At 58.2% G+C, this 57385-nt stretch carries 52 protein-coding genes (2 of these 52 running past the window's edge); 33 read left to right on the forward strand and 19 right to left on the reverse strand.

The genetic code is table 11. From position 1 onward, the window contains the following. Window positions 1–1050 carry the 5' portion of a FapA family protein gene (locus tag WC392_09725; GenBank protein ID MFA5242634.1) on the reverse strand. It extends 594 nt beyond the left edge of the window, so 1050 of the gene's 1644 nt are visible here — the first part of the coding sequence; its start codon is at window positions 1048–1050; its stop codon lies off the left edge, out of view. 125 nt (window positions 1051–1175) lie between these two features. Here WC392_09725 and WC392_09730 point away from each other — a divergent pair, with 125 nt between their 5' ends. Continuing rightward, window positions 1176–1613: a hypothetical protein gene (locus tag WC392_09730; GenBank protein MFA5242635.1), complete on the forward strand. Its 438-nt coding sequence runs from the start codon at window positions 1176–1178 to the stop codon at window positions 1611–1613. Window positions 1614–1636: 23 nt separating this feature from the next. Here the strand turns inward: WC392_09730 and WC392_09735 are convergent, their stop codons facing one another. Further along, window positions 1637–3238, reverse strand: a complete 1602-nt coding sequence (locus tag WC392_09735; GenBank protein MFA5242636.1) for an MFS transporter — start codon at window positions 3236–3238, stop codon at window positions 1637–1639. A gap of 4 nt (window positions 3239–3242) precedes the next feature. After that, a complete protein-coding gene (gene metG / locus WC392_09740) occupies window positions 3243–5366 on the reverse strand; it encodes a methionine--tRNA ligase (GenBank protein MFA5242637.1) in 2124 nt (707 codons plus the stop codon). A gap of 127 nt (window positions 5367–5493) precedes the next feature. Here metG and apbC point away from each other — a divergent pair, with 127 nt between their 5' ends. Further along, window positions 5494–6582, forward strand: a complete 1089-nt coding sequence (gene apbC / locus WC392_09745) for an iron-sulfur cluster carrier protein ApbC (GenBank protein ID MFA5242638.1) — start codon at window positions 5494–5496, stop codon at window positions 6580–6582. A gap of 91 nt (window positions 6583–6673) precedes the next feature. Beyond that, the gene (dcd, locus tag WC392_09750; GenBank protein MFA5242639.1) at window positions 6674–7240 is read left to right on the forward strand and encodes a dCTP deaminase; all 567 of its coding nucleotides are present in this window, start codon (window positions 6674–6676) and stop codon (window positions 7238–7240) included. A gap of 48 nt (window positions 7241–7288) precedes the next feature. On the opposite strand, the gene cysN is transcribed toward dcd, so the two are convergent. The 5 genes from cysN to WC392_09775 all read right to left on the reverse strand — a co-directional run bounded on the left by cysN (window position 7289) and on the right by WC392_09775 (window position 13419). Further along, window positions 7289–8581, reverse strand: coding sequence for a sulfate adenylyltransferase subunit CysN (gene cysN / locus WC392_09755; GenBank protein ID MFA5242640.1), 1293 nt, complete (start codon window positions 8579–8581; stop codon window positions 7289–7291). A gap of 101 nt (window positions 8582–8682) precedes the next feature. After that, window positions 8683–9657, reverse strand: a complete 975-nt coding sequence (cysD, locus tag WC392_09760; GenBank protein MFA5242641.1) for a sulfate adenylyltransferase subunit CysD — start codon at window positions 9655–9657, stop codon at window positions 8683–8685. Then, entirely contained in the window at window positions 9654–10343 is a 690-nt protein-coding gene (locus WC392_09765) for a phosphoadenylyl-sulfate reductase (protein MFA5242642.1), read from the reverse strand. Before WC392_09765 ends, cysD begins: the two co-directional genes overlap by 4 nt. A gap of 21 nt (window positions 10344–10364) precedes the next feature. Continuing rightward, the gene (locus WC392_09770) at window positions 10365–12485 is read right to left on the reverse strand and encodes a nitrite/sulfite reductase (GenBank protein MFA5242643.1); all 2121 of its coding nucleotides are present in this window, start codon (window positions 12483–12485) and stop codon (window positions 10365–10367) included. Window positions 12486–12636: 151 nt separating this feature from the next. After that, window positions 12637–13419, reverse strand: a complete 783-nt coding sequence (locus tag WC392_09775) for a sulfite exporter TauE/SafE family protein (GenBank protein ID MFA5242644.1) — start codon at window positions 13417–13419, stop codon at window positions 12637–12639. Window positions 13420–13534: 115 nt separating this feature from the next. On the opposite strand from WC392_09775, the gene cysB reads away from it, so the two are divergent. After that, the gene (gene cysB, locus WC392_09780; GenBank protein ID MFA5242645.1) at window positions 13535–14491 is read left to right on the forward strand and encodes an HTH-type transcriptional regulator CysB; all 957 of its coding nucleotides are present in this window, start codon (window positions 13535–13537) and stop codon (window positions 14489–14491) included. 201 nt (window positions 14492–14692) lie between these two features. Here the strand turns inward: cysB and WC392_09785 are convergent, their stop codons facing one another. Then, window positions 14693–15022 carry a hypothetical protein gene (locus WC392_09785; GenBank protein ID MFA5242646.1) on the reverse strand — a complete coding sequence of 110 codons (330 nt, stop codon included), beginning with the start codon at window positions 15020–15022 and terminating at the stop codon, window positions 14693–14695. Between the two features lie 270 nt (window positions 15023–15292). Between WC392_09785 and WC392_09790 the strand changes: the two genes are divergently transcribed. Genes WC392_09790 through WC392_09805 form a run of 4 tightly spaced genes read left to right on the forward strand, consistent with a single transcriptional unit; the run spans window position 15293 to window position 21037 of the window. Next, window positions 15293–16384, forward strand: coding sequence for an efflux RND transporter periplasmic adaptor subunit (locus WC392_09790; GenBank protein ID MFA5242647.1), 1092 nt, complete (start codon window positions 15293–15295; stop codon window positions 16382–16384). Continuing rightward, complete coding sequence (locus tag WC392_09795; GenBank protein MFA5242648.1) at window positions 16384–19458, forward strand: CusA/CzcA family heavy metal efflux RND transporter; 3075 nt, start codon at window positions 16384–16386, stop codon at window positions 19456–19458. Before WC392_09790 ends, WC392_09795 begins: the two co-directional genes overlap by 1 nt. Before the next feature lie 2 nt (window positions 19459–19460). Then, window positions 19461–19772 carry a DUF3240 family protein gene (locus tag WC392_09800; GenBank protein MFA5242649.1) on the forward strand — a complete coding sequence of 104 codons (312 nt, stop codon included), beginning with the start codon at window positions 19461–19463 and terminating at the stop codon, window positions 19770–19772. Further along, the gene (locus tag WC392_09805) at window positions 19769–21037 is read left to right on the forward strand and encodes a TolC family protein (GenBank protein ID MFA5242650.1); all 1269 of its coding nucleotides are present in this window, start codon (window positions 19769–19771) and stop codon (window positions 21035–21037) included. Before WC392_09800 ends, WC392_09805 begins: the two co-directional genes overlap by 4 nt. A 94-nt stretch (window positions 21038–21131) precedes the next feature. On the opposite strand, the gene WC392_09810 is transcribed toward WC392_09805, so the two are convergent. After that, window positions 21132–21665: a transposase gene (locus WC392_09810; GenBank protein MFA5242651.1), complete on the reverse strand. Its 534-nt coding sequence runs from the start codon at window positions 21663–21665 to the stop codon at window positions 21132–21134. A gap of 99 nt (window positions 21666–21764) precedes the next feature. Then, the gene (locus tag WC392_09815; protein MFA5242652.1) at window positions 21765–22817 is read right to left on the reverse strand and encodes a class I fructose-bisphosphate aldolase; all 1053 of its coding nucleotides are present in this window, start codon (window positions 22815–22817) and stop codon (window positions 21765–21767) included. Between the two features lie 303 nt (window positions 22818–23120). Here WC392_09815 and WC392_09820 point away from each other — a divergent pair, with 303 nt between their 5' ends. Then, complete coding sequence (locus tag WC392_09820) at window positions 23121–24419, forward strand: MFS transporter (protein ID MFA5242653.1); 1299 nt, start codon at window positions 23121–23123, stop codon at window positions 24417–24419. On the opposite strand, the gene WC392_09825 is transcribed toward WC392_09820, so the two are convergent. Further along, window positions 24420–25739 (reverse strand): sigma 54-interacting transcriptional regulator, encoded by a 1320-nt coding sequence (locus WC392_09825; protein MFA5242654.1) that lies wholly within the window; start codon window positions 25737–25739, stop codon window positions 24420–24422. It lies immediately after the preceding gene. Between the two features lie 476 nt (window positions 25740–26215). On the opposite strand from WC392_09825, the gene WC392_09830 reads away from it, so the two are divergent. The 3 genes from WC392_09830 to WC392_09840 are packed head-to-tail and all read left to right on the forward strand — an operon-like array spanning window position 26216 to window position 28663. Beyond that, window positions 26216–26977 (forward strand): alpha/beta fold hydrolase, encoded by a 762-nt coding sequence (locus WC392_09830; GenBank protein ID MFA5242655.1) that lies wholly within the window; start codon window positions 26216–26218, stop codon window positions 26975–26977. A 10-nt stretch (window positions 26978–26987) separates the two neighbouring features. Next, window positions 26988–27950 (forward strand): SLAC1 anion channel family protein, encoded by a 963-nt coding sequence (locus WC392_09835; GenBank protein ID MFA5242656.1) that lies wholly within the window; start codon window positions 26988–26990, stop codon window positions 27948–27950. Continuing rightward, window positions 27950–28663: a glutathione S-transferase family protein gene (locus tag WC392_09840; GenBank protein ID MFA5242657.1), complete on the forward strand. Its 714-nt coding sequence runs from the start codon at window positions 27950–27952 to the stop codon at window positions 28661–28663. Before WC392_09835 ends, WC392_09840 begins: the two co-directional genes overlap by 1 nt. A gap of 130 nt (window positions 28664–28793) precedes the next feature. Here the strand turns inward: WC392_09840 and WC392_09845 are convergent, their stop codons facing one another. Then, window positions 28794–29378 carry a PEP-CTERM sorting domain-containing protein gene (locus WC392_09845; protein MFA5242658.1) on the reverse strand — a complete coding sequence of 195 codons (585 nt, stop codon included), beginning with the start codon at window positions 29376–29378 and terminating at the stop codon, window positions 28794–28796. A gap of 282 nt (window positions 29379–29660) precedes the next feature. On the opposite strand from WC392_09845, the gene aat reads away from it, so the two are divergent. From aat to WC392_09875, 6 genes are all read left to right on the forward strand, one after another. Continuing rightward, window positions 29661–30359, forward strand: a complete 699-nt coding sequence (gene aat, locus WC392_09850) for a leucyl/phenylalanyl-tRNA--protein transferase (GenBank protein MFA5242659.1) — start codon at window positions 29661–29663, stop codon at window positions 30357–30359. A 92-nt stretch (window positions 30360–30451) separates the two neighbouring features. After that, entirely contained in the window at window positions 30452–31186 is a 735-nt protein-coding gene (locus tag WC392_09855; protein MFA5242660.1) for an arginyltransferase, read from the forward strand. Next, on the forward strand, window positions 31183–32460 hold the full coding sequence (locus tag WC392_09860; GenBank protein MFA5242661.1) for an HD-GYP domain-containing protein: 1278 nt from the start codon (window positions 31183–31185) through the stop codon (window positions 32458–32460). Before WC392_09855 ends, WC392_09860 begins: the two co-directional genes overlap by 4 nt. A 152-nt stretch (window positions 32461–32612) precedes the next feature. Continuing rightward, the gene (locus WC392_09865; GenBank protein MFA5242662.1) at window positions 32613–33407 is read left to right on the forward strand and encodes a thymidylate synthase; all 795 of its coding nucleotides are present in this window, start codon (window positions 32613–32615) and stop codon (window positions 33405–33407) included. A gap of 60 nt (window positions 33408–33467) precedes the next feature. Beyond that, a complete protein-coding gene (locus tag WC392_09870; GenBank protein ID MFA5242663.1) occupies window positions 33468–35096 on the forward strand; it encodes a methyl-accepting chemotaxis protein in 1629 nt (542 codons plus the stop codon). Beyond that, entirely contained in the window at window positions 35093–35605 is a 513-nt protein-coding gene (locus WC392_09875) for a dihydrofolate reductase (GenBank protein ID MFA5242664.1), read from the forward strand. The genes WC392_09870 and WC392_09875 overlap by 4 nt, the downstream gene beginning before the upstream one ends. Window positions 35606–35845: 240 nt before the next feature. On the opposite strand, the gene WC392_09880 is transcribed toward WC392_09875, so the two are convergent. Further along, window positions 35846–36235 (reverse strand): DUF302 domain-containing protein, encoded by a 390-nt coding sequence (locus tag WC392_09880; GenBank protein MFA5242665.1) that lies wholly within the window; start codon window positions 36233–36235, stop codon window positions 35846–35848. A gap of 261 nt (window positions 36236–36496) precedes the next feature. On the opposite strand from WC392_09880, the gene WC392_09885 reads away from it, so the two are divergent. Both WC392_09885 and WC392_09890 read left to right on the forward strand, forming a co-directional pair. Next, window positions 36497–37498 carry a hypothetical protein gene (locus tag WC392_09885; GenBank protein ID MFA5242666.1) on the forward strand — a complete coding sequence of 334 codons (1002 nt, stop codon included), beginning with the start codon at window positions 36497–36499 and terminating at the stop codon, window positions 37496–37498. 60 nt (window positions 37499–37558) lie between these two features. Next, a complete protein-coding gene (locus WC392_09890; protein ID MFA5242667.1) occupies window positions 37559–38335 on the forward strand; it encodes a ZIP family metal transporter in 777 nt (258 codons plus the stop codon). Here the strand turns inward: WC392_09890 and WC392_09895 are convergent. Together WC392_09895 and glnE are read right to left on the reverse strand one after the other, a co-directional pair. Beyond that, entirely contained in the window at window positions 38276–38488 is a 213-nt protein-coding gene (locus WC392_09895; GenBank protein MFA5242668.1) for a hypothetical protein, read from the reverse strand. The two genes, WC392_09890 and WC392_09895, sit on opposite strands and share 60 nt — an antisense overlap. Next, window positions 38489–41191 (reverse strand): bifunctional [glutamate--ammonia ligase]-adenylyl-L-tyrosine phosphorylase/[glutamate--ammonia-ligase] adenylyltransferase, encoded by a 2703-nt coding sequence (glnE, locus tag WC392_09900; protein ID MFA5242669.1) that lies wholly within the window; start codon window positions 41189–41191, stop codon window positions 38489–38491. A gap of 105 nt (window positions 41192–41296) precedes the next feature. Here glnE and acs point away from each other — a divergent pair, with 105 nt between their 5' ends. From acs to WC392_09930, 6 genes are all read left to right on the forward strand, one after another. Beyond that, window positions 41297–43264, forward strand: coding sequence for an acetate--CoA ligase (gene acs / locus WC392_09905; GenBank protein ID MFA5242670.1), 1968 nt, complete (start codon window positions 41297–41299; stop codon window positions 43262–43264). A gap of 68 nt (window positions 43265–43332) precedes the next feature. Next, window positions 43333–47154, forward strand: coding sequence for a YhdP family protein (locus WC392_09910; GenBank protein MFA5242671.1), 3822 nt, complete (start codon window positions 43333–43335; stop codon window positions 47152–47154). 134 nt (window positions 47155–47288) lie between these two features. Continuing rightward, entirely contained in the window at window positions 47289–48122 is an 834-nt protein-coding gene (locus WC392_09915; protein ID MFA5242672.1) for a carbon-nitrogen hydrolase family protein, read from the forward strand. Window positions 48123–48132: 10 nt separating this feature from the next. Then, window positions 48133–49608, forward strand: a complete 1476-nt coding sequence (tldD, locus tag WC392_09920; GenBank protein ID MFA5242673.1) for a metalloprotease TldD — start codon at window positions 48133–48135, stop codon at window positions 49606–49608. A gap of 41 nt (window positions 49609–49649) precedes the next feature. Beyond that, window positions 49650–49910 carry a hypothetical protein gene (locus WC392_09925; GenBank protein MFA5242674.1) on the forward strand — a complete coding sequence of 87 codons (261 nt, stop codon included), beginning with the start codon at window positions 49650–49652 and terminating at the stop codon, window positions 49908–49910. A 276-nt stretch (window positions 49911–50186) separates the two neighbouring features. Continuing rightward, complete coding sequence (locus WC392_09930; protein MFA5242675.1) at window positions 50187–50528, forward strand: DUF2934 domain-containing protein; 342 nt, start codon at window positions 50187–50189, stop codon at window positions 50526–50528. Window positions 50529–50543: 15 nt separating this feature from the next. Here the strand turns inward: WC392_09930 and WC392_09935 are convergent, their stop codons facing one another. Continuing rightward, a complete protein-coding gene (locus tag WC392_09935; GenBank protein MFA5242676.1) occupies window positions 50544–51095 on the reverse strand; it encodes a hypothetical protein in 552 nt (183 codons plus the stop codon). Between the two features lie 35 nt (window positions 51096–51130). Continuing rightward, on the reverse strand, window positions 51131–51340 hold the full coding sequence (locus WC392_09940; protein ID MFA5242677.1) for a heavy-metal-associated domain-containing protein: 210 nt from the start codon (window positions 51338–51340) through the stop codon (window positions 51131–51133). Between the two features lie 319 nt (window positions 51341–51659). Here WC392_09940 and WC392_09945 point away from each other — a divergent pair, with 319 nt between their 5' ends. The 4 genes from WC392_09945 (at window position 51660) to WC392_09960 (ending at window position 53515) form a co-directional block, all read left to right on the forward strand. After that, window positions 51660–52352, forward strand: a complete 693-nt coding sequence (locus tag WC392_09945) for an MOSC domain-containing protein (GenBank protein MFA5242678.1) — start codon at window positions 51660–51662, stop codon at window positions 52350–52352. 268 nt (window positions 52353–52620) lie between these two features. Further along, the gene (locus tag WC392_09950) at window positions 52621–52854 is read left to right on the forward strand and encodes an addiction module protein (protein MFA5242679.1); all 234 of its coding nucleotides are present in this window, start codon (window positions 52621–52623) and stop codon (window positions 52852–52854) included. A gap of 167 nt (window positions 52855–53021) precedes the next feature. Then, window positions 53022–53243 (forward strand): hypothetical protein, encoded by a 222-nt coding sequence (locus WC392_09955; GenBank protein MFA5242680.1) that lies wholly within the window; start codon window positions 53022–53024, stop codon window positions 53241–53243. After that, window positions 53240–53515, forward strand: a complete 276-nt coding sequence (locus WC392_09960) for a type II toxin-antitoxin system RelE/ParE family toxin (protein MFA5242681.1) — start codon at window positions 53240–53242, stop codon at window positions 53513–53515. Before WC392_09955 ends, WC392_09960 begins: the two co-directional genes overlap by 4 nt. Window positions 53516–53625: 110 nt before the next feature. Here WC392_09960 and WC392_09965 read toward each other — a convergent pair whose 3' ends face one another. After that, on the reverse strand, window positions 53626–54309 hold the full coding sequence (locus tag WC392_09965) for a class I SAM-dependent methyltransferase (GenBank protein MFA5242682.1): 684 nt from the start codon (window positions 54307–54309) through the stop codon (window positions 53626–53628). Window positions 54310–54498: 189 nt separating this feature from the next. Between WC392_09965 and WC392_09970 the strand changes: the two genes are divergently transcribed. The 3 genes from WC392_09970 to WC392_09980 form a co-directional block, all read left to right on the forward strand. Continuing rightward, window positions 54499–55968, forward strand: coding sequence for a lipopolysaccharide biosynthesis protein (locus tag WC392_09970; GenBank protein MFA5242683.1), 1470 nt, complete (start codon window positions 54499–54501; stop codon window positions 55966–55968). Window positions 55969–56211: 243 nt separating this feature from the next. Next, entirely contained in the window at window positions 56212–57150 is a 939-nt protein-coding gene (locus WC392_09975; protein MFA5242684.1) for a glycosyltransferase, read from the forward strand. Then, window positions 57069–57385, forward strand: the 5' end (the start) of a protein-coding gene (locus tag WC392_09980; GenBank protein ID MFA5242685.1) for a hypothetical protein. 1111 nt of this gene lie beyond the right edge of the window; the window shows 317 of its 1428 coding nt (coding positions 1–317); the start codon lies at window positions 57069–57071; the stop codon falls past the right edge of the window. The genes WC392_09975 and WC392_09980 overlap by 82 nt, the downstream gene beginning before the upstream one ends.

Genomic DNA, 57385 nt, shown 5'->3' on the forward strand with positions numbered 1-57385 from the left:
GCCATCGCAGCGTATGCGGGCAATCCCCTGTTTCTGTTTTTTGTCCGGATGGTCATGAATTTCGCCGTGGCCGATGATGCCGCCCTTGATGATGACGTCTCCTCCGGCGTCGAGCGTGGCGGCTTCGACCGTGCCGCCGACATGGATGTCACCGGAGGCACGAATGCTCATGCCGGCCTGAACATCGCCAGTAATGTTGATGGTGCCATCGAAATCTATATTGCCGGTAGACAAGTCAACCGTCTTTAGCGTGATCGTCGGCTCCACTATCATGCCGTGGCTGACTTCCACCGGTTGGCCGGAAGTTTCCGCGATCAGGAAGGCGGGGTCTTCCGGATCGATCATGGCGCCCTTGAGCTGGGGGGAAAACATGGCTTCCTTGCCGGGTTTGGCCGGGATAGCCTGTCCCAGCACGTTTTCCCCGGCTTCGCCCGGCGTGGGAGGGTGTTTCTGCATCAGGCGCTCACCCTGATGCACCGTGACGATGCCGCCCAGATCGCGGTAATCGGCAATGTCGTGCTCGTCGAGATGGGGGTGGCGATCCTTGACCATGGCGATCAGGCATTGCAACCGGCCATCCTCGCCATTTACGACCTCGCGGCCTTGGGCTATCTGGATTCTTTCCTCGCAGCCGTTTGCCAGCACCTGTTCGATTTCTTCGTCAAGGATGCCGGAAGTAATGGCTTTTTCAGATAAGGCGCGCTCAATCTGCTCCCGGCTCAGGGCTGCGCCGCCGCAGGGGGGAGTCACAGTCAGCCAGGCCATCATTTTGTCCGCAGCGATTTCGACGGCTGCCCTGGCGTCGCGAATTTCCCCGATTTCAAGGCTGAAGGGCTCGGTAGCCGTGGCATATTGCTTGATCAACTGAGCCATAACCGGCTCGAAGAGGAAGAGTTGCGCAAAACCATCGGCAGCAATTTTTTGCCGTAACCCGTCCAGGTCGACAGGTATCTGATTATCAGCCGGCGTAAAGCTTGCCATCAGCTTGCGGCCGTCATCCGATATTGAAAGTGATAAAGCCTGGCCTTGCGTGTCCTGTGCTTCAACCATCCGCTGTTCCCCCGTTTTTTGCAGGGTATCAGGTTTTGATATATCGGTCTGCTCATCGGCTGTATTACTGGCATGCGCAGATGAGGGTAATATTCGCCTTCTTCAGGCAAGCACGAGAGCAAACAATGGGAATTCTGGTAAATATCATTTGTGCCGACGAGGAGGATGCCGAGACCATCGGCGAGTCGCAACACCCGGTTGCCGAGTGGAGCGGCATCGAGGCAAGGGATATCGATACCGCAAAAATTGTAACCCTGCACTGCCTCCTGACCGGCGATGGGCTGGAGGATGCGGTCTATGCCTACGAGCCGGTGTACGTGGCTGGTGACGACGGGGCTATTGTTCTGCGGATTCCGGACGAGCTGATGGAGAAGCTTGCCGGCCTCGAAGAGGAGGCTATCGAGATGGTGGGAGAGGAACTGGCTGCCACCGAGGAATTCGAGCTGAGCGGCTGGCCCGCCGGGGAGGTTCAATCCCTGGTGGATGAGCTCTCCGCGCTGGCCAGGCTTGCCGATTCCCAGGGGCAGGCGATGTTCGTCTGGATGCACCCGCTGCTGACCTAGCAGCCTGCCGGGCTTGAAAGCGGCTAATCATCCAGCGGCGTGTTCGCTGTCTCCGGCAGGAAAATCAGCCCGATCACGAAAGCCAGCGTCAGCAATCCGGCGGGATACCATATACCGGCAAGCGCATTGCCGCCCTTGACACTGAGAAAGGTGACCATGAAGGGCGAGAGCCCGCCGATCCAGCCCGCGCTGAGGTTGTGGGGCAGGGCGACGGCGGTGTAGCGGGTGCGGGCCGGGAACAGTTCGGCCAGGGTGGCGGTCTGTGGGCCGGTGATGAGCGCCACCGCGACCACCAGCACCATCATCAGCAGCACCAGCATGAGCCGGTTTGCCTGGCTGGCGTCGGCCTGTGCCGTCCAGCCCTTGGCTTTGAGGGCCTCGGCAAGGCGCTCGGGGTGGAATCCCGTGACCACATTATCATTGCCGACTCTTATGCTTGTTTCCCGCGCACCCGCGCTGTTCTCCAGGGTATAACTGATGCCCAGCTTGACCAGCGTTTCCTGATTGCGCTCGCAGTCGTTGCGCGCTGGCGTGAAGGGATCGTAGCCGCACGCGCTGCCGGACAAAACCACCGCCACTTCATTGTTGAAACGCTCCAGCGCCGGGTTGCCGAAATGCAGCAGTCCATTGAACACCGGTACCAGGGTTAGAGAGCCCAGCAGCAGGCCCGCCAGCAGCACGGGTCTGCGCCCGATCCGGTCGGACAGCCAGCCGAACAGGATGGTTAGCGGAAACAGGGCAATGGTGGCTGCCATGACCAGCGTTCCTGCCAGTTGTGCATCCAGCCTGACCACGTTCTTGAGAAAGACATTGGTATAGACCTGCGAGGAAAAGAACAGCAGCGACCCGCCAGCGGAGATGCAGAAAAACAGCAGAGCCATGCGGCCCAGGGTATGACGGTCGCGGAGGCAATCGCGCAAGGGCGTGCGCGACAGGGCATTTTTCTCGCGCAGGCGGCGGAATACTGGAGATTCATGCAGGCTGAGGCGGCTTTTCAGGGAAATTGCCAGCAGCACGGAGGAAAGCAGGAAGGGGACGCGCCAGCCCCAAGCACGGAAATCCGCATCGCTAAGCAACAGGCCCAGCAGGACCACCTGCATGGTGGAGGCCATCATGCCGAGCGGTCCCATCAGTTGCAGTACGCTGGTGTAGATGCCACGGCGCTTGTTCGGGGCGTGCTCGGTGAGATAGACCGCCGCGCCGCCGATTTCCCCGCCCACCGCCAGCCCCTGCAAAAGACGCAGCAACAGCAGCAGGGCGGGTGCGAGCAGGCCAACCTGGTCAAAGGTCGGTAGCAGGCCAACGGCAAAAGTCGTCACGCCCATCAGCGTAATGGTGGCGATAAAAATCGGGCGCCGCCCGTATTTGTCGCCCAGCGAACCGAACAGTGCCGCACCGAGCGGACGCACCACCATGCCCACGCCAAAGGTGGCGAGGCTGGCGAGCAAGGCCGTTACCGGGTTGCCTTGCGGGAAAAACAGGACGCTGAAATAGGTTGCCAGCGAGGCAAAGGTGAGGAAGTCATACCATTCGAGAAAAGTACCGAAGCAGGCCGCCACCACCACCTTGCGCTGGATTTCGGGCGATTCTTCCGGTGGTTCTGGTGTCGTGGCGATATCCGGCATGTGCTTATTTTACGCGCATGCCGGGCTCCGCACCTTCATCCGGGCCGAGGATGAAGAGGCCGGGCGTGTCGCCGGAAGCGGCCAGCACCATGCCCTCGGACAAGCCGAATTTCATCTTGCGCGGGGCGAGGTTGGCGACCATCACGGTCATGCGGCCGATCAGCTTCTCCGGATCGTAGGCGGATTTTATGCCGGCAAACACGTTGCGGGTCTTGCCTTCGCCTATATCCAGGGTGAGCTGCAGCAGCTTGTCCGCGCCTTCGACATGTTCGGCATTGACGATCCGGGCGATGCGCAGGTCGATTTTGCTGAAGTCGTCGATAGAAACAAGCGGAGCGATAGCGAGTTCGTTTGCTCCCTCTCCCCCCTGCGGGAGAGGGTTGGGGAGAGGGGGTTGGTGTGCCTGCTTTTCGCCATGGCGTGCCTGGGAATGCATATCCGTGGCGGGTACGGCTTGCAGGCTTCCCTTGTTGGCCTCCAGCAAGGCTTCGATCTGTTTCGGGTCGATTCGGGTCATGAGGTGCTCGTAGGCATTGATGGCATTGGCGGGGTAGGTGGCGATGTCCTGCCAGCCCATTTTTCCTTCCAGATTCAGGAACTGTTCCACCCTGGCGGCGAGTTGCGGCAGCACCGGCTTGAGGTAGATGGTCAGGATGCGGAAAGCATTCAGGCTTTCGCTGCATACCTGGTGCAGGCGTTTTTCCTGTTCCGGCTTCTTGGCCAGTTCCCAGGGTTTGTTCTGGTCGACGAACTGGTTGACCGCATCGGTGAGGCGCATGATTTCGCGGATCGCCCGGCTGAAATCGCGCTCTGCATAGGCACGCGCAATCATTTCTTCCGAGCCGAGCAGGATGACTTCGAGTTCCTCTTCCTCCGGCTGGCGGCGTTCTTCAGGCGCGATCAGGCGGCCTTCAAAGCGCTTGTGGATGAAACCGGCAGCACGGCTGGCAATATTGACGTATTTTCCTACCAGGTCGCTGTTGACGCGTGCGCTGAAGTCTTCCAGGCTGAGGTCGATGTCCTCCATGCTGCCGTTGAGCTTGGCGGCGTAGTAATAGCGCAGGCATTCCGGGTTGAGGTGTTGCAGGTAGCTCTCGGCGGTGATGAAGGTGCCGCGCGATTTGGACATTTTCTGGCCGTTCACGGTGAGGAAGCCGTGCGCGAAAACGCTGGTGGGCGTGCGGTGGCCGGAAAACTTCAGCGTGGCCGGCCAAAACAGGGCGTGGAAGTAGAGAATGTCCTTGCCGATGAAGTGATACAGCTCGGTATTCGAGCCTTCTTTCCAGAACTCGTCAAAGTCGAGTCCCTCACGCTTCGCCAGATTCATGAAGCTGGCCATGTAGCCAATCGGCGCATCCAGCCAGACATAGAAGTATTTGCCCGGCGCATCCGGGATTTCGAAGCCGAAATAGGGGGCGTCGCGCGAGATGTCCCAGTTGTTGAGGCCGGATTCGAGCCATTCCTGCATCTTGTTGCAGGCTTCGGCCTGCAGGTGGCCGGCCGCTTGTGTCCATTCGGCCAGAAACGTCCTGCACTTGTCATCGCCGAGCTTGAAGAAATAGTGCTCGGATTCCTTGCGCACCGGGCGGGCGCCGGAAACGGCGGAAACCGGGTTGATCAGGTCGGTGGGCGAGTAGGTGGCGCCGCAGGCCTCGCAGGAGTCGCCATACTGGTCCATGGCATGGCACTTGGGGCATTCGCCCTTGATGAAGCGGTCCGGCAGGAACATTTCCTTTTCCGGGTCGTAGAATTGCTCGATGATCTTGGTGTCGATCAGTTTTGCCTCATCACGCAGCTTGCGGTAAATCGACTGTGCCAGCGTCCGGTTCTCTTCGGAGTTGGTCGAGTAGTAGTTGTCGAATTCGATGTGAAAGCCGCCGAAGTCGCGCGTGTGCTCATTCCATACCCGATCGATCAGCTGTTCCGGGGTGATGCCTTCCTTCTCGGCGCGCAGCATGATGGGCGTGCCGTGGGTGTCGTCCGCGCAGACGTAGAAACATTGCGTGTCGGCTTGCATTTTATGAAACCGCACCCAGATATCGGTCTGGATGTACTCGACCAGGTGTCCCAGGTGGATGCTGCCGTTGGCATAGGGCAGGGCGGACGTGACCAGGATTTTGCGTGTCATGGGAAGCTCGAAACTGAGAAAGCTGAAATTGTAACAAAGTCGGCCGCGCGGATAGTAGGCGCGCCGCTTTTTATTGTTTAAACTTCACCATTTTTTGAATAGTCAGACTCGAATTTTAGGAGCAAGCATGGCCGTTTCGGAACAGCAGGTGCAGGATGCACTGAAGGAATTGATCGATCCCCATACCCATAAGGATTACATGTCCAGCAAATCCGCCAGGAACATCAAGGTGGACGGCAATAACGTGGCCGTGGATGTGGTGCTGGGCTATCCCGCCAAGGGCGTGATGGATGACATCAGAAAACTGGTGACGGACAAGCTGAAATCCATTTCCGGCATGGGTGACGTGAGCGTCAACATGAGCCAGAAAATTGTTTCCCACGCCGTGCAGAAGGGTGTGAAGCTGATTCCCGGCGTGAAGAACGTGATCGCCGTGGCCTCCGGCAAGGGCGGCGTGGGCAAATCCACCACCGCGGTCAACCTGGCCCTGGCCCTGGCGGCTGAAGGTGCTACCGTGGGCATCATGGATGCCGACATCTATGGTCCTTCCCAGCCAACCATGCTGGGCATTACCGGCCGCCCCGATTCTTCCGACGGGCAGAGCATGGAACCCATGGTGGGGCACGGCATTCAGGCCATGTCCATCGGCTTCCTGGTCGACGTGGAGCAGCCCATGGTATGGCGCGGCCCGATGGTCACCCAGGCGCTGGAACAACTGCTCAACGACACCAAGTGGAAAGATCTCGACTACCTGGTGGTCGACCTGCCGCCGGGCACCGGCGACATCCAGCTGACCCTGGCGCAGCGCGTGCCGGTAACCGGCGCCGTGATCGTCACCACGCCGCAGGACATCGCCCTGATCGACGCGCGCAAGGGGCTGAAAATGTTCGAGAAGGTGGGCATTCCCATCCTCGGCATCGTGGAAAACATGAGCCTGCACATCTGTTCCAACTGCGGCCACGAAGAACGCATCTTCGGCACCGGCGGCGGCGAGAAAATGTGCCAGGATTACGAAGTGGAATTCCTTGGCTCCCTGCCGCTGGATATCCGCATCCGCGAGGAAACCGACTCCGGCAATCCCACCGTGGCAGCCGAGCCGGATTCGCGGATTTCCATGATCTACCGCGACATCGCCCGCCGCGTGGCGATCCGGGTGGCGGAGCAGGCGCAGGACTTCAGCGCGCGCTTCCCGTCAATCGTGATTCAAAATACCTGAAAATACGTGAGGGGTGAGGAGGGAGGAGTGAGGAGTAAAACCCTCGGGCTTCTCCTCTCTTGTTGCTCCTCACACCTTACGGAGTAGCCAAATGAGCATCAAATCGGACAAATGGATCCGCAGGATGGCGGAACAGACTGGCATGATCGAGCCTTTCGAGCCAGGCCAGGTTCGCGAGCAGGACGGGCGCAAGATCGTTTCCTACGGCACTTCCAGCTACGGCTACGATATCCGCTGCTCCAACGAATTCAAGCTCTTCACCAACATCAACAGCACCATCGTCGATCCCAAGAATTTCGACCCCAATTCCTTTGTCGAGGTGAATGCGGATTACTGCATCATCCCGCCCAATTCCTTTGCCCTGGCGCGCACCGTGGAATATTTCCGCATCCCGCGCAACGTGCTGACCATTTGCCTGGGCAAATCCACTTACGCGCGTTGCGGCATCATCGTCAACGTCACGCCCTTCGAGCCGGAATGGGAGGGCTACGTGACGCTGGAGTTTTCCAACACCACGCCGCTGCCGGCCAAGATCTACGCCAACGAGGGCGTGGCGCAGGTGCTGTTCTTCGAGTCCGACGAGGTGTGCGAGACCTCCTACAAGGACCGTGGCGGCAAGTACCAGGGCCAGGTCGGCGTGACCTTGCCCAAGATTTAACCCGGCTGTTGGGGCGAATTCATTCGCCTACGGCGGTTAAAACCGCCCCTACACGCTTGTGCGGCAGATCATGCCCGCCGCGACGGTTTCGTTGCTGAATTCGTCGATCACGATGAACCCGCCACCGGCGCGGTTGTCCTCGTAGGCATCGCATGCCAGCGGATTGAACAGCCTGAATGAGGCCCGGCCGATCTCGTTCATGGCCAATCCGGCTGTTGCGCCGGCCTTCTCCAGGGTGTGGATATCCACCTTGTAATCAATCTTCTGGATCTCCGCCTTGACGGTGCGGGTGGCATGCTTGATGTAATATTTGCGGCCCGGCGCTAACGGCTTTTCGCCCATCCAGCACAGCATGGCGTCGAACGCCCTGACCACGCGTGGCGCGGCATCCCGGTGCGCGATCGTGTCGCCGCGGGCAATGTCGATATCGTCCTCGATGGTCAGGGTGACTGACGAAGGCGCCACGGCTTCCGCGAGGCCGCCGTCGTAGGTGACGATTTCCCTGATTGTGGAAGTCTGCCCGGAAGGCAGAACCACGATCTTGTCACCGGCTTTTACACTGCCCGACTCGATGCGCCCCATGTAGCCGCGGAAATCGTGCAATTCCGGGGTTTGCGGCCTGCTCACCCACTGCACCGGGAAGCGGAACGCGTTATGTTCGCGGCGGCATTTCACTTCTACCTGTTCCAGCGTTTCAAGCAGGGTTTTGCCCTGATACCACGGCATATTGGCGCCGCGCTCGACTACCATGTCCCCGGCCAGTGCCGAGATCGGGATGAAGCGGGCTTCGCTATGGGCGATTTCCAGCTTCTCGAAGAACGCGGCAAATTCGCGCTTGATTTTTTCAAAGACCTGTTCCGAATAGCCCACCAGGTCCATCTTGTTGACCGCGACCACGATATGGGGAGTGCCCAGCAAGGCCGCGATGTAGGCGTGGCGCCGTGACTGGGGCAGAAGGCCCTTGCGCGCGTCCACCAGCACGATGGCGAGGTGCGTGGTGCTTGCCCCCGTCACCATGTTGCGGGTGTACTGTTCGTGGCCCGGCGTGTCGGCAATGATGAAATGGCGTTTGGGCGTGGCGAAGTAGCGGTAGGCGACGTCGATGGTGATGCCCTGCTCGCGTTCCGCCGCCAGGCCGTCCGTGAGCAGCGCCAGGTCAAGCCCCTTGCCGCCCTTGCGTTCATTGAAGTGCTTCGCCGCTTCGAGCTGATCCTCGAAAATGCCCTTGCTGTCCACCAGCAGGCGGCCGATCAGCGTGGATTTGCCATCGTCCACGCTGCCCGCGGTGGAAAAGCGCAGCAACTCGGTCTCGCGCTTGAAAATGTTTTCGATCATGTTCATGTGTATGTTCCTTGAATACCGCGATTTATCGTAGGTCGGGCTTTATCCCGACATGTCGGGCTAAAGCCCGACCTACAGAGCTCGTTTTCAATGTCAAAAAATCAAAAATAACCCTCTTTCTTCTTGTCTTCCATGGAGTTCGCGCCGTGGTCGATAATGCGTGTTTCGCGCTCGCTGCGGGTGCAGGCCGCGGCTTCCGCCACGATCTCTTCGAGCGTGGTGGCGCCGGATTCGATCGCCCCGGTGCAGGGCGAGCAGCCCAGGGTGCGGAAGCGGCTCATCACCGGCTCGGGAATTTCGCCTTCTCGCAGGTTGTCCGCATCGCCGGCGGGGATCAGCAGGGGGCCGCGCCGCACCATCATGCGTTCCCTGGCGAAGTACAGCGGCACGATGGGGATGTTCTCCGTCCTGATGTATTGCCAGATGTCCAGTTCGGTCCAGTTGGACAAGGGGAACACCCGGATCGACTGGCCATCGCGGATGCGGCAGTTATAGATATCCCACAGTTCGGGGCGCTGGTTTTTGGGATCCCACTGGCCGAACTCGTCGCGAAAGGAAAATATGCGTTCCTTGGCGCGCGACTTTTCCTCGTCGCGGCGCGCCCCGCCCAGAGCGGCGTTGAAGCCGTATTGCTCAAGCGCCTGCAGCAGTGCCGCCGTCTTGAGCTGGCCGCAGCAGCGCGCCACGCCAACCTTGCTTGGGTGGGTGCCATCGGCGATGGCCTGCTCGTTGCGGTGGACGATCAGCCGCGCGCCGATTTCCTGCGTGGCGCGGTCGCGGAAGTCGATCATCTCGCGGAACTTGAAGCCGGTGTCCACGTGCAGCAGGGGGAAGGGCAGCGGTCCAGGGTAAAAGGCCTTGCGCGCCAGGTGCAGCATTACGCTGGAATCCTTGCCGACGGAGTAGAGCATGACCGGATTGCAGAATTCGGCCACCACCTCGCGCATGATGTGGATCGCCTCGGATTCCAGCACCTTGAGGTGCTTTGGCTGGAAATGTGCCTTGCCCGCCGGGGCATGGAGCGCCGATTCGTTTTGTGGCGCGGCCCTCGCCGCGATTTCATGCGCCGCCTTCATGCGACCTCCTTGCGTTTGTGCAAGCCGCATTCCTTGCTCTCCGGATCCTCCCACCACCAGCGTCCGGCGCGGATGTCCTGGCCTGCCGAGACGGCGCGGGTGCAGGGGGCGCAGCCGATGCTGGGATAGTTCCGGTCGTGCAGCATGTTGTAGGGCACGTTGAATTCCCGGATGTAAGACCAGACGTCGATCTGCGTCCAATCGATCAGCGGGTTGAATTTATGCAAGCCGTTGTCGGCGTCCCATTCCGCAGCGCCCAGATTCTGGCGCGTCGGTGCCTGCTCGCGCCGCAGCCCGGTCAGCCAGGCCTGCTTGCCCGACAGCGCGCGGCGCAACGGTTCGACCTTGCGGATCTGGCAGCAGGTCTTGCGTAGCTCAGCGCTGTCGTAAAAGGCGTTGACGCCGTGTTTGCTGGCAAACGCTTCCAGGGCATGCCGTTCCGGGAAATAGACCTGCATCCTGATGCCGTAATAACTGGACATCTGCTTCATCAGATCATAGGTTTCCTGCGGCAGCCGCCCGGTATCGAGGCTGAAAACACCGATGGAAGGGGTGTGCTTTGCGATCAGGTCGGTCAGCACCATGTCCTCCGCGCCCAGGCTGTTGGCGAAGACCGCCGGGGAGTACTCGCTCGCGATGTGGCTCAGCAGCGATTTTGCGTTTTCAATTTTTAGTTCCAGGCTCATTTTGCTTATCTCCTTTCCTTGTTAACGGCTGGCCGCCGCTTGTCTGGGTTCGTCTTCCGGATGCGGCCTGGAACGCGGCTGCAGAGCCGCCACCTGCGCGGCCGCTACTTGCGGCAACATGCCGGTCAGATCCAGTTGCCGGTCCTGTGCGAGGTTGTATTGGCCCGCCTCGGCTGTCCAGGCGTCGAGATCGGCAAACAGCCCCGGTAGTGCCTTGTCGTCAGGATGGTTCCTGAGGCGCGCAAACCCGGCCGCCAACTCCGCATATTTTCCGGCCAGGCCGGGTTGCTCAAGAGCCATGCCCTGCACCTGGGCGGCCAGGTTTCCCTCGTCGCAATCCGCCGGGAACAGCAAAGCCTTGCCGACCAGCCTGGCGATCGCCTCGGCGCAAGCCAGCGCTTCGCCAAATTCGCGCTGCATGTAATAGGCGTTGCGGTAGCGGCGTTCGTTGGCGGCTTCGTAATAGAGCGGGGCGACCGAAGCCTTGGCGGGGGCGCCGCACTCGCCGCCGCCCAGGGAAAGCACGCGGAAATCCGCACTGTCGCCATGGTCGCGCCGGAGAGACTCCGCCTCGTGTTCGGAAACATGGGCCAGATCCGCCAGCAGGTGCTTGAAATAGTCCGGCTCCTGCCTCCGCGTCCAGTGATAGAAGCTTTCCCGCTCATCGCGGCCCGTGGCGTAGGTTTCCTGAACCCGTTCGATCGCGGCCTCGATGCGCGCGGACGGAACCGAGGGCCCTTTCAGGGCAAGACCGGTACCATCGCTGCCCTCCCCGCCGAGATACAGCTGGTAATGGGGAATCAGCTTGCCGAACAGGCGCCGCCCTTCGCCGTAGATGCCGATGTCGCCCGTTTCCGGTTGGGCGCAACCATTGTGGCAGCCTGAAATGCGCAGGCGCAGGTTGTCGTTCCCGCCGCTCAGCTTGGGCGCGAGCTTCATCGAGGCGGTAATCCCCAGGCGGCAGGTGGAGGCGCCGGGGCAGGCGACGATGTTGTCGCCGCGCCTGGGTGCGGCAAGCCTGATTTTTGCCAGCCCCGCGTTGACCGCCGACAAGGCGGCTTCCGGCACATTGAGCAGCATCAGGTTCTGGTCCTGGGTGGTGCGGATGTCGTCCAGCCCCAGCTTTTCCGCCAAATCGGCAATGCCGCGCAATGCGGCCACGCTCAACTCACCCTGCGGAACCGTTACCGGGTAGACGTACAAACCCGGCTGTTTCTGCTTGTACAAGCGCCGCGGGGCGCCTGCTCCCGCCGCGTCGCCGCTCTTGCCGCCGCTCCAGCGCCCCTGCGGGTGGATTTGGCCGGCCAGCGCTACCCGGGTGCGATCCAGTTCCTCGCGGTATTTCGCGATAAAACCTTCCGGCCCGAAGCGATCCACCAGGAACTTGCTGCGCGAACGGGCGCGCTTGCTGCCGTCGGAATAGCGGTTGTGCAAGGCAATCGCGGCTTCCAGCACCGGCAGCAAATCCTTTTCGGCTATGAACGGCTCGATAACGAGCGCTTCGCGCGGCTTGTGGCCCAGCCCGCCAGCCGCCAGCACCTTGAAGCCGAAGCGGCCGTCATCGCTGCGCACGGCGATCACCCCGATGTCGTGGATCAAGCCCTGGGCGCAATCCGCCTCGCAACCCGAAAAGCTGATCTTGAATTTGCGCGGCATGCTCTGGGTGGCGGGGTGGCGCAAAAAATGGCGCGCCACGCCCTGCACGAACGGCTTGATGTCCGCGTGCTCGCGCCAGCAGACGCCCGCCAGAGGGCAGGAGGTGACGTTGCGCACCGTGTTGTTGCACGCCTCCCGCGTGGTCAGGCCGTCCCGGGACAGGCGGCGCAGCGCTTGCGGCGTGTCCGCCAGTGGCACGAAATGAACCTGGATGTCCTGGCGGGTGGTGATATGGGCGAAGCCGTGTTCGGAATGCTGCTCGACCACATCGGCAATCGCCCTCAGTTGACGCGGCGGAACCCGCCCGCCTGGCAGCTTGACGCGCACCATGTGCACCCCCGCCTGACGCTGGCCATAGAGCCCCAACTGCAGGCGCACGCCCTGGAAGCGGTCGGCATCCATTGCGCCTGCCTGAAAATCCTTCAGCGCCTGCTCGTAGCGGGTAATTTCGTCTTCGTTCGCCAAACTTTGTGCTGCTTGAATCATGGTTTTCTCCTCCAGGTTTAATCCAAATAATTCATTAAATCGTAGGTCGGGCTTCAGCCCGAAATTTCGGGCTGAAGCCCGACCTACAAGCTGTTGATTTCCTTCATGTCAAATCTCTAACGGATAATATGGATTTGATGTTTTAATTCGTTTACCAGACCAGCCTGCCGCCGATCAGGAGCAGCATTCCGGCCAGCACCGGCCGCAGCACCTGCTCCGGGATGCGTGTTCCCAGGTGGCTGCCGAGGTAAATGCCCGGTAGCGAGCCCAGCAACAGGCTCAGCAGCAATGCCACATCCACCGTGCCAAGAAAAAAATGCCCCAGCCCTGCAACCGCGGTAAGCGGCACCGCGTGGAAGAGATCGGTGCCGACGATCTGTACCGTGGACAGTCTCGGGTAGAGAAAAAACAGGGCAACCGCGCCCAGAGCCCCGGCGCCGATGGAAGAGATGGTCACCAGCACGCCCAGTACCGCGCCGGTCGCGATGGTGGCGGCATCGAGCCACTTTCCCTTGCCGCCGGATTGGATTGCTGGGCCATTCCGGCGCGCGAAATTTCTCAGCCGCTCCTTGAACAGCAAGGCCAGCGCCGTCAGAATCAGCGCCACGCCCAGGGTGCCGGTAATCACTGCTTCGAAATGGCGGGTGTTCACGGCAAAAGCCTTGAGCAGGGCTATGGTCGTCAATGCTGCGGGCAAGCTGCCAAGCGCAAGCAGGCCCGCGATCTTCCAGTCCACGCTGCCGCGCCTCCCATGGACCCACACCCCGCCCAGTTTGGTGATGGAGGCATAGAGCAAATCGGTGCCGACGGCGACCGATGGCGCAATGCCGAAAAACAGCACCAGGAGGGGGGTCATCAGCGCCCCGCCGCCCACGCCGGTAAGGCCGACGATGAAGCCGACGCCCAACCCCGCTGCCGTGTGCATCCATTCCATGGTCTATCCCCGTTGTTGCCTTGATCACCGGGGCCATGTTAGCAATGCGTGTATAGATTTAAAAAGAATAAGAAGTTACTATTAAATAACTGTAAGTTATAAACGGTGGATTGCGATGAAACTGCAACAACTGCGCTATATGCTGGAGGTCTATCGGCAAGGGCTGAATGTCTCGGCAGCGGCTGAAACGCTCTTCACATCTCAGCCAGGGGTCAGCAAACAGATCCGCCTGCTGGAAGATGAGCTCGGCGTCGAAGTATTCGTGCGCAGCGGCAAGCGGGTGACGGGCGTCACCCAGCCCGGACGCATCATTCTGGAAATAGCGGAACGCATCCTGCGCGATGCGGAAAATCTGAAACAGGCGGGTCAGGAATTCAGCAACGAAGCTGTTGGCAAGCTATCGATCGCCACGACCCATACCCAGGCGCGCTATGCGCTTCCGGAGGTGGTCAGGGCATTTATCCGGCGCTATCCCCTGGTCCGGCTCAGCCTGCATCAGGGCAATCCGACCCAGGTTGCGGAAATGGTCATCAGCGGCGAGGCCGACATCGCCATCGCCACGGAATCCATCGATATGTACAAGGAACTGCTTACCTTGCCCTGCCGCCAGTGGAACCGCGGCGTAATCACGCCGCCCGGCCATCCCCTGCTGGAGCAGCAGCCATTGAGCCTGAATGCCATTGCAAAGTACCCCTTGATCACCTACGACTTTGCGTTTGCCGGGCGCTCCAAGATCAACAAGGCGTTCGAGGCGCGCGGGCTTGCGCCCAATATCGTCCTGACGGCGCTGGATTCGGATGTGATCAAGACCTATGTGGAGCTGGGCCTGGGGGTGGGCATTGTTGCCAGGATGGCGTTTGATCCCATGCGCGACCTCAACTTGCGGGAAATGGATGCCAGCCACCTGTTCGACTTCAGCACCACCAAGATCGGTCTGCGCCGCGGTGCTTATTTACGCGCCTACGAATACGATTTCATCGAGCTTTTCGCCCCGCATCTTCCGCGCAAAACCGTGGAAGCTGCCATCAATACCAGGGACCAGCGGCCGACTGAGATACCCACGGAAATCTGATCAAGCCGCAGCGTGATTTTGTGTGCGGCGAATGGTTGCGGAAACATGAACCTAGAAACCTCAGTTCGATAACCACGGAGTTCACGGAGAAGCGGGGTAGGCAGGGATGGGCGACTTGTCGCCCAACTCGCAAAGGCAGTTTGCGGTCATTTATGGCCTCACCCAAGGGGTGAATGCCAAACATCATGCAATCTTTGGTTTTTACTCCGTGTTCTCCGTGAACTCCGTGGTTAACCGCTTTTTATAGGATGAAATGAGTTGCTTATGATTTAGACTAAGTTTAATATCCGCGCCATGAGATATGGTCGCAGCCGCTTTCTTGTCCTGTTTTTTCTTGCGCTTTTGCAGTGCTTCGCGCCGCTGCTCCACGCGCACGCCCATGGCATCTCGGTTGAGGGCAAGGTTCACATGCATGGCGAGGGCAAGGTGCATGCCCAGCCCTTGCCCGGCCATGAACATCCGGGTCTGCCATCGTTTGCGGCCGATCGCGATGAGGCCCCGGTTATTGCCATGGCACAGGAATTTCGCCACGAAATAACCATTGCATTGTCCGATGCGCCACAGCCGGCAGTGACGATATCTCTTCCGGAATTTTCTCCCGCCCGGCCGGCCCGTGCCCAGCCTGTCTGCCCTGCGCCTCCCGGAGGCCATTGCAGCTATCTTTCGCCTTTCTCCCAGGCACCTCCTCCTGTCCTGATTTAACCTTTGTTGTTGGGCTGGGTTTTCGTACGCGAAACCCCGGTATCGGTTGTGCTTGACAGTGTTTCTCCTGCCGCGGCGGGGAGAATGGGGAGTTGAATAATGTTTATGATCCGGTCTTTTCTTACCGTGAGTTTATGCTGGGCAGGGGCGCTTTTCGCCGCCAGCGATGTTCCTGTGACAGCCAAACAATCCCAGGCTTTGGGTATCGAAACCCGTCCTCTTGCCTCTTCATCCGTAGTTGCGGGTAACGCGCTGCCAGCACAGGTGGTGATTCCCAATCAGCAGATGCGCGTCATCAGCGCACCGCTGCCGGGGATGGTCGAAAGCATGGAGGTTGCCGTCAATCAGGCGGTCAAAAAAGGGCAAGTGCTGGCCCGCATTCAGAGTCCCGGGCTGGCCGAATTGCAGCGTGATTTCTTGCAGGCGGTGTTGCAATCTCAACTGGCGAAAAATTCATTGAGCCGCGACGAAAAGCTGTTCAAGGATGGCATCGTGGCTGAAAGCCGCTATCTCGCGACACGCAGCGGGGCGCTGACCTCGGCTGCGGCAGCCAGCGAAAAGCGCCAGGCCTTGCGTCTGGCGGGATTGGGTGATGCGGCGATCCAGAAACTCCAGTCCGGCCAGGCCATAGGCAGCGCGCTGGATGTTGCTTCTCCCATTGACGGTGTCGTCATGGAGCAGATGATTGCCCCCGGCCAGCGCGTGGAGGCGGCGGCACCCCTGTTCAAGGTGGCCCGCCTTTCCCCGCTGTGGCTCGAAATCCAGGCGCCGCTTGCCCAGGCCGGCACGCTGCAGGCGGGTGCCTCGGTGCGTGTGTCCTCGGCCCAGGCCAGTGGCAAGGTAATTTCCATCGGGCGGGCTGTCGCCGAGGCCAATCAGACTGTCATGGTGCGCGCCGAAATCACCGATGGCGCGGTCAATCTGCGCCCGGGACAATATGTCGAGGTGGTGCTGGGCATGTCCACGGGAACGAAGCAATGGATCGTGGCCAATGGGGCCTTGATGCGGGATGGAAACCAGACCTTTGTATTTGTTCAGACCCCGTCCGGCTATCGTCTGCAAGTGGTTCAGGTGCCGGCTCAGACCGCTGCCCTGGCGACCATCACGGGTGACTTCAAGGGCGACGAGAAGGTGGTGGTAAAAGGGACGGTAGCACTCAAGGCGGCGTGGCAAGGCCTGGGAGGCGAGTGATGCTCACCCGGATAATTGAATTTTCGCTGACCCAGCGTTTGCTGGTGGTGCTTCTGACGCTGCTGCTGATAGGCGGCGGTGTCTACGCATACAAGAACCTGCCGATTGATGCGTTTCCCGATGTTTCCTCGACCCAGGTCAAGGTGATCATCAAGGCGCCTGGCATGACACCGGAAGAAGTTGAGGCGCGCATTACCGCGCCGATCGAGGTGGAACTGCTCGGCATTCCGAACAAGAAGATATTGCGTTCGGTATCGAAATACGCCCTCACCGACATCACCCTGGACTTCGAGGAAGGCACCGACATCTACTGGGCGCGCAACCAGGTGGGCGAGCGTCTGGCCAATGTGATGAAAGACCTGCCGGCCAATATCAGTGGCGGTCTGGCGCCCATCACCACGCCACTGGGCGAGATGCTGATGTTCACCATCGAAGGCGGCGATCTTTCGCTGGCGGAGCGGCGTACCCTGCTGGACTGGGTGATCCGCCCGGCCTTGCGCACTCTCCCGGGCGTGGCGGATGTCAACTCGCTGGGTGGTCTGGTGCGCAGTTTCGAGGTGGCGCCTGACAGCGCGGCGCTGCAGGCACGCAATATTTCGCTGGAACAGTTGCAGGGCGCGCTCGAAAGTAACAACCGCAACGATGGCGCCGGGCGTCTGGGCGATGGCGAAGAGGTGCTGCTGGTGCGCGCCGAGGGCGCCATCCAGAAGCTGGAAGACGTCAGCGCCATTGTCGTTGCCAGTCGCGACGGCATGACGGTGCGCGTGGGTGATGTGGCCAAGGTGCGCATCGGGTCGCTGACCCGCTACGGCGCGGTGACCAAGGACGGCAAGGGCGAAGCGGTACAGGGGCTGGTGCTGGGCTTGCGTGGCGCCAATGCGCAGCAGGTGGTGGGCGGCGTTCGCGCCAAGCTCAAGGAGCTGGCTCCGGCATTGCCCAAAGGCGTGACCACCGAGATGTTCTATGACCGGGGCAATCTGGTCGAGCGCGCGGTGGGCACCGTCACTAAGGCGCTGATGGAAGCGATCGTGCTGGTGGTGATCCTGCTGCTGCTGTTCCTCGGCAATTTGCGCGCCGCGCTGGTGGTGGCCGCGGTGCTGCCGCTGGCGGCACTGATCACCTTCATCCTGATGAGCCGTTTCGGCATGTCGGCCAACCTGATGAGCCTGGGCGGGCTGGCAATTGCCATCGGCATGCTGGTGGATGCCGCGGTGGTGGTGGTGGAGAACATCGTTTCCCATCTCGCCCACGACAATTCGGTCAAGAAGCTTCCCTATCTGCATGTGGTCTATCGTGCCGTGCGCGAGGTCGCAGCGCCGGTGTTGTCGGGCATTCTGGTCATCATCGTGGTGTTCCTGCCGCTGCTCACGCTGCAAGGACTGGAGGGCAAGCTGTTCATCCCGGTGGCGCTGACCATCGTGTTTGCCCTGTCAGGTTCGCTGCTGTTGTCGCTTACCGTGATCCCGGTGCTGGCTTCCTTCATGCTCAAGCAGGCCAGTCATGACGACCCCTGGCTGGTCCGGAAGTCGCTGGCGATTTACGAGCCGTCCCTGCGCTGGGCGCTGGTCAACCAGCGCAAGGTGGTGGTTGCCGCGCTGTTGGCAATGGCCGTCACGGCCGGGGTTTATACCCAGATCGGCAAGACCTTCATGCCGACCATGGATGAGGGCGACCTGATCATCGGCGTGGAGAAACTGCCTTCCATCAGCCTGGAACAATCGGTGGCGCTGGATTTGCGTCTGCAGCAGGCCATCATGGCGCGGGTGCCAGAAGTGAAGGGCGTTGTTGCGCGGGTAGGCTCCGACGAACTCGGGCTCGACCCGATGGGGCTGAACCAGACCGATACCTTCCTGGTGCTCAAGCCGCGTGATGAATGGCGCAAGCCGGACAAGGAGTGGCTCATGGACGAGCTGCGCGCGGTGCTGAAGGATTTTCCCGGCATCGCCTACAGCTTCACCCAGCCGATCGATATGCGGGTGTCCGAAATGATCATCGGCGTGCGCGGTGATGTCGCGGTAAAGCTGTTTGGCCCGGATCTGGACGCGCTAAACCGCATGTCGGAGCAGATCGAAACGACGCTCAAGGGCGTCAAGGGGAGCGAGGATGTGTACCGGGTCATGAACGATGGCGTGCAGTACCTGAAAATCGAAATCGACCGGCTTGCCGCCGGGCGCCTGGGGCTTTCCGTGGACAAGATCGAAAACGCCTTGCGCACCCAGCTGGAAGGCACGCAGGTGGGCACGGTGCTGGAAGGCAACCGGCGCACGCCGGTGCTGTTGCGCGGTGATGACGAGTTGCGCCTGTCGCCCGCCCGCTTTGCCGAAATCCGGCTCACGCTGGATGATGGCCAAAGCATTCCGCTGTCCGCCGTGGCGCATCTGAAACGGGTCGGCGGTCCGGTCAAGATCGACCGCGAAAATGCCAGCCGCTACGTCGTGGTGCAGGCCAATGTGCGCGGGCGCGATCTGGTCGGCTTCGTGGAAGAAGCCAAGCAGGCCGTGGCTCAGCAGGTGCAGCTGCCAACCGGATACAGCACGATCTGGGGCGGCCAGTTCGAGAACCAGCAGCGCGCGGCGGCACGCCTTACCGTAGTGGTGCCGGTGGCGTTGGGGCTGATCTACATGCTGCTGTTTTCCACCTTTGGTTCCCTGCGCCAGGCGGCGCTGGTGTTCGCCAACATTCCGTTTGCCCTGATCGGCGGCGTGTTCGCGCTGTGGCTATCACGCGAGTACCTTTCCGTGCCGGCTTCAGTGGGATTCATCGCCCTGCTGGGTATCGCGGTGCTCAATGGCGTGGTGATGGTGAGCTACTTCAACCAGCTGCGGGCCCAGGGCATGGCACTGGCCGAGGTGGTGGTGGAGGGCTCCAAGAGGCGGCTGAGGCCGGTGCTGATGACCGCCGGCATCACCGCCTTTGGCCTGGTGCCCCTGCTGTTCGCCAGCGGACCGGGGTCGGAGATACAGAAACCCCTGGCGATCGTGGTGATCGGCGGGCTGGTGACGTCCACCTTGTTGACCCTGATTTTGTTGCCGATGCTGTATCAGCGCTTCGGTTTCAGCGTGGAGGATAAGTAATCATGAAATCCCTGGATTGTTGTTTGACCATCATTTTCCCCCGTGCGCTGGAGGAAAATCTGGTGGATAAGCTCTTGACCCATCCCGACCTGGCGTCGGGTTTTACCACCAGCCATGTCGAGGGGCATGGTGCCGGCGCGGCCTTTCACAGTGTGCAGGAGCAGGTGCGGGGCCGGGCGCATCGCTCGCAGATGCAGATTGTCATGAATCGGGAAGATGCGGCCACGCTGGTGGCGCACTTGAAAGCGGAACTGCCAAACCGTGAGGTGGCGTACTGGATTACACCGGTAATGGAATTCGGGAGACTCGCATGAAATTGAGATTAATCACTGCCGCACTGGCAGTTATGGCGGCCCAATCCGCCTGGGCAGCCGAGTTCAGGGAATATTCCGATTTGCCGCCGCAGGACATGGTGCAACAGGTGCTGCAAAACTATCCTTTGGTCATGGCGGCGCGCTCCGGCATCAAGGCAGGCGAAGCGGCGCGCGACCGGCTAGAAGCAGGCAGCCATGAATTCAATGTGACTGCGGGCGCGGCGCGCCGTCGTGTAGCCGATAGCGGCGAGCGCTTGCGCGACTGGAATGTTGGCCTTGAACGCGCCGTGCGCCTGCCGCGCAAGGCCGAACTGGACAGAGCCCTCGGCCAGCAGGGTCTGGTGCTGACGCAGAATGCCTATGGTGACGCCATGCACGAGGCGGGGCGCGGTTTGCTCTCTGGCTGGTTTGTCTGGCTGCGTGAACGTGCCCAGCTTGAACAGTGGCAGCAGCAGGCGGGTGTGCTCAAACAGCAGCTCGATGTCGTGGCGCGCCGCGTCAAGGCAGGTGATGCCGCACGGCTGGAGGAGGAGCTGGCACAGGCCGCGTTGATGCAGACAGAAATTTCGCTGCAGCAGGCACAGTTGCGCGCTGACAATGCAAGAGGGAATTTGTCCCGCTATTTTCCCACGCTGGCATTACCGGCGCAGCCGGTCGCAATGGAACAGATGCCGCCCCTGAACCAGGATCTTGCCTACTGGCTGAATCTGGGGCTGGACCACAACCATGAGCTGATGCTTGCACGTGCTCAGTCCAGGGTGGCCCAGCTCACGGCCCAGCGCGCCGATGCCGATCGTGTTCCCGACCCCAGCGTGGGTCTGAACTACCTTTCCGAGCGCAACGGCAGCGAGAATGTGACCGGCGTGTATGTCACTCTGCCCCTGCCGGGCGGGGCACGCCGTGCGGCCAGTGCTGAATCCCAGGCCCACGCGGAGATGGCCGCCCAGCGCGAAGCGCTGGTGTTGCGCCGGATCGAGGCTGAAATCAGCGCTACCTACAACAGTGCAAAAGCGGCCCACGCCAGCTGGCAGAGCGCGAGTGCCGCGAGTGAGCTGATGCAGCGCAACGAAACGAAAATGGCGCGCGCCTACGAGCTGGGTGAGATGGGTTTGAACGACGTGCTGCTGGCGCGGCGCCAGGGCATGGAAGCCCGCCTGTCAGCTACCCTGGCCCGCTTCGAGGCGGCGGAAACGCACTATCGCCTGCTGCTGGATACGCACCAGCTGTGGCCGCTGGGGAATGAAGAAGGGGAGGGGCATCATTAGGGGGTGGACTGTTTGTTGATGGGTATCGCTGCGCTCCACCCATCCTACAGCCAACCGATACCAACGTAGGATGGGTGGAGCGCAGCGATACCCATCACTCCCGTTCACCGCACTCCAATTCCAGTTCCATGTCCCCGGCCCAATCGATCGGCAGGACTCCGGCCTTCACGTAGCGGTGAAACGACGAAAACTCCCAATCGGCCACCCGCCCAACCAGGCCGTGTTTAACCGGATTGATGTGAATGTAATCGACGTGGCGGGAAAAATCCTCCTCGTCGCGGATCGTATGCTCCCAGTAACGCCGTTGCCAGATGCCGCGTTCCCCCTTTTCTTGACGGCTTGCGGAACGCGGCTCGGTGCCGGGGATGGTGCGGGAGAACATGGTCTTGATCAGCCGCCAGCGCAGGGCGAAATCATTGTCACCTTCGGGCAGGGTCCAGACAGCATGCAGGTGCTCGGGTAACACCACTATGGCATCGACCGTAAAGGGATGGCGATCGCGTGTATAGCGGAAAGCGGATCGCAGCGAATTGATGTGATCGACCAGCAAGGATTGCGAACGCCCGGCGAGATTTACGGTAAAGAAGTAGCAGGCGCCAGGAACGCGGTTGCGGCGATAGTTGGTCATGGGACTCGTTGTTGATGGGTATCGCTGCGCTCAACCCATCCTACGTTGGTGCAGGTTGGCTGTAGGATGGGTTGAGCGCAGCGATACCCATCGCCTCCCTCACGCAATAGTCACATCCCGCGCCAGATACACGTCCTGAATCGCATTGAGCAGCGTCACCCCGTCCGCCATCGGCTTCTGGAAGGCCTTGCGTCCGGAGATCAGGCCCATGCCGCCGGCGCGCTTGTTGATCACGGCTGTGCGCACGGCCTGGGCCAGGTCGTTTTCTCCGCCGGCGGCGCCGCCGGAATTGATCATGCCGGCGCGGCCCAGGTAGCAGTTCGCCACCTGGTAGCGGGTGAGGTCGATGGGGTGCTCGCTGGTGAGTTCGCTGTAGACTTTGGGATGGGTCTTGCCGAACTTGATGGCGTTGTAGCCGCCGTTGTTCTCGGCCTGCTTCTGCTTGATGATGTCGGCCTGGATGGTGGCGGCGAGGTGGTTGGCCTGGCCGGAGAGGTCGGCGCTGACGTGGTAGTCCACCCCGTCTTTCTTGAAGGCCGGATTGCGCAGGTAGGCCCACAGCACCGTGGCCATGCCCAGTTCATGGGCGTGCTGGAAGGCCTCGGAGATCTCCTGTATCTGGCGCCGCGACTCCAGGGAGCCGTAATACACCGTCGCCCCCACGGCCACCGCGCCCATGTCGAAGGCCTGATCGACGCTGGCGAACAGGGTCTGGTCGTAGAGGGTCGGGTAGGTGAGCATTTCGTTGTGGTTGATCTTGACGATGAAGGGGATGCGGTGCGCGTATTTGCGCGCCACCGAACCCAGCACACCCACTGTCGAGGCCACGGCATTGGCGCCGCCCTCGATGGCCAGCCGGACGATGTTTTCCGGGTCGAAATAGATCGGGTTGGGGGCGAAGGAGGCGCCACCGGAATGCTCCACGCCCTGGTCCACCGGCAGGATGGAGAGGTAGCCGCTACCGGCCAGGCGGCCATGGCCGAACAGGCATTGCAGGGAGCGCATGACGCCGGGTTTGACATCCTTGTGGGAAACCACCCGGTCCACGTAGTCCGGCCCGGGAAGATGCAGCATGGCAGCGGGGATGCCGCGGCACTGGTGGTTCAGCAGGCTCTCGGCTTCGGCGCCGAGCAGGGCGGTGATATCGGTCATTCTGTTCTCCTTCGCGGGCGTTGGAATTAGCCTAGAAAAAGCAGTTAACCACGGAGTTCACGGAGAACACGGAGTAAAAACAATAGATAGCATGATATTTGCCATTCACCCGTTGGGGGAGACCATGAATTTCCGCAAACTGCCTTTGCGAGTTGGGCGACAAGTCGCCCATCCCTGCCTACCCCGCTTCTCCGTGTTCTCCGTGCCCTCCGTGGTTATCGAACTGAGGTTTTTAGGATCAGTCAAATATAGGCCCATGTCTGCTATCCTTCAAGCCGTTTTGCATAATGAGCAACCGGGTGGATGATGAGTTCGAAAAATCTGGCAGACGATGTCCGCCCCCGCGAGGTATGGGCCTGGGCGATGTACGATTTCGCCAATTCCGGCTACACCACGGTGGTGATTACCGCCATTTTCAATGCCTATTTCGTGGCGGTGGTGGCGGAAGGCAAGGACTGGGGCACGCTGGCCTGGTCGGGGGCGCTGGCGCTGTCCTATTTTCTGGTCATGCTGGCGGCCCCGGCCCTGGGCGCCTACGCCGATGCCTATGCCAGCAAGAAGCGCCTGCTGCTGGCCAGCACCATCGGTTGCGTGCTGTTCACCGCCGGGCTGGCGCTGGTGGGCAGGGGCGATCTTTATCTGGCCATTCCGCTGATCATTCTCAGTAATTTCTTCTTTGGCGTGGGTGAAAACCTGATCGCCGCCTTCCTGCCGGAACTGGCGAAGGGCGAGGCCATGGGCAGGGTTTCCGGCTGGGGCTGGAGCATCGGCTTCGTCGGCGGCCTGCTCAGCCTCAGTGCCTCGCTGGCCTATGTGACCTGGGCTGAAGGGCAGGGGCAGGCCGCGGCCCAGTTCGTGCCCGTCACCATGCTGATCACGGCAGTGCTGTTCGCGTTTGCCGCGCTGCCCACCTTTCTGATCCTGCGGGAGCGCGCTGTTCCCCAGCCGCATTTGCAGGGGCGCGGCGTGGCGGGCGAGGCATTCGCCCGGCTCGGCGATACGCTGCATCATGCCCGGCGCTACCGCGATCTGGGGCGCTTCCTGCTTTCCCTGGTGTTCTATCAGGCCGGCATCCAGGCAGTGATCGCGCTGGCGGCCATCTATGCCCAGCAGGCCATGCATTTCGGCACGCGTGAAACCATCATGCTGGTGCTGCTGGTGAACGTGACCGCGGCCGTGGGCGCCTTCCTGTTCGGCCAGATCCAGGACCGGCTGGGGCATATCCGTACCATTGCCCTGACGCTGCTGGGCTGGATACTCATGATCCTGATTGCCTATGGCGCCGACACGCCCGGCCAGTTCTGGCTTGCCGCCAACATTACCGGCCTGTGCCTCGGCGCCTCCCAGTCGGCCGGGCGGGCGCTGGTCGGCTTTCTGAGCCCGCCAGGCCGCAGCGCGGAGTTTTTTGGTTTGTGGGGGCTGGCGGTGAAATTATCTTCCATACTCGGCCCGCTTACCTATGGCCTGGTGAGCTGGATATCAAGCGGAGACCACCGCCTGGCCATGTTGCTGACCGGCAGCTATTTTCTTGTCGGGCTACTGCTGCTCATGGGCGTGAATGCCGAGCGTGGGCGGCGCACAGCTTTAATTAATATCAATTAATCAGTCTGTTGTAGGCGACTCTTTAAGTTTTCTATAAAGAGTTCGCTCGCTGGTGCCCAGCTTTTCGGCCAGGGCTTTGCGGTCGCCGTGGAAGTTTGCTGCCGCCCATGCGAGGTAGCGCTTTTCCATTTGTTCAAGAGAAACCAGTTTTTCAAAAGGCGGGGAAGGGGAAGCTTCGCTCCTGGCTTTTTTCATGTTGCCGATGTGGAGATGCTGGGGCAGGATGATATTGCCATCCACCATGATCAGCGCACGCTCCAGGATGTTGCGCAATTCGCGCACATTCCCGGGAAAATCGTGGCGCATCAGTGCCGCCATGGTTTCCCCGGCGAGCGTGATATTCCTCCCGGGATCCAGCCGGGACAGCAGGCGTTCAACCAGCATCGGCAGGTCTTCCAGCCGTTCCCGCAGCGGCGGCAGCTGAATGGGGAAAACATTGAGACGGAAGTAAAGATCCTGCCGGAAACTGCCTTCCAGCACCATTTCAGCCAGATCGCGGTGGGTGGCGGCAACCAGCCGGAAATCCGCGCTCAGCGGCTCGACGCCGCCGATGCGGCGATAGGTGCCCGCTTCCAGCAGACGCAGCAGCTTGACCTGTAGCGACAGGGGGATGTCTCCCACCTCGTCGAGGAAAAGGGTGCCGCCGTGCGCCGCCTCCACCAGCCCGGCCTTGCGGCCAATGGCGCCGGTAAAGGCGCCTTTTTCGTAACCGAACATCTCGCTTTCGAACAGGGTTTCGGTCAGGCCTGAGCATTCCACCGCCACGAATGGCGCCGCCGCGCGCGGGCTCATGTCGTGGATGGCCTGCGCCACCAGCTCCTTGCCCGTGCCTGATTCTCCCAGCAACAACACCGAGCTTTCATGCGCGGCGACTCGCCTGGCAAGATCGAGCATGCGGTTGAACGAGGGGGAGTAACCGACCAGGTCGCGATCATGGGCGCCGCCATGGGCATGGCGCAGGACATGCATGGTTTCCATGAAATAAGTCGTTTTTCCGGCTTTATCCTTGACCGGCACCACCTCAACTTCCACATGCTCCCTTCCCGCCGAAGTGTGGTGTACATGGAGCACGCGATTGGGCTCGCCACTTTCAATTGAACCCCGCAGCGGGCAAGTCTCGCCTGCCTGGTCGCAGGGTTTGTCGTAATGATGGGAGAGTTCGTAGCAGAAGCAGCCGTCAATTTTCAGATGGGCGCCAAATTCGCGCCGGTAGGCTGCATTGGCGGCAAGGATGCGATAGTGCTCGTCCAGGAGAATCCTGGGTTCCGGGAAGCTGTCGAGAAACGTGATCAGTCCGGCAGGAAGCTTGGCGTTTGTCATGGCAATGTCAAAAATGGCAGTCAATATTGGCAAAGTATGCCACCAATGGCGCAGTAGGTCTACTCGACAGATTGTGCGTTTCCCTTGAAAACATACATATCGTATTGATAATAAGGCTAATTAATTGAATTCGCGAAAGGTGGCACAGGGCTTGCTATGTAATAACTGCCGATTAACCGGGGCGAAGTTGGTGCCGGTTATCTCCTCCCTGACGAGCCCCCCGCTCGTCAGACTAGACCTGTGGCGCTATGCGTCACAGGATTTTTTTTGTGCGATCCTGTCCGGTTTCATCAACTGGGGCGAAAATGCTGGTCATGGCCATTTTTGATGAAATTTCCGTGATAAATCTTTTACTGCAAGTGGCGTTTTTCTGGCTGGTCCTTATGGTTTTCCACATTCTGATTCGCTGGAGCCTGCGTGCGCCGAGAGTGGTGGAGCAATCAACACCCGAAGGGATGGGGCTTGAATATTCGGAAATGCATTTTTTAACCGCCAACGGGAAACAGCTTTTTGCCTGGTTTATCCCGGCTCCAGGGCCGGGTCCGGCGCCTGCGCTGGCAGTTTTGCATGGGTGGGGAGGCAACGCGGAGACGATGCTTCCGCTTGCCGCGCCACTGCATCGCGCCGGCTACGCGCTGCTGCTTTTCGATGCCCGCAGCCATGGTCAGAGCGATCTGGACACCTTCGCTTCCATGCCCCGTTTTGCCGAGGACATCGAGCATGCCGTGAGCTGGCTCAAATGTCAGCCAGGGGTGGACCCAGAGCGGGTAGGGCTGGTCGGCCATTCCGTGGGGGCCGCCGCAGCCCTGCTTGCCGCCTCGCGCCGGGACGATCTGGCGGCCGTGGTCAGCATTGCCGCCTTTGCGCACCCCAGGACGGTCATGCGCCGTATGCTTGCCGCCTGGTGGGTGCCCTATATTCCATTCGGCTGGTATATCCTGCAGTACGTTCAGCATGTGATCGGCCACCGCTTCGATGATATCGCGCCGCTCAACACCATAGGGCGCCTGCGCTGCCCGGTCTTGCTGGTTCACGGCAGCGAGGATGCAACGGTTCCCGTGGCGGAAGCGCAAGCCCTGTATGCCAGGCATCGTGGCACAGCGGACAGGTTGCTGGTGGTGAAGGGAAGCCATGACAGTTACCAGGATCTGGAGCGCCAGATCGGCGACCTGACCGGTTTTCTTGACGCAGTCATGAAGCCAGGGGGCTGCGCGGCCCGGCCTGATTTGCCAAATTGAGGACTACCGCATGACGGACGACACTTCACGCCTGAAAAATTTCCCCATCGCCTGGTTTTCCACGGTCATGGGCATGGCCGGATTCAGTATTGCCTGGAACCGTGCCGAGCATGTTTTTGATACCGGCTTCTGTCTCAGCTCGGTTCTGCTGGCGTTTACCACGCTGCTGTTCGTGGTGTTGCTGCTGCTGCTCGCCGCCAAGCTGGTGAAGTATCCGCGCGACGTGCTGGGCGAGGTCATGCATCCGGTCAAGCTGGTCTTCGTGCCCACTATATCCATCGGCATGCTGCTGCTTTCCATCGCCTACCTGCAGATCGCACCGGGCCTCTCGTTCTGGCTGTGGAGCGCGGGTGCCGTCCTGCATCTCGCCATCACGCTGTATGTGCTGTCTTCCTGGGTTCACCACAGCAAGTATGAAATCGCCCACCTCAACCCGGCCTGGTTCATCCCGGTGGTGGGCAATATCCTGGTGCCGATTGCCGGAATGCAGCATGCCCCGGCAGACATTTCCTGGTTCTTCTTCAGCCTGGGATTGTTCTTCTGGCCGGTGCTCACCGCCATCCTGTTCTATCGCCTGATCTTCCATGGCAGCCTGCCGGAACGCCTCATGCCCACCCTGTTCATTTTCATCGCCCCGCCGGCGGTGGGTTTCATTTCCTGGTACAAGCTGGTGGGTGGCGTGGATGACTTTGGCCGCGTGCTGTATTTCACCGGCCTGTTCTTCACCCTGCTGTTGCTGAGCCAGTTCAACTATTTCCGCCGCATCCGGTTTTTTCTCTCCTGGTGGGCCTATTCCTTCCCCCTGGCCGCCATCACCATCGCCACCTTGATCATGTCAAAAGAGACCGGCCTCGTGTTCTATACCTGGCTCGCCGCCGGCTTGCTGGGTGCGCTCAGTGTGCTGATCCTCATGTTGCTGGCGCGCACCGCGCTAGCCGTAATGCGGCGCGAGATCTGTGTGGAGGGGCACTGATGGTCGAACTGCACCAGTTCCGCCCCTTCTGGGGCCTGCCCAATGCCAGCCCTTTCTGCATGAAGGCGGAAACCTACCTGCGCTTTCGCCGTATTCCGTACCAGGTGGTGCCGAGCGGGCCGCGCAAGTCGCCGACCGGCAGGATTCCCTTCATCGTGGAGGACGGCCGGACCATTTCCGATTCCGAGGCCATCATCACCCACTTCGAGAGCCGGGAAGCGGTGCGCCTGGACGAGGGTCTGAGCGAGGCCGAGCGGGCGCTCGCCTTTTTCGTGCGTGAAGGGGTGGAGGAGCGGCTCTATTGGCAGATCACCTACATGCGCTGGGGCGATCCAGCCGGCTGGGCGGTGTTCAAGCCGGATCTGGTGAAGTACCTGCCCCTGGGCATGCGCGGCCCGGCGCTGTTCCTGCTGCGCCGCATGCTGCTGCGGCAGATGCGCCAGCAGGGGCTGACCCCCGCCGACCCGCAGGGCGCCTACGCCAGGGGCAGGGCAGTGCTGGATGCGCTGGCGGGACTGCTGGGCGACAAGCCCTATTTTCTAGGCGCCGCGCCGCGCAGCCTGGACATGAGCCTGTATGCCTTTCTCGCCAACATCCTCGATCAGCCCCACGGCAATCCGCTGCAGGAACACGGCAGGATGCTCGTCAACCTGGTTGCCTACTGCGCGCGCATGAAGGCGCTGTGCTGGCAGGGCTGGTCGGATGTATCCTGAAATCGGCCCGGGGGCGGGCCTCCTACATATCCAAGGTGTTTATGGGCCGGGTTGATGGCCTCGTGCACACCGATGACCAGAAATGAAAACGGCGACCGGAGCCGCCGTTTTTGCGCTTCCGAAAAGACGCTCAGATTTTGCGACGGCGACTCAAGCCCAGACCAGCCAAGCCGATGCCAAGCAGGGCCAGCGATGCAGGTTCCGGTACTTGACCTCCCTGTTCGCCCAAAATGCGAACACCGATATTAAGGGTGTCATACGCATTGTATGCGCCGCCGTAGGTAAATGCCTCGTTAAGCAACGGCGATGACGAGGAGTATGACATGCCGCCGTTAAGGGTTTGCCCGGCTCGTACTTCGTAGGCTACCCAGTAGGTTCCGGCACCAAGCAACCAGCTTAATCCGCTCGCTCCATCCCAGTCATTAACAGAATCCGCAGTGAACGCGGCCGAGAATAATTCCGTTCCGGGTACGTCTCCTCCATCCGTATAGATCGCCGCCGTCGCTGTGCCATTGCCGTAGCCGATCCAGCCGTACACGTCGGTAATCGTGGTGGCGGTGCCCAGCGAAAATTCACCCGCCAGCCACTGGTTACTGTCAAGCGCCCACCCGCTGGTACTATTAGGACCGGCACCTGTATCGACGATCGTGGCGGCATTTACTGCTCCCGCCGTGAATAATTGGCACAGGGCGAAGGCGATTAGTGCTTTTTTCATGTTAATTCTCCATGATCTGGATTGGCAAAAAGTAATAGGGAAAGGATGAAAAGGAGTTAAGCACTTTTCATTCCATGGTGATGGTTTATATAAAAATCAATAGGATGGAATTTAATTCCATGCCATGTCTTGTCCAGGGTGTAAAAATATTCGACATGCCCTGCCTTTGGCTAAGCGGCACAGGCCGCCCAATCTTCTGAATTCCTTTGCGTTCCCTTGCGCCCTTGGCGGTTCGGCGGCTTTTTCTGGGATAATGGCCGAATCCCCTCACATTCAAATCCCATGATCTCCTGGCTCCACCCTGGCGACGCTTTCCCGCCTGTTACGCAAGCACTGCAGGAGCCCAACGGCCTGCTCGCCGCCGGGGGGGATCTGTCGCCGCAGCGGCTGATCGAAGCCTATCGTCGCGGCATCTTTCCCTGGTTCAATCCCGGCGAGCCGATCCTGTGGTGGAGCCCCGATCCGCGCATGGTGCTGTTTCCCGCCGAACTCAAGGTGTCGCGTTCCCTGCGCAAGACGTTGAACAAGCACGATTGCGAGGTGCGCGTGGATACGGCCTTCAAGGAGGTCATGCGCAACTGCGCCGCACCGCGCGATGGGCAGCCCGGAACCTGGATCAGCGAGGAGATGGTTGCGGCATACGGCAGCCTGCATGCAATGGGACTGGCCCATTCGGTCGAAACCTGGCGCGGCGGCGAAATGGTTGGCGGGCTTTACGGCATCGCGCTGGGGAAGATGTTCTATGGGGAGTCGATGTTTTCCCGTGCCACCGATGCCTCCAAGATCGCTTTTGTGCATCTGGTCCGGCAACTGGAGCGTTGGGGTTTTGGCATGATCGATTGCCAGATGAAGACCGCGCATCTCGCCAGCCTGGGCGCGCGCGAGATCCCACGCAAGCTGTTTGTGCAGCGCCTTGCCCTGCTGATAGAATTACCGCTTGAATCCGGCCGCTGGCAGTTTGACGATGACCTCGTATCATAAAGGCGCGCAGCGCCACAGCGTCCCCCTCTCCCCCCGGGAGAGGGCAGGGGTGAGGGGGAACGGTCGTGCACGCGAAGGAAACCTGATTAGCCATGACCGTTCTGAATGACTTCGCCCCGCGCCGGCTCCAGATGTATCTCACGGCGCCTTATCCCTGCAGCTACCTTCCCGGCCGGGAAGCACGCTCCCAGGTGGTGACCCCCCATGAACGGGTGGACGATGCGGCTTACAGCGAGCTGATTCAGGCTGGATTTCGCCGCAGCGGGCTTTACACTTATCGCCCGCAATGCGAGCAGTGCCAGTCCTGTGTGCCGGTGCGGCTGGTGGTTGACGAATTCAGCCCCAGGCGCACCCAGCGCCGTGCCTGGGCACGCAACCAGCATCTCAAAGCTGATTTGCGCGAACAGGTTTTTGATCGGGATCATTACGATCTCTACCGGCGCTATCAGGCGAGCCGCCACGCGGGCGGGGGCATGGATCAGGGTGACGAGGAGCAGTATCGTTCGTTTCTGTTGCAGAGCGGCGTGACCACCTTGCTGGTGGAATTTCGCGATGAAACAGCGCTGCGCATGGTGAGTCTGGTGGACGTGGTGGAGAACGGCCTGTCCTGTGTTTACACTTTTTTCGATCCGGAATTGCCGCAGGCCGGTTTCGGTACTTACAACATCATATGGCAGGTGGAATTGTGCCGCCGGCTGGGTTTGCCCTATCTCTATCTGGGCTACTGGATTGCCGAAAGCGGGAAAATGGCTTACAAAGCCGATTTTCGTCCCTTGCAGGGGTTAGTGAATGGCGTCTGGCAAATTATTGCGGGTAAGCAAGCATGAGTGAGTCTGACCGCATGTTTTACGTTGCGCCGGAGCAACTTTGTGCCGGTCTGTATATCCATCTCGACCTGAGCTGGATGGATCATCCGTTTTCCTTCAGCAGTTTCAAGATCAAAAACGCCGAGCAGGTCGAAACCATACGTCAGCTCGGTTTGACGCGCATACGCATCGAACCGGGCAAAAGCACATGCAACCCGCTGCCCGCTGTTTCAGCGGATGAGAAAACCACTCCGCCCCCTGTTGTGGCTGTGCCCGTGGATTCCGAAGCGGCAAGGGAAAAAAGGGAGCGTATCGAACAACTGAACCGCATCAAGCGCGATATTGCCGAGGTGGAAAAAGAATTTCTGCAGGCGGCGGATACAGTCAGAAACATCACCCGCAATATTTACTCCCGTCCTCAGGAGGTCAGGCAGGAAGCTGAAAACCTGGTGGGAAAAATGGTCGAAGCCATTCTTTCCAGGGGCGATGTGATGATCCATGCGATGAATGAAAAATTGGGCGAGGATGCCTATTTTCATTCCCTGAACGTGACGGTGCTTTCCCTGATTCTGGCAAAGGCGCTTGACCTGGGAGAAGAGGAAAGCCGGGATCTCGGGATGGGCGCGGTTTTCCACGATATTGGCAAGATCGAGATCCCGCCGAAAATTCTCATGAAAACCGATCCGCTGACCAGGTCGGAGCAGTCGTTTCTGGAGATGCATTGCGAATATGGCCTGGATATTGCCAGCAAGGCCGGATTGTCGAAGCGGGCGGCAGATATTGTGCTGCAGCATCACGAATATATCGATGGAAGCGGTTATCCGGGCAAACTCAAGGCCGGTAAAATTTCCCCGTTGAGCAAAATCGTCAGCATCGTCAATGTGTACGACAACCTGTGTAATCCGCACCGTCTGGCCGAAGCGCTGACGCCGCACGAGGCCTTGTCGCATATGTTCACGGCGAAGCGCAACAAGTTCGATACGGTTGCGTTGCAGGCCTTTATCCATTGCATGGGCGTCTATCCTCCCGGCACCATCGTGCAGCTCTCCAATGACATGCTGGGCATGGTGGTCTCGGCGAATTCGGCCAGGCCGCTCAAACCCAATGTCCTGGTTTATGATCCGTGCATTCCCAAGGATGAGGCGGTGATCATCACGCTGGAACGGGAAAGTGAGCTCAACATCAGCAAGAGCCTGAGGCCGGGCCTGCTGCCACGAGAAGTGCACGAATACCTGAACCCGCGCAAGCGAACAACCTACTATTACGACCCGAAGCAGCACAATGACGCTGTCTGAAGCAAATGGCCTGTTCTCAAAAAATAATGATATTGAATAAACCGGGATTGTTCATTAGAGCCCAAACACCGCTCCTACACGGATGCGCCTTTCAATGGATAATCCGGCGCCTTTATTAGGAAGCCGCCCCCACAATTTAAGGATTGATTGATATGCAGCAATACCTTGATCTCATGCGCCATGTTCAGGAGCATGGAAACCAGAAATCAGACCGTACCGGCACGGGCACGGTGAGTGTGTTCGGTTACCAGATGCGTTTCGATCTGGCGCAGGGTTTTCCGCTGGTGACCACCAAGAAATGCCATCTCAAATCCATCATTCACGAGCTGCTGTGGTTTCTGCAGGGCAGCACCAATATCCAATACCTCAAGGACAACGGGGTTTCGATCTGGGACGAGTGGGCGGACGAAAATGGCAATCTTGGGCCGGTCTATGGCTACCAGTGGCGTTCCTGGCCCACGCCGGATGGCCGTCACATCGACCAGATCACCCAGGTGGTAGAGCAGATCAGGAACAACCCGGACTCGCGCCGCCTGATCGTCAGTGCCTGGAACGTGGCCGACGTGGACAAGATGAAGCTGCCGCCGTGCCATGCCTTTTTCCAGTTCTACGTGGCGGATGGCAAACTGTCCTGCCAGCTCTACCAGCGCAGCGCCGATATTTTTCTTGGCGTGCCGTTCAACATCGCCTCCTATGCGCTGCTGACCATGATGGTGGCCCAGGTGTGCGGCCTCAAGCCGGGCGATTTCGTCCATACCCTGGGCGATGCGCACCTCTACCTCAATCACCTGGAACAGACCCGCGAGCAGCTTTCGCGCCAGCCGCGCGCACTGCCGGTGATGAATATCAACCCGGAGGTGCAAAGCATATTCGACTTCAAATATGAGGACTTCAGCCTCGAAGGCTATGACCCCCATCCCGCGATCAGGGCGCCGGTGGCCGTCTAGGTGTGGCCGGTTGACATAAATCAGGCTAGAGTCCTGACACGCGAAGAAAAAAGGAGAGACATGATGCACTGGATTACACATAGCATCCGCAACAAGCTGCTGCTTATTTCCGGAGGCGGCATGCTCCTCTTGCTGGCGGCAGCCCTGCTGGGCCTGGGAATATCCTGGAACAGCATTCAGCGCTTCGATCACCAGGTTGAAGCGCGGCGCACGGATCAAAGCCAGGCGCTTGCCGCGCAGGTGGAATTCAAGGTCCAGGTGCAGGAATGGAAAAATGTTCTGCTGCGCGGCAGCGATCCGGCTTCACTGGAAAAATACTGGAGCCACTTCGAAAAACGCGAGGGCAAGGTGCGTGACGAGGTCGCGGACTTACTGAAAAAAGTCGATGACCCCGTAGCCAGGGATTTGCTTGGACAGTTTCAGGCGGAGCATCAGAAAATGGCCGAAGCCTACCGCAAGGGCTTGCAGGCCTTCAAGGACGCCAGTTTCGACAGCAAGGCCGGAGACAAGGCGGTCAAGGGGGTGGATCGTGCGCCCACCGAACTGTTGACCAAGGCGGTTGAGCACTTGTCCACCCTGGCGGAGCAAGCCGCAACGCAAGCTTCTGCGAATGCACACTCGGGCATCCTGTGGAGCCTCGGGATGATGGCGGCAGCCATCGTGCTGGCGCTGGTGTCTTTTTCATGGATGGTGCAAAAGACCATTCTGACGCCGGCAAGAAATCTGGTCGAGGATTTCGAATTCATCGCCAGGGGCGATTTTTCCCATCTCATACGCCAGTCCACCCAGGATGAAATCGGCACCATCGCTGCATCAGCGGAGCGGCTGCGCACGGATGTTGCCAGGGTTCTGGCCGAGGTGGAGCATTCGACGGTTGCGTTGCACGCCGCGGCTACCCGGCTTGTTGTGTCATCCTCCCAGGTCTCTTCAGGCTCCCAGCAGCAGAGCGATGCGGCGGCCACGACGGCTGCGGCGGTGGAGGAGATGGCGCTGAGCATCGCGTCGGTGGCGGAGAGCGCGGAAAGCGTGAACCAGCTCTCCCGGCAAAGCCTCGAGCGTTCCGCGACGGGTAACCAGAAGCTGTCCGAGCTGATTGGCGAAATCAGCGAGGTGGAATCCTCGGTGGATGAAATCAGCCGCTCCGTCACCGAGTTCGTGCGCAGCACCGAGGCCATTACCAGCATGACCCGCCAGGTCAAGGAGATCGCCGACCAGACCAATCTGCTGGCGCTCAATGCCGCCATCGAGGCGGCGCGCGCCGGCGAGCAGGGCCGGGGTTTCGCCGTGGTGGCCGACGAAGTGCGCAAGCTGGCCGAAAAATCCGCGCAATCCGCCACGCAGATCGATCAGGTGACCCTGGTCTTGAGCCAGCAGGCCGCACTGGTGGAACAGGCGATCCTGCGCGGCCATGAATCGCTGATCGCCAGCCAGGATTTTCTCGAGAATGTGGCGATGGCGCTGGGCGATGCCAATCAGTCCGTCAGCAAAGCCAGTAGCGGGGTGGATTCGATCGCACTGTCGGTGCGCGAACAGAAGAGCGCCAGCAACGAAATCGCACGCAATGTGGAACGCATTGCGCAAATGGCGGAACAGAACGGCGAAGCGGTGCAGCAGAACACTGCCGAAATAAACAGCATGGAACTCATGGCAAGCCGTTTGCACGAGTCCGTAAACAGATTCAAGTTATGAGCCTGGCCCGTTTCTCCATCATTGCTGCCATGGCGAGCAACCGCGTCATCGGCATCAACAACACCCTGCCATGGCGTCTGCCGGCCGATCTGGCCCATTTCAAGGCGCTCACCCTGGGGCACCACATCATCATGGGGCGCAAGACTTACGAGTCGCTGGGCAAGCCCTTGCCGGGCCGGACTTCGGTGATCGTCACGCGCGACCGGACTTATTTCGTGCCCGGTTGCGTGGTGGTGCATACCCTGGCGGATGCCATGGCAGCCTGCGAAGTCGACACGGAAGCCTTTTTCATCGGTGGCGCCGATCTTTACCGGCAGGCGCTTGAGCTGGCGGACCGCATGTATCTGACGGAAGTCAGAACCGAGGTGGCCGGGGATGCCTGGTTTCCGGAGTTCGATCGCGCCAGGTGGCTGGAATCCTCCCGCAAGCACTGCAACGCGGATGAAAAGAACTCTTTCGATTATGATTTTGTTGTTTACGAAAACACTAATAAACAAGAAGATATGTAGTTATGATGAAGTTGATTCTAGTTATGATTCTGGCGATTCCACCATTCGCCCTGACGGATGGAAATGAAGCCGGGCGAGACGCTGGGGCTATGATTTAGACCGGCTCACTTTGATGTAGGTCGGGCTTTAGCCCGACAAGATAAGCTTATCGGGCTAAAGCCCGACCTACAGGATGAAACGGCTAAAACTGAAATGGGGAGTGATGTTCACTCCCCATTTCAGTTCAACCAGGCTTTACTTTCAGCCTTTCACGCCGTCGCGCACCCGCTCAAGGCGTCCGCGCACTTCACTGGCCAGTTCCTCGATGCCGGGCTTGTCCACCAGTTTCAGCACGGCAGATGGGTCCATGAATGCCACGGTAATCATGCCGTCTTCCTCTTCACGCACCACCACATTGCACGGCAGCAGCAGGCCGATGTCCGGGTCGGCCTCGATGGCGCGGTGCGCCAGCGGGGGATTGCAGGCGCCGAGGATGCGGTAGGGGCGGCCATCGATGTTCAGTTTGGCTTTCATGGTGGCCTTGACGTCGATGTCGGTGAGTACGCCGAAGCCTTCTTTTTTCAGCTCCTCGGTGACTTTGCTTACTGCTTCATCGAAAGAACCCTTTACTTGTGTGCTGAATCCGTACATGTTATTTCCTTAAAAATGGGGGCAAATAATAAAATCGCGGAGACTGTTCGATCTCCGCAGTGACGATTAATCATATATTAAAACGCTGAACAGATTAAGGTTCGTGCCGCTTCATTCCACCTCATGACCATGGTTTTCGGGTTGTTCGCGCCGCTCATTTTTAGTCAGAGACCAAGTAGCCCCTTTATGAGGACTGCTTGAACTAGAATAGGCATTGTTTGAATTGTGGCCTGATCAATAAACTCACTGGAATCTAGCAGTATGTTGAATATCGATGATGAATTGCAGAAAAAGGTCTTAAGAATTTCTCAAGAGCCTTATGTCTATTTGGATGAACTGCGGGTACATCGCCTCCTGACGGAAAACCCGCTGGAATATTACCGCTTCATGCGGGATGAACTGGCTAATATTGCTGCTGGGCGAGCCGAACTGGAGTTGCCTCCCAAGCAGGTATTTTCCGATCCCGGCTGCTCTTCGGATTTTCGAGTCATGCCATGCATCGTGCGCAGGCCTGGCAGTGCGAGAAAAACGGTAAAGCTGGTTGGTACCAATACCTTGCAGCAACTGGTTCCGGACCAGATCACGGTCGGCAAGGCTTTTGTGCTTCATCCCGAGGAAAATTTTGTTAGTCACGTACTCGAGGCATGTTTGCTCTCATCGGCAAGAACCGGCCTTTGTGCGGCCATTGCTGTTGATTTGTTGTCTCGCGCCAGGAAAAAAATAACGGTTATCGGCGCAGGGCGCGTCGGCTATTACGCCGCATTTTATGCGGCTCAGCTTGGTGGGGCCGGGGAAATTTCCATTTTCGATAATGACTATGCCAGAGCCCTGCAAACGACAGCGCTTCTGGCTCAGCAAATCCCGGCTGTACGTTTCTCTGCTCTTGGAGAAAATCAAGCATCCAGCGATGCCGATGTGCTGGTGCTGGCTACCACAAGCACCGAGCCAATTTGCAGCCCGCATGGCACCAATGCCGGCCTGATAATCAGTCTTGGAGCCGACACTGATTATCAGCGCGAACTGGATTCGACATGGGCCAAAGTGGCCGATATTTTTGTGGACACTCAGGATTGCACCCGTTTCGGCGATCTTAACTCGTGGCGCGAAGCTGGCCTGATTGATACTGCAAGTCTGGTCGACCTGTTTCAATTGCTGCGTGATGGAGCGCCTGATGATTCAGCCCGCCGCCGTGTATTCGTTTCAACTGGCTCGGCGTTATTTGATAATCTCACCATCGGCTATTTGCTGTCAAAAATCGCCTGATTATTTATGAAGACTTGACAGCCTCCGTATAATGGCAATTTTCCAAACTATTCCCGTCCAATGTCCATTCTTGCCTGGATCATCGTTTCAAGCCTGCTCGGCGGTGTACTGAGCGTTGCCGCTGCCGCGCTGTTCGCTTTTTCCGCGCGCGCTTCGATGGTGCCGCTGTTGGTGAGCTATGCGATCGGTGCCTTGCTGGGCGCGGTGTTTCTGGAGATACTGCCGCATGCCTTCGAATTGAACAACGATGTGCATACCATGGCGGGCACGGTGCTGTTCGGTATTCTGCTGTTTTTTACCCTGGAAAAGCTGGTGCTGTGGCGCCATTGTCATCACACCGAAGAGTGCGAGGTGCATGGCGTTCACGAAGGCCACACTGATCACGGCCGCAGCGGCATGATGATCATGGTCGGGGATACCTTCCACAATTTTGTCGATGGCATCCTGATCGCTGCCGCCTTCATGGTGGATATCCAGGTGGGCATAGTGACTTCGCTGGCCATCATCGCGCACGAGATTCCGCAGGAGGTGGGCGACTTCCTGATTCTGTTGCATTCCGGTTATACCAGGCGCCAGGCGTTTACCTTCAACCTGCTGTCGAGCATGGCTACGCTGGTGGGCGGGGTGCTGGCTTATTTTGCCCTGCAATCGATGCAGGGCGTGGTGCCTTATTTCCTCGGCATTGCCGCGGCCAGCATGATTTATGTGGCGGTAGCGGACTTGATTCCAGGCCTGCACAAGCGCCCGGAAATCAAGGCTACTATCCAGCAGGTGACGCTAATCGGTCTTGGTATCGCTTCCATCTGGCTGGTTGGTGCTCTGCTTGGCAGCCATTGAGCGCCTGCGCTGGGGTGTGCCGAACAGCCAGAGAAAAATTGCCAGTGGCACCAGCCCGTAAAACAGGAAGGTCATCAGCCCGGCGATAAAGCTGGTTTCGGTGATGGACATCATCACCACTACATAAAGCCAGCCGATGGCGATGATGTACATCTAGCCTCCCTCAAACACTGTTTGCCACAGCGCCTTTACCCCGGTCGCGAATGGCGCCGCCTGCTCCGGTGCGATGCGGGCATATTCGGAACTCTGCAGGCGCAGTGCGTGCTGCCACTGGCGAAAATGGCGGTAAGCCTCGCGTGCGTTCCCGGCTTGTTCCGCCGGAATCAATTCCAGCTCCGCAGCCAGGCTGAGCAAGGCCAGATTGCCGATATTGCGGGTCAGTTCCGGGTGTTTGTGGGCATGGGCGAGGACCAGGTACTGCACTGCAAACTCCACGTCGATAATCCCGCCGCGGTCATGCTTGAGATCGAACTGGCCGCTTTTGTTGGGATGGGCGTCGAGCATTTTCTGGCGCATTTCCAGCACTTCTTTTTTCAGCGCCGCGGTATCACGTTCGCGAATCAATACCTCATGGCGAATCTGTTCGAAACGCGCGCCGATTTCCGCATCTCCGGCACAGTACCGGGCGCGCGTCAGGGCCTGGTGTTCCCACACCCAGGCCTGGCTGTGCTGATACTGGGCGAAGGCCTCGACCGAGCTGACCAGAAGCCCGCTGGCGCCGTTGGGCCGGAGGCGCAAGTCCGTGTCGTAGAGCATGCCGGCAGGGGTCAGGCTGGTGAGCCAGGAATTCATGCGCTGCCCCAGCTTGGCATAAACCTCCGCGGCTTCCTGTGCGTCGTCGTCGTAGAGGAAAATGATGTCGAGATCGGACACATAGCCGATTTCCTTGCCGCCCAGCTTGCCGTAGCCGATGATCGAGAAACGCGGCTGTTCGCGGTGTCTGACACGCAAACCCTGCCAGCAGAGGCGCAGGGTTTCATCCAGGATCATGTCCGCCAGATCGCTGAGGTGATCGGAGAGGCGTTCGAGCGACAATACCTCCGCCAGATCCTGGGCGACCAGGCGGAAAATCTGCGCCTGCTTGAAGTGCCGCAGGATATCCATCTGCCTTTCGGTATCGCCCTCGGCACCATCCAGTAATGCGCGTAGTTCGGCTTTGGATTTTTCGCGGTCTGGTGTTGCGTGAAGCGTGCGAATGTCGAGCAGTTCATCCAGCAGCACCGGGTGCTGGGTGAGATAATCGGATACCCACGGGCTGGTGCTGCATAGCCGGGCAACCTGGTTCAGGGTTTGCGGATATTCCAGCAGCAGGGCGAGATAGGCGGCGCGGCGGCTGATGTTCTCCAGCAGCTTGAGAATGCGTTCAAGTGTCTCGTCAGCATTGGGAAAGCCTGCCGCGACTTCGATCAACGGCGGAAGCAGGGCATCGAAACGGCTGCGGCTGGTGTCTGGCAGCTGTTTGTAGCGATTGCTCCGGCGCAGGCTGGTCAGGCGCTGAAATGTTCCGCTGCCATCCTGGTAGCCCAGTGCTTCGAGCCGTTCTGTGGCTTCGGTATCGTCCAGCGACCCTTGCCACAGGCCTGTGAGCGGGTGGCTCTGCTGCTGGCTGTGCGGCGCGGCGAACACCTGTTCGAAATGGCGCGTCACTTTCTGGCGATGAACGTTGAGCGCGGCAAGAAAGTCATTCCAGTTATCAAAGTGCATGGACGATGCAATCAACTGGCGATCGTTTTCGTTGCCGGGCAGGGTCTGGGTCTGGGCGTCCTCGAGATATTGCAGGCGGTGTTCCAGATTGCGCAGAAAGACATAGGCCTCGCGCAATTCATTGACTGCCCCGGGTTGCATCAGTTCGCGCTGGGTGATCAGGTCCATGGCTTCCAGGGTGGAACGGGTCTGCAAGGCCGGCTCCTTGCCGCCGCGGATCAGCTGGAATACCTGGGTGATGAATTCGATTTCGCGAATGCCGCCGGGGCCGAGCTTGATGTTGTCGTCCAGTTCGCGGCGTTGCACTTCGCGGCGGATTTGCGCGTGCAGTTCGCGCATCGAGGAAAAGGCGCCGAAATCCAGGTACTTGCGGAACACGAAAGGGCGCAGCATGGCGGCCAGCTCCTGGTACTGGCTGCCGCAGATGGGACGGCCCTTGATCCAGGCGTAACGCTCCCATTCCCTCCCCTGGGTGTGGTAGTAGTTCTCCAGCATGGCAAAACTTGCAACCAGCGGCCCGGAATCACCATATGGCCGCAGCCGCATATCCACCCGAAAGACAAAGCCATCCTGAGTGTTCTCGTTCAGTGCGGTGATCAGTTTTTTGCCCAGCACGGTGAAATACTCGTGGTTGCTGACATGGCGCGGCCCGGTGGTTTCACCATCTTCCGGATAGGCAAAAATCAGATCGATATCCGACGATACATTGAGTTCGCCGCCCCCCAGCTTACCCATGCCGACGACGATAAGATCCTGAGCGGCACCACTTTCCTCGCCCATGGGCTGGCCATACTGTGCATTCAGCCAGACCGTCAAATGTTCAAGCGCAAAAACAGTCGTGACTTCGGCCAGTTGCGTGGCGTTGTCCATGACTTCGCGCAAATTGGCCAGGCCACCGATATCGCGCACGATCAGGCGCAGCATGACGCGCATGCGCAGCATTCTCAGGGCGGATTTGAGGCTGGCTTCGTCGCTGATTACGGAAGCGGCAAGCGCGGCCTTCATCGCTTCGGCATTCCAGGGGACATGCAAGCCGGTTTGCAGTTCAGCCAGCAGGAGAGGGTTGCTTTGAGCCAGACGCTGTAAATAGCGGCTGTGATGCAACCCTGATTCGATGAGGGTCTGGTCGGGTGTGATCGATGGCGAGCTCATGATAAGTTTCTTGGTCTTGTATAAGATATACGATTCGGAATGTGGAAAGCACGGGCGTAAAGCGATATTATTAGCAGTTATTGTATCCCTATGGAGATGAAAAACATGGCGTCGATCGAATCTGTGCTGCATGAAACCCGTGTATTCCCGCCGAGCGACGAGTTCCGGATTCAGGCCAATGTGCCGGGGATGGAATCTTACAACGCCCTGTGTGCCGAGGCGGAGCGGGATTATGAGGGTTTCTGGGGCAGGCTGGCGCGTGAGCATATCGAGTGGAAAAAACCTTTCACCCAGGTGCTGGACGAAAGCCAGGCGCCTTTTTACCACTGGTTCCAAGATGGTGAAATGAATGTTTCCTACAACTGCCTGGATAAGCATCTGGCAACGCAGGGCGACAAGACCGCGATCATTTTCGAGGCGGACGATGGCAAGGTCAGTCATGTCAGTTACAAGGAGCTGCATCTGCGCGTGTGCCAGTTCGCCAATGGCCTGAAGTCGCTCGATATCGGCAAGGGGGACCGCGTCATCATCTACATGCCGATGTCGGTCGAGGCCGTGGTTGCCATGCAGGCCTGCGCCCGTATCGGCGCGATTCATTCCGTGGTGTTTGGCGGATTCTCGGCCAAGAGCCTGCACGAGCGCATCATCGATGCCGGCGCCAAGGCGATTATCACAGCCGATGAAGGCATGCGCGGCGGCAAGGCGATTCCACTCAAGGCTGCCGTGGACGAGGCCCTGGCCACGGGAGGTTGTGAATGCGTCAGGAAAGTGGTGGTTTACCGCCGCAGCGGCGGCGCGACCCAGTGGGATGCCGCCCGGGATCTGTGGTGGCACGATCTGGTCCTGAATCAGGCCGCAACCTGCGAGCCGGCCTGGGTCAGCGCGGAAGATCCCTTGTTCATCCTTTACACCTCCGGTTCGACCGGCAAACCCAAGGGCGTGCAGCACTCGACCGGCGGTTTTCTGCTCGGCGCCATCCTTTCGATGAAATGGGTGTTCGATTACAAGCCGAATGATGTTTACTGGTGTACCGCCGACGTGGGCTGGGTGACCGGCCATACCTATGTGGCCTATGGCCCGCTGGCAATGGGCGCGACCGAGGTGATTTTCGAGGGAATTCCCACCTATCCGGATGCCGGCCGTTTCTGGAAAGTGATCCAGGACCACAAGGTCACCACTTTCTACACCGCACCCACGGCCATTCGCTCGCTGATCAAGCTGGGTGGCGATTTGCCGAAACAATACGACCTTTCCTCGCTGCGCCTGCTGGGCACGGTGGGTGAGCCGATCAACCCCGAAGCCTGGATGTGGTACCACGAGGTGGTGGGGCAAAGCCGTTGCCCGATCGTCGATACCTGGTGGCAGACCGAAACCGGCAGCCACATGATTGCGCCGCTGCCTGGCGCCGTGGCGACCAAGCCCGGCTCCTGCACCTTGCCCCTGCCCGGCATCATGGTCGACATCGTGGACGAAGTCGGCCATCCGGTTGAGAAAGGCCATGGCGGCTTCCTGGTGATCGAGCGCCCCTTCCCGTCCCAGTTGCGGACGCTGTGGGGCGATCCCGAGCGCTTCAAAAAGACCTATTTCCCAGAGGAATTGGGCGGCAAGTACTATCTCGCCGGCGATTCTTCCCATCGCGACAATGACGGCTATTACTGGATCATGGGCCGTATCGACGACGTATTGAATGTTTCCGGACACCGTCTCGGGACCATGGAGATCGAGTCCGCCCTGGTGGCCAATCCGCTGGTGGCTGAAGCTGCCGTGGTCGGCAAGCCGCATGAAATCAAGGGTGAGTCCGTGGTGGCCTACGTGGTGCTGAAAGGCATCCGGCCCGAGGGTGAAGCAGCCCGGCAGATTGCAGCGCAACTGCGTGACTGGGTGGGCAAGGAGATCGGCCCGATTGCCAAGCCGGATGAAATCCGTTTTGGCGATAATCTGCCCAAGACGCGTTCGGGAAAAATCATGCGCCGTCTGTTGCGTGCGCTGGCCAAGGGCGAGGAAATCACCTCCGACACGTCAACCCTTGAAAATCCGGCGATCCTGGAGCAGCTCAAGGCCGCAGTTAAGTAAGCGATACCCGGCGTATAATTGAACCGCAGTGGAATTTTTCCTCTGCGGTTTTTTTATTTCAAGAAGCTATGCTCATAACCACCGCTCGTTGGCTGCACCGTTTTTTTGTCTCAGCACTGATCCTGAGCGGTCTGGTTTTTGCCGGAATTGTGTTGGGCCTGCGCTACTGGCTGCTGCCCAATATCGCCGACTACCGTGAAATTATCGCCAGCTCTATCAGCCAGGCAGCCGGGCAGCGTGTAACCATTGGCATGATAAATGGTGGTTGGGATGGGTTGAGGCCGCACCTCAACATGCGCGAAGTTGATGTCTATGATGTCGCTGGTAATCCTGCACTGCGCCTGGAGCACATCGAAGGGACGCTGGCCTGGTGGAACCTGGCGTGGGGCGAAATCCGCCTCCATTCACTGGAGATTGACCGGCCCAATCTGGCGCTGCGCCGGACTGCCAGGGGTGAGATTTTTGTCGGCGGCGTGTGGGTCAATCAGCCCGGCAGCGAAAGCGGTTTTGCCGACTGGTTGCTGCGCCAGCATCGCATCATCGTACGAAAAGCGACCCTGACCTGGCAGGACGAGTTGCGCCAGGCCCCTTTGCTGGAGCTTGATCAGCTTGATCTGCGTCTGGAAAATCGCGGCAAGCGGCACCGCTTTGGCCTGCACGCAGTACCGCCTCCGTCTCTTGCCTTGCCATTTGATCTTCGCGGTGATTTGAAAGGAAATGATCTGGGAGATATTTCGGGCTGGTCGGGTACGCTTTATGCCCGGCTCGACTATACCGATATCAGCCAGTGGAGAAGCTGGATGGACCTGCCTTTCCAGCTGGAACGCGGCAAGGGGGGCGTCCGGGTCTGGCTTGGCCTGGATGGCAGGAAGCTGAAAGGTCTGACCGCAGACGTGCAACTCAAGAATGTGCTGGCGCGCTTGCGCCCCGACTTGCAGCAACTGGATATGGCAGTGCTTGGCGGGCGCCTGAGCCTGGCAGATCTTGCGCCGGGACAACTGTTTCAGGGCAGTGAATTCTCTTTTCTCCTGCAAGATGGCACGGCCTTCGGTCCATCCAGGGCGAGCCTGAAATTAGTCCCTGCGCGTGGCAAGAAACCTGCTCAGGGCGAACTGAAAGTGGACCGTCTTGAACTTGCTCCATTAGCCGTGCTTGCCGATTATTTGCCTGTGAATGGCGAAATGCGGGCTGCCTTACGGCAAGTGCAACCCAAAGGCGCGCTGTACGATTTATCCGCCAGTTGGAATGGCTCATGGCCGGAGTTGCAGCGCTATGAAGTCAAGGGCAAATTCACCAATCTCGCAGCCGGTTCCTATGCGCTTGATTCAGGCGCTCAACTGCCGGGATTCGTCAATTTGAGCGGACATCTGGATTTCAGCGAAAAAGGCGGGGCGCTGAATCTCAACTCGCGCAAGCTCAGCCTGATTTTCCCCAAAATGTTTGATCATGCGCTGGATCTGGACATCCTGACTGCCCAGTTGGGCTGGAGCAAAAAAGGGGGGCAGCATGAATTCAAGCTGGGCAGTGCGTCGCTCGCCAACGCGCATCTGGCGGGAACCGCTTTCGGCAGCTACCGCACCAGCAGCGAGGGGCCGGGCCAGATCAATCTGAGCGCCCGGTTCAATCGCGCGGATGCGCGTTTTGTCAGCCACTACATGCCGCTGGTGGTAGGTGAGGACACGCGCAACTGGCTGGCCCGTTCCCTCAAGGCAGGGCATGCCAGCGATGTGCAATTGAAGCTGAAGGGTGATCTGGCAAAATTCCCCTTCGAGGATGGCAAATCGGGCCTGTTCGAAGTGGCTGTCAAGGCGAATGGCGCCCGGCTTGAATATGCGCCGGCATGGCCCGGGATCGAAGACATCGCTGTCGATCTGCTGTTTCGCGGCAAACGCATGGATATATATGCCCATGCGGGCCATACCCATGGCATGCAGCTCGGCAAGGTCCATGTCCAGATACCGGACCTGCTTGCCATGGAAGAAATGCTTCTGGTTGATGGCGAGGCCCAGGGGCCGACCCAGGACATGCTGAAATTCATCGATCAAAGCCCGGTCAACGATATGATCGACGGCTTCAGCCAGGGCATGCAGGCCGACGGGAAAGGAAAACTCAATCTCGCCCTGAAAATTCCCCTGCGCCGTCTGGACGACATCAGTGTGGCTGGCAGTTATCTGTTCCAGAACAACAAAGTGATGCTGGGCGAGGGGATGCCTGCGCTGGAGCAAGTGAACGGTGCGCTCCGGTTTACCGGTTCATCGGTTGCCATTCAGGGCCTGTCAGCCCGGTTTCTTGGCGGTCCTGCCTCCATCAATGCCTCGACTCAACAGGGGCTGATCCAGATCAATGCAAATGGCAAGGCAACGGCCGAGGGGCTGAGCAGGGCCTTCCCGCATCCGCTGCTACAGCGTTTGCAGGGAAGCGCGAACTGGAATGGCTCGATTGCCTTGCGCAAGAAACTGGCCAACGCGATCTTTACTTCCAGCTTGAACGGCATGGGCAGCACCCTTCCTTTGCCGTTTAACAAGCAGGCGGGGGATAGCGTCATGTTACGGCTGGAACGCAAGGCGGCGACGCTGGAACAGGATGTCATCAGTTTCAGCTATGGCAATGTGCTGGCGGCACAATTCGCAAGAAGTCAGCAATCCGGCCAGATGAAGGTGGAGCGTGGCGTCATTCGTCTGGGTGGCGGCCCGGTGGAGTTGCCAGCGAATGGCATCTGGTTGAATGGCTCGCTGCCATACCTGGATATCGATCACTGGCGTGAATTGACAAATGGGAGCGGGGGTAATGGCGAGGGCCTCGCCCTGGATGGCGCCAATTTGAAACTGTCTGTGCTCGACGCTTTCGGAAGGCGTTTCAAGGATCTGAGCGTGAATGCCTGGAAGCTGAATGACGGGTGGCAGGCTGCGCTTGAAAACCGGGAAATGAGCGGCAGCGTCAACTGGAAGCAGGGGGGGGCAGGACATGTGAACGGGCGCTTCAAGTCGCTTTCCATTCCTCCTGCGGCGCCACCCAAGCTGAGTGCGCCGGTCACGGTCAGCGAAAGCACGGAATATCCGTCGCTGGACATCATTGCCGACAATTTCAGCATTCGCGATAATCAGCTGGGGCGGCTGGAGCTTGTTGCCGCGCCGAGCGGACGAGACTGGCGCATCAACAGGCTGAAGTTGAATACGCCGGAAACCACGCTTTCACTCGATGGCATCTGGCAGAACTGGGTGCAACAGCCGAGGAGCCAATTCAACCTGCAACTCGAAACCAGTGATATCGGCAAGCTGCTGGCGCGCGTGGGCCACCCCGACAGCGTCAAGGGGGGCAAGGCAGTGCTGAAAGGGCAGCTTTCCTGGAATGGCAGTCCGGCCGATATTCATTATCCTTCCCTGAGCGGCACGATGTCGCTGGAAGCAAACCGGGGGCAATTCCTGAAAATCGAACCCGGGATCGGCAAACTGTTGGGGATTTTGAGTTTGCAGGCGCTGCCACGGCGTATTACCCTCGATTTTCGTGATGTATTCAGCGATGGTTTTGCTTTTGACGATATTTCCATGAACGTGAAAGCCAGTCAGGGTGTCGTCAGCAGCAATGATTTCAAGATGGATGGACCCGCAGCCAAGGTCAGCATGCAAGGCGAAACCAGTCTGGCTAACGAAACACAAAATTTGCGGGTGCGCGTGGTGCCGGTGCTGGGTGATACGGTTACCAGCGCGGCAGCCTTTTTGGGTGGACCCGTGGTGGGCTTGACGACATTGCTGGTGCAAAGAGTGCTGAAGGACCCGATCGGGCAAATAATTGCCTATGAATACAGCATTACCGGAACATGGGATAATCCGGTGGTGGCCAAGCTAAAGAGAAATAGCGGGGATGGCAAGATATGGGAAAGTGGCAGTTAGTGTTAACAGGCCCCGGCTTCAAGTCTTGAATTCAAGCTTGTCGGCTGCATAGTTGAAACACCAGAGAAACCAATGAGGAATCCATGAACAGCAAGGCAAAATCCAGTTTCGCGAAACCCAAGGCGCGCACCACCATGCTGAAAACGGCTCCGCCGCCAGGATCCTGCCGGGTTGCCGCCATCCAGATGGCTTCCGGTCCGAATGTGTCCGCCAATCTGGCTGAAGCCGAACGCCTGATTGCCGCAGCCGTAAGTCAGGGCGCAAAGCTGGTGGCCTTGCCGGAGTATTTCTGCATCATGGGTCTGAAGGAAACGGACAAGGTCGCGGTGCGTGAAGCCGAAGGCAAGGGGCCGATCCAGAAATTTCTCAGTGCCCAGGCAAAGAAACACAAGATCTGGCTGGTGGGCGGTTCGATACCGCTCGAAGCCTCGACCCCCGGCAAGGTGCGAAACAGTTGCCTGGTTTATGACGACAAGGGCAAACTTGCCGCGCGCTACGACAAGATTCATCTTTTTGGCCTTGATCTGGGCAACGAGCATTATCGTGAAGAGGAAACCATCGAGGCCGGTGACCAGGTTGTCGTGCTGGATACGCCATTCGGCCGCATTGGCTTGTCAGTCTGCTACGATCTGCGTTTCCCCGAGCTTTACCGTGCCATGAAGGATGTCGATCTGATTGTGCTGCCTTCCGCTTTTACCGATACCACGGGGAAAGCGCATTGGGAGACCCTGGTGCGCGCCCGAGCGATCGAAAATCTGGCTTATGTCGTGGCGCCCGCCCAGGGCGGATACCATCTGTCCGGACGCGATACGCATGGCAACAGCATGATCGTCGACCCGTGGGGCGTTATTCTGGACCGCTTGCCACGTGGCTCCGGCGTCGTGATCGCGAATGTCAATCGCGGCTATCAGGCCAGCCTGCGCGCCAGTCTGCCCGCCCTGCAACACCGCACCATCCACCAATGCTGAAGAATCCTACATGACCGTACAAACACAATCGCAGCAAGCACCGATCGAACCCGGCACCCTGTTCGCCACCGCGGAAAGCACGCTGCTCAAACCCTATCATCTGGATGAAGCCCGGCTGCAACAGGTGTTCGGCCAGATCATGACGCATCAGGCCGACTATGCCGACCTGTATTTCCAGTACAGCCGCGCTGAAAGCTGGAGCCTGGAAGAAGGGCAGGTCAAATCAGGCAGCTTTGATATCGATCAGGGTGTCGGCGTGCGTGTAGTGAGCGGCGAGAAAACGGCTTTTGCCTACTCCGACGAAATCAGCCTGCCCGCGCTGACCCAGGCAGCCGAAACCACGCGTGCCATCGCCCGTCAGGGCGGAGAAGGGCGAACACATGCGCTGCGGCGCGCCATGGGGCACGGCCTGTATCTGCCACACGACCCCATTGCCAGCCTGAACGATGTGCAGAAGGTAAAACTGCTGGAAAAACTGGAACGGATCGCCCGTTCACTGGACCCGCGCATCACCCAGGTAATGGCCGGACTGGCCGGGGAATACGAAGTGGTCATGGTGGCCCGCAATGACGGCCTGATGGCGGCCGATGTACGGCCTCTGGTGCGCCTGTCCGTACAGGTCATCGCGGAGCAGGACGGACGCCGCGAACAGGGTAGCGCGGGCGGCGGCGGACGCTTTGATTACGCCTATTTCAGCGATGAAATATTGGAACAGTATGCGAAGGAAGCCGTGCACCAAGCGCTGATCAACCTGGATGCCCGCCCAGCGCCAGCGGGCGCCATGACCGTGGTGCTGGGGGCTGGCTGGCCCGGCATTCTGCTGCATGAAGCCATCGGGCATGGCCTGGAAGGCGACTTCAACCGCAAGGGAAGCTCGGCTTTCAGCGGACGTGTCGGAGAAAGGGTGGCGGCGGATGGCGTGACCGTGGTGGATGACGGGACTATTGCACGGCGCCGCGGCTCCCTCAATGTGGATGACGAGGGCAACCCGACCCAGTGCACCGTGCTGATTGAAAATGGCATTCTCAAAGGCTATCTGCAGGATTCGCTCAACGCGCGCCTGATGGGGGTTGCGCCGACCGGCAACGCGCGGCGCGAGTCCTTTGCCCACATCCCCATGCCGCGCATGACCAATACCTACATGCTCAACGGCGACAAGGATCCGCAGGAAATCATCGCTTCGGTCAAGCACGGCCTGTATGCAGCCAATTTTGGCGGCGGACAGGTGGATATCACCAGCGGAAAATTCGTTTTTTCTGCCGCCGAGGCCTACATGATCGAAGACGGAAAAATCACTTATCCGGTAAAAGGCGCCACCCTGATCGGAAATGGCCCGGATGTATTGACCCGGGTCTCGATGATCGGCAATGACATGAAACTGGACCCTGGTGTCGGGACCTGCGGCAAGGAAGGCCAAAGCGTTCCGGTTGGCGTCGGGCAGCCGACGCTGCGCATCGATGGTTTGACCGTCGGCGGAACGGCGTGAGGTTTTTTGCAGTCGCGGCTCTGGCCTGCGTTGCGCTATCCGTGAATGCAGCACCGGCTGAGTTGTCATCCGAGCCGGATACCCCTCATTATTTCGAATATTTCGATCCTGAACAAAAGCCCTGGCAGCCAGGCCAGGCGCTCAACATTGAAGAAGTCTTCAAGAATTATCAATATTTTGAAATCCGCTTTTTGAACAACGGAGCTGAAATTCGGGTCCGGCGATATATCCAGAACCAACGGGAGGGGGAAGTGCGCTACCGTGTCTTGCCGGATGGCTCGCTGGCTAAAATCAGTCAGTGATACAAATCGGTGCGGGTGCACCAGTCCTGTGCGTGTTCCCGCAGCATGTCCTTGACATTTCTGTGGCGCGGGGAGAACATCACCCGCCTTGAAACAAATGATCTCCGGTGCATGCCTGAGTGCGTTCCTGGCTGATTTATTTCATTCGTTTCACAGCTGGAACATAAATTGCATCGTTTTTAATCGCAGTTCTCAGTAAAATACATTTCATGACAAAAATCCGTCATGTTGCGGCAATATTATTTACGCATAATTTAAATTTTTGGAGCAAATATCATGGTTGACGCAAAAACTGAAACAGCGGCAAAAGTCAAAAAAGTGGCCGCTTCGAGCGCCAAGACTGCAACCGTAAAAGCGGCAGCCAAGCCGGTAGCCGCGGCGAAACCCGCCAAAGCGGTAGAGCCCAAGGCAGCGGCAAAAAAACCAGCGGCGGCAAAACCCGCAACTAGCCGTGCCAGCAAGGCTAAAAGCCTCAAAAACGTGACGCCGGAGCAACGTTACCGGATGATTTGCGATGCAGCATACTTCAAAGCGGAAAGACGCAACTTTTCACCAGAGAACGAAGTTCAGGACTGGCTGGACGCTGAAGCTGAAATCAACAGCCTGCTCGGCATGTAGGCATTCCCGCAACCGTTATGGTTGCGGCGCTTCGCCTCCAGACGCACCCTTGAGGAATTCGTCGAACTCGCCCATGGAAATTTCCTCAACTTCCATGCCTTTGCGGGCGAGGTGGCGCACGTCGTAGTTTTCACCATGATTTATCGACTCCGCTTCCGCACCGGATTCACTGCCGGCGCTGAGTTCTGGAATTGTGGCGGCATGCTCGCCTGAAGACGGTTGATCCTGCGGATATCCAGGTTTTTCTTCGTAGTTATAATCGGCTTGTTCCGGTCCCGGATCGTCGCTCTCGTCCATCTTGAAACGCCAGAATACGGCAGGAACCTGAAACCCGAGCTTTTCCTTCAGATGGCGCTTGATCTGGATTTCGAGGATATTGGAAAACCGCAATTTCTTTTGCGGAATGGCCTGAATAAGCACCACCGGGTTGCATTCATAATCCAGGGTATAAACCTTGAAATTCACCACATCCCGGATTTCGAGGAAGCGGATTACCTCATTGTTGATGCTTTTCAGTGTGCGTTTGTCGATACCGCCGGGTTTGTCACTGGAGAGGAATGAAAACATGAACGCTGTTATCTCTATTTTTGATGGGACCCGGTTTATTTTATCACTTCATAACCGGCGTCATTGATTGCGCTCCTTAATTGATCCGTATTTGCCATGGACGGATCGTAGGCGATGACAACCTCGCCATTTTCCAGGGTGATATCCACGCCGCTCACGCCGGGAATCGGTTCCAATACGTTTTTCACGCTGCGCACGCAGCCCATGCAGGTCATGCCCTTGACGGTGAGAGTGATTTTTTCCATGTGAGGCTCCTTTGTAGTGTTGATCCCAGATTATCCATTAGGGCCAAAACACCGCTGTAGGAGCGGCGCCCTCGCCGAGATTCGCGCCGGGGGCGGCGCTCCTGCATGACCGTGCATTCCAATGGATAATCTCGGTTGATTATAGGTAGAGGCTATTGTAGCCTCATGGCTATTCAGCGCCAGCCAGAAGTAGAGTATTCAGGTACTGTTGGTATATAACGAAACATTATTCTGCTGCCCAGAGTTCCATACCGTGAACGGATGGATGCGGGGTCAACCGGTTGATTATTGTTCCAATCTTTCTGGAAAAAAGACAAGCATGATGAAAATCTCTACCCTGCTTGCAGGCCGTGCCGTGCCATTCGGCCCGCCCGGCCATCTAAGCGCCATCCACAAAATACCTGTGGCGGGCCGAATCCGGATCGCGACCAACGGCCTGGTGTGTGACCAGCAAGGCGACACCGAAAGGCATGGCGGGCCAGAAAAGGCGCTGCACCACTACCCCCTGGATCATTACGCTACCTGGCTCGCCGAACACCCGGAGTTTGCAGCTCTGCTGGAACATCCCGGTGCATTCGGCGAGAATTTCTCCACTACTGGAATCAGTGAGGAGCATGTCTGCATCGGCGACATCTACCGTGCCGGAACAGCGCGGGTGCAGATTTCTCAAGCCCGCCAGCCATGCTGGAAACTCAATGTACGCTTTTCCGACCCCAGGATGGCGCGCATGGTGCAGGAAAGCCGCCGCACCGGATGGTATTACCGCGTGCTCGAAGCTGGCGAAGTAGAAGCTGGCGATACGCTGGAACTGCTCCAGCGCCCCCACCCCGATTGGCCACTGTCGCGCCTGCTGCACTGCTTTTACGCGGATACGCTTAACTACGAGGCGCTGCGTGAAATCGCCGCGCTGGACCTGCTCGCCGAATCGTGGCGAAAAATCGCTGTCAACCGGCTTGAGCAGCGCGGAGTGGAGTCATGGTTGCGACGCCTCACCCGCCCGGCCAGCAAATGAAAGCAGGAGATAAATATCAGTCAGACTGGGGCTGTCGCGCCGCCAAAATGCTTTGCTCCTGGATGGCAAACGCATAAAGTTCATATGACATTAGTTTTTCCACCGGGCATGGCGCAGTTGTTGGTATTATTGGCGCCAACTGGCGCCGGCAAGAGATCAATCGTCGAGCTGCCCAGCCTGCGCAGCCGACCAAGACAAATGCCAGATCGCCGTTGCAGCATAAAGCCATTGTTTGACCAGAATCTCTAACTCCCAAGGAGCCCTGAAGATGAACCTCACAATTGAACAAATCGCCGAGGAGGCGCTTTCCCTCCCTAGCGAAGCACGTGCTTTGCTTGCTGATCGCCTTGTTGAAAGTCTTGATCCCTTGGAGGACGGCTACATACGGCAGCTTTGGGCTGCTGAAGCGCGCACCCGCCGCGATGACGTCAGGAGTGGCCTGGTTAAAACCATTCCGGGTCAGGAAGCGCTGGATCGCGTCCGGAAATCAGTCACACGATGAGATTCGAGTTTCACCCGGAGGCTCTGGTCTTGCCGGTCGCCTAGCGGGAAACTGAGAATCCGTGACTGACCCCATTATTCACATTGACCTTGAAAAAAAATAGATAATAGGTTGCAAAAGGTTGCCTTATGGTGCATAACTGAAACATTTATGGGGGGGTAATCCTTATGTCTACAGCGCTTAAATTGTCAGATGAATTGATTGAGCTCGCAAAGCCACACGCAGCGGCAAAACACCGTTCCGTGCCGAAGCAGATTGAGTATTGGGCGCGTTTGGGTAAGGTGGTCGAGGAAAATCCAGAGCTACCTTTACAGTTCATCCAAGACACGCTGCTAGGGCTTGAAGAAGCCAAGGCCGGGCAACTTTCTGAATACAAATTCGGTGCGTGATTAATTTGAAAATCATAACAACACCGTCCTTTGATAAGGCCGTGAAGAAGCTGCCTTCCCAAGGGAAAAAAACGGTCGATGATGCTGTGCGCGTGATCGTGGCAAAGCCAACGATCGGCGAGGCCAAAAAAGGAGACTTGTTGGGCGTGCGTGTTTACAAATTCAAGATCAACAAACAAGAAATTCCTTTATCGTATAGCGTTGGCAGCGATGAATTGTTGCTGATTGCATTGGGTTCACATGAGAATTTTTATCGTGATATGAAGCGATGAAAACAAAATCGCTACCCTCTGACAGCAGGCGGTCAGAAGTGATTGTGTTCCCGGCGAATGACCAGCTTGCGGCGCCTGAAATGGTCGCGCGCAGATAGCATTGGATGGCCTCATCTATCGACTTTAACAATACCCAAAATAAATTTATGCTTCGAGCCAGGAAATAAATCCCCGGTTTTAATTGTGACTTGGGAGCCTAATTGGGAAAGCATGGCTTGCACAGATTCCGTAGTGAAAATTTGTTGATGCTCCAGTTCTTCATGGGGGTGCATCGTATCGTTGGGCACGCTACACATAACAATGCCGCCGGGGCGAACAATACGTGCCATCTGTTGTAGTGTTTTTTCAGGGTAATCCAGATGTTCAAAGACTTCAGTAGCAACAGCAACGTCGAAAGTATTGTCAGGTAAAGGTATCTTTGGTAATTGGCTGACAACGGTATTGAAGCCTTCTTTCTTTAATTGATCGCAGGCCCAGCTTGAAAAATCCAGGCAAGTAAGTTCTGCGTCGCGTTGTTGCTTGATCAGTTTGGAAAGCCTCCCTACACCGCAGCCAACATCAATAACCCTGGCTTGCTCTGGAATTTGTTCCAGAATTAGCGCAAACAATTCTTCGTAATTTCTTTGGCAGGAATCATTAGCCCATTCTTTGTTCCAATAGTCCGGTGTATTGATATTGGTGCGACCAAATTTGATGAGCTTATAGAGCTTGGGGGTTTTGGGGCGAACCTGATTTTCCAGCCAGATATTAAACTGATTTCGGATGCGCCATGGAATGATTTCTTTAAGTTTCATTTGTAAATCCTACATAGATTCAGAACCCCTGATCGGGTATCCTTCAAGCATACAGGTGTTATGCGATCGCAATTTGCATAACATCATAACAAATGTCTGTGGTTGGCGGCATTCACTGGTTTTCAAAAATCCCATGCTCAAATTTAAATTAATTGGCGTAGTTTCCGGTAATACGGATAGGTTCTAGTCGTGAGCCTCGGAGAAAAAATCCGCAGTGGCGCTAAATGGTCTTTTTTTGGCAATACGACTAGCCAGGTACTTGGTTTTATATTTGGTATCGTGCTCGCACGCTTATTGGCTCCCGCTGATTTCGGCGTACTGGTCACTATTTCGGTTTTTACCGGTCTTGCCGGGTTTATTGCGGGGGGGGGCATGGGGCAGGCACTGGTGCGTGCCAAAGAGGCGACAAAGCAGGATTACGACATTGTATTTACCCTACAGATCATCATTGGAAGCCTGATCTATGCTGCTTTCTTTTTTGCCGCTCCATGGTTCGCCACGTGGTATGACACCCCCCTGTATACCGATTTGTTACGAATCTCAGCGCTGTCTTTTATTCTTCGACCCTTTGTCAACCTGCCAAGCAGTATCCTGTTCCGGGAAATGCGATTCAAAGCACGTAACATTGCCGGAATTACCACGGTGTTTATCTCCAGTGCAGTAAGCATTGGTATGGCTTATACCGGCTATGGCGTATGGAGCTTAATTTTCGGCGGCATAGCCGGATCGGCCTCCAGTGCGCTCCTGCTGGCTTTTCTGGCAAAATGGCGACCCGGCTGGTCGCTTGATTTTCGGCGGGGAGGGGAGATTGCCCGCTATGGTTTGTTGTTTACTGCTACCGATTTTCTGGGGTACTTGCGGAATCAGGCCAGCATCTTCATTCTTTCCCGTACACTCGGCCCGGCAAGTGTTGGTTTATACAACAAAGGCGAAAGCCTGGCCAAAATGCCGCATTCATTCATTACGCATTCGGTTTACCAAGCACTGTTCCGGGCCATGGCTTCTGAACAGGACAATCTGGATAAATGCCGCTATCTCTTTTTCCGGAGCATCTCGCTGGTCGCGATTTATGCCACACCATTTTATGTGGGACTTTTCTGGCTGGCTGAACCGCTTATCAATGGTGTGTATGGGGCCAAATGGTCTGCGGCTGCTGCGCCACTCGTCATACTAACGCTCGCCTGGCCATTCTGGCTGATGGAAAACTTGTCGGGTGCGGTTCTCGCCGCGATGAACTGGCTGGGGCGCGAATTGCCCGTGCAAATTTCTACCCTCGTCATCACAAGTCTTGCCGTAATAATTGGGCTGCCCCATGGCATTGAAGGCGTTGCTTTCGGTATTGTCGGAGCAACCATTTACTGCGCCCTGCACATGCTCTGGCTTGCTATAAATTGCCTGAAGGCCAGTTGGTTGGACTATGTTCGCGCTCTCATCCCAGCTGCATTCCTGAATCTCATTCTGGCGGGCGTCCTGTTTCTTGTTGATCATGCATTACCCGCTAGTTTGCGTGCCAGCAATTTTATCTATATCGCAGTGATGGTTATTATGGGGTGCCTGGTGTACGCCCTATGCTTTCTCTACCTGCCTTTCACTTCGCTACGAGGAGAGCAGCAGCGCTGGAAAGCAATTCTGCTACTAAATAAAACCTCGATACCATGATGTTTATCTTTCTGTGTAGAGCAAGTTTCATGTAGGTTGGGTTAGTGGCCTTATCGCGTAACCCAACAAACCAAAACCTCAAAACCTTGAGATCGACAATAAAAAAACGTAACACTTGTCATATTTGAATATGAACCTTCACGCTGATAAACTTTGGGCGGCATTATAAAAAAATATCTGCCAACAAATCGAACTGTTCGCGTTATCGCGTTAACCCTCTATCCAGTTCCATAAACAGAAAATATGCCTCAAACGCTGCTAATTTCAATTGTCATGCCATGCCACAATGGTGCCGCTCATGTTGCAGGAAGTGTATTAAGTGTTTTAGATCAGACATATAAGAATTTTGAGCTGATTGTGGTAGACGATGGGTCTGTGGATGAGAGTCTCAAGATCCTGGACACGTTTGACGATCAGCGAATAAAGGTGTTTTCTCAGCCGCACTCGGGCGTTAGCCGAGCCAGGAATTATGGAATCAGCAAAGCCAAGGGAGAATATATGGCTTTTCTTGATAGCGATGATACATGGGAAGCATCGTTTCTTGAGCGAATGGCAGCTTCTCTTGAGCAGAATCCAGATGCGGCTCTGGTCTATTGCGGCTGGCAGAACCTTGGGGTAGAGGGGGGGCGCGGTAAGCCTTTTATTCCACCAGCCTATGAGGCTCCGGAAAAGCACTTGCTTCTATTGGTGGAAAATCGTTGGCCCATCCACGCTGCGCTAACCCGGAGCGAGGCTATTCGCAAAGCGGGCGGTTTTGATGAGCGTTTTGTGATTGGGGAAGATTACCTGCTTTGGCTGCGGATCGCTTGTTTCAATATCATTACAAGAGTCCCTGAGGTTTTGGCTTACTATCATCATCATGGCGGTGTGCAAGCCACGAAAAGCAAACTACGTCGGGCGCGGGAGGTCTGGCTGGTGAAACGCGCCTTTCTCAAGGAGCATCCTGAATTGGCGAAAAAGCTTGGGCGTAAGAAAGTAAGAGAAATTACTCACGGGAGCCTTCTGGAGTGGGGGTATGTGCATTACTGGAAGAGGGATCTGCCTGTGGCCAGAAGCATTTTCAGAATTGTAATGCGGTACGGTTACGGATCACTTAAGGATTGGATGTATATGTTGCCAGCCTTGCTTCCGCAACGGTTGCATCAACTGTTTATTGCCATGCTGTCATCAAAGGCACGGTAACTTTAAGTGATAACTTTTTTTATTTTAAATTCCAAAGTAATTACCCTGGGGATGTAATCGTGGGAATCTATCAAGCGATTCTAGAAACCCCCTTTATACCCTGGCGATTGCGGCACGCGCTGGAGGTCTGGTCGGAAACACGGGGGTGGCGTGAGTACCCGGCGCTGTACCGTTGGCTTCGCTTTGGCCAAATTTCAGACCCAATCAGCCAAGTGACATGCGGGCCCAAGCATCA

The organism is Sulfuricella sp. (assembly GCA_041651995.1).
Classification (GTDB): domain Bacteria; phylum Pseudomonadota; class Gammaproteobacteria; order Burkholderiales; family Sulfuricellaceae; genus Sulfurimicrobium.

Excerpts from the sequence above, each read along its gene's own strand:
- WC392_09730 (MFA5242635.1), top strand. The coding sequence starts at position 1,176 with ATGGGAATTCTGGTAAATATCATTTGTGCCGACGAGGAGGATGCCGAG.
- WC392_09735 (MFA5242636.1), bottom strand. The coding sequence starts at position 3,238 with ATGCCGGATATCGCCACGACACCAGAACCACCGGAAGAATCGCCCGAA.
- metG (MFA5242637.1), bottom strand. The coding sequence starts at position 5,366 with ATGACACGCAAAATCCTGGTCACGTCCGCCCTGCCCTATGCCAACGGC.
- apbC (MFA5242638.1), top strand. The coding sequence starts at position 5,494 with ATGGCCGTTTCGGAACAGCAGGTGCAGGATGCACTGAAGGAATTGATC.
- dcd (MFA5242639.1), top strand. The coding sequence starts at position 6,674 with ATGAGCATCAAATCGGACAAATGGATCCGCAGGATGGCGGAACAGACT.
- cysN (MFA5242640.1), bottom strand. The coding sequence starts at position 8,581 with ATGAACATGATCGAAAACATTTTCAAGCGCGAGACCGAGTTGCTGCGC.
- cysD (MFA5242641.1), bottom strand. The coding sequence starts at position 9,657 with ATGAAGGCGGCGCATGAAATCGCGGCGAGGGCCGCGCCACAAAACGAA.
- WC392_09765 (MFA5242642.1), bottom strand. The coding sequence starts at position 10,343 with ATGAGCCTGGAACTAAAAATTGAAAACGCAAAATCGCTGCTGAGCCAC.
- WC392_09770 (MFA5242643.1), bottom strand. The coding sequence starts at position 12,485 with ATGATTCAAGCAGCACAAAGTTTGGCGAACGAAGACGAAATTACCCGC.
- WC392_09775 (MFA5242644.1), bottom strand. The coding sequence starts at position 13,419 with ATGGAATGGATGCACACGGCAGCGGGGTTGGGCGTCGGCTTCATCGTC.
- cysB (MFA5242645.1), top strand. The coding sequence starts at position 13,535 with ATGAAACTGCAACAACTGCGCTATATGCTGGAGGTCTATCGGCAAGGG.
- WC392_09790 (MFA5242647.1), top strand. The coding sequence starts at position 15,293 with ATGTTTATGATCCGGTCTTTTCTTACCGTGAGTTTATGCTGGGCAGGG.
- WC392_09795 (MFA5242648.1), top strand. The coding sequence starts at position 16,384 with ATGCTCACCCGGATAATTGAATTTTCGCTGACCCAGCGTTTGCTGGTG.
- WC392_09800 (MFA5242649.1), top strand. The coding sequence starts at position 19,461 with ATGAAATCCCTGGATTGTTGTTTGACCATCATTTTCCCCCGTGCGCTG.
- WC392_09805 (MFA5242650.1), top strand. The coding sequence starts at position 19,769 with ATGAAATTGAGATTAATCACTGCCGCACTGGCAGTTATGGCGGCCCAA.
- WC392_09810 (MFA5242651.1), bottom strand. The coding sequence starts at position 21,665 with ATGACCAACTATCGCCGCAACCGCGTTCCTGGCGCCTGCTACTTCTTT.
- WC392_09815 (MFA5242652.1), bottom strand. The coding sequence starts at position 22,817 with ATGACCGATATCACCGCCCTGCTCGGCGCCGAAGCCGAGAGCCTGCTG.
- WC392_09820 (MFA5242653.1), top strand. The coding sequence starts at position 23,121 with ATGATGAGTTCGAAAAATCTGGCAGACGATGTCCGCCCCCGCGAGGTA.
- WC392_09825 (MFA5242654.1), bottom strand. The coding sequence starts at position 25,739 with ATGACAAACGCCAAGCTTCCTGCCGGACTGATCACGTTTCTCGACAGC.
- WC392_09830 (MFA5242655.1), top strand. The coding sequence starts at position 26,216 with ATGCATTTTTTAACCGCCAACGGGAAACAGCTTTTTGCCTGGTTTATC.
- WC392_09835 (MFA5242656.1), top strand. The coding sequence starts at position 26,988 with ATGACGGACGACACTTCACGCCTGAAAAATTTCCCCATCGCCTGGTTT.
- WC392_09840 (MFA5242657.1), top strand. The coding sequence starts at position 27,950 with ATGGTCGAACTGCACCAGTTCCGCCCCTTCTGGGGCCTGCCCAATGCC.
- WC392_09845 (MFA5242658.1), bottom strand. The coding sequence starts at position 29,378 with ATGAAAAAAGCACTAATCGCCTTCGCCCTGTGCCAATTATTCACGGCG.
- aat (MFA5242659.1), top strand. The coding sequence starts at position 29,661 with ATGATCTCCTGGCTCCACCCTGGCGACGCTTTCCCGCCTGTTACGCAA.
- WC392_09855 (MFA5242660.1), top strand. The coding sequence starts at position 30,452 with ATGACCGTTCTGAATGACTTCGCCCCGCGCCGGCTCCAGATGTATCTC.
- WC392_09860 (MFA5242661.1), top strand. The coding sequence starts at position 31,183 with ATGAGTGAGTCTGACCGCATGTTTTACGTTGCGCCGGAGCAACTTTGT.
- WC392_09865 (MFA5242662.1), top strand. The coding sequence starts at position 32,613 with ATGCAGCAATACCTTGATCTCATGCGCCATGTTCAGGAGCATGGAAAC.
- WC392_09870 (MFA5242663.1), top strand. The coding sequence starts at position 33,468 with ATGATGCACTGGATTACACATAGCATCCGCAACAAGCTGCTGCTTATT.
- WC392_09875 (MFA5242664.1), top strand. The coding sequence starts at position 35,093 with ATGAGCCTGGCCCGTTTCTCCATCATTGCTGCCATGGCGAGCAACCGC.
- WC392_09880 (MFA5242665.1), bottom strand. The coding sequence starts at position 36,235 with ATGTACGGATTCAGCACACAAGTAAAGGGTTCTTTCGATGAAGCAGTA.
- WC392_09885 (MFA5242666.1), top strand. The coding sequence starts at position 36,497 with ATGTTGAATATCGATGATGAATTGCAGAAAAAGGTCTTAAGAATTTCT.
- WC392_09890 (MFA5242667.1), top strand. The coding sequence starts at position 37,559 with ATGTCCATTCTTGCCTGGATCATCGTTTCAAGCCTGCTCGGCGGTGTA.
- WC392_09895 (MFA5242668.1), bottom strand. The coding sequence starts at position 38,488 with ATGTACATCATCGCCATCGGCTGGCTTTATGTAGTGGTGATGATGTCC.
- glnE (MFA5242669.1), bottom strand. The coding sequence starts at position 41,191 with ATGAGCTCGCCATCGATCACACCCGACCAGACCCTCATCGAATCAGGG.
- acs (MFA5242670.1), top strand. The coding sequence starts at position 41,297 with ATGGCGTCGATCGAATCTGTGCTGCATGAAACCCGTGTATTCCCGCCG.
- WC392_09910 (MFA5242671.1), top strand. The coding sequence starts at position 43,333 with ATGCTCATAACCACCGCTCGTTGGCTGCACCGTTTTTTTGTCTCAGCA.
- WC392_09915 (MFA5242672.1), top strand. The coding sequence starts at position 47,289 with ATGCTGAAAACGGCTCCGCCGCCAGGATCCTGCCGGGTTGCCGCCATC.
- tldD (MFA5242673.1), top strand. The coding sequence starts at position 48,133 with ATGACCGTACAAACACAATCGCAGCAAGCACCGATCGAACCCGGCACC.
- WC392_09930 (MFA5242675.1), top strand. The coding sequence starts at position 50,187 with ATGGTTGACGCAAAAACTGAAACAGCGGCAAAAGTCAAAAAAGTGGCC.
- WC392_09935 (MFA5242676.1), bottom strand. The coding sequence starts at position 51,095 with ATGTTTTCATTCCTCTCCAGTGACAAACCCGGCGGTATCGACAAACGC.
- WC392_09940 (MFA5242677.1), bottom strand. The coding sequence starts at position 51,340 with ATGGAAAAAATCACTCTCACCGTCAAGGGCATGACCTGCATGGGCTGC.
- WC392_09945 (MFA5242678.1), top strand. The coding sequence starts at position 51,660 with ATGATGAAAATCTCTACCCTGCTTGCAGGCCGTGCCGTGCCATTCGGC.
- WC392_09950 (MFA5242679.1), top strand. The coding sequence starts at position 52,621 with ATGAACCTCACAATTGAACAAATCGCCGAGGAGGCGCTTTCCCTCCCT.
- WC392_09955 (MFA5242680.1), top strand. The coding sequence starts at position 53,022 with ATGTCTACAGCGCTTAAATTGTCAGATGAATTGATTGAGCTCGCAAAG.
- WC392_09965 (MFA5242682.1), bottom strand. The coding sequence starts at position 54,309 with ATGAAACTTAAAGAAATCATTCCATGGCGCATCCGAAATCAGTTTAAT.
- WC392_09975 (MFA5242684.1), top strand. The coding sequence starts at position 56,212 with ATGCCTCAAACGCTGCTAATTTCAATTGTCATGCCATGCCACAATGGT.